Here is a 55,362-nt window from a genome sequence, read left to right on the forward strand (position 1 = left end):
ATGATCGGCATCAGCTTCTTCCTGCTCAACAACGTGTTCGGCTACATCGGCAACCTCAACCAGTGGCGGCCCTGGCTGGCCGCGGCTTCGCCCGCCCTGATCTATTCGGTGGTGTCGCTCGGGGCCTTCGGTTGGCTGGTGCTCAGGCGTTAGGAACCCCATGCTCGGCGTGATCGTTTTTGCCCATGGTTCGCGCGACCCGCTGTGGCGCGCGCCGGTCGAGGCCGTCGCGCGGCGCATCGCCGAGCGCGCGCCCGGCACGCTCGCGCGCACCGCCTACCTCGAGCTCACCGAGCCCGACCTGCCCAGCGCCGCGCGCGAGCTGGTGGCCGCGGGCGCCACCACGCTGCGCGTGCTGCCGCTGTTCTTCGGCATGGGCAAGCACGCGCGCGAAGACCTGCCGCAGCTGATGGACGCGCTGCAGCGCGAGCACCCGCAGGTGGTGTTCGAGCGCCTGCCCACCGCGGGCGAAGACCCGCAACTGATCGATCTGCTGGCCGCGCTGGCCGTCAAGGAGGGTGCATGAACCTGCACCAGTTCAAGTTCGTGCAGGAGGCGGTGCGCCGCAACCTCAACCTCACCGAGGCCGCCAAGGCGCTGCACACCTCGCAGCCTGGCGTGTCCAAGGCCATCATCGAACTCGAAGACGAGCTCGGCATCGAAATCTTTGCGCGCCACGGCAAGCGCATCAAGCGCGTGACCGAGCCCGGCCAGCAGGTGCTCAAGAGCATCGACGTGATCCTGCGCGAGGTGAACAACCTCAAGCGCATCGGCGAGCAGTACTCGGCGCAGGACAGCGGCACCCTGTCCATCGCCACCACGCACACCCAGGCGCGCTATGTGCTGCCCGGCCCGGTGGCCGCGCTGCGCCAGGCCTATCCCAAGGTGGGCATCAGCCTGCACCAGGGCTCGCCCGACCAGGTGGCGCGCATGCTGATCGAAGAGGTGGCCGAGATCGGCATGGCCACCGAGTCGCTGGTGAACTACCCCGAGCTCGTGACACTGCCGGCCTACGAATGGCAGCACGTGCTGGTGTTCCCCTTCGACCACCCGCTGCTCGCGCGCGAGCGCATCGACCTCGAAGACCTCGCCCAGGTGCCGCTGATCACCTACCACCCGAGCTTCACGGGCCGCACCCGCATCGACCAGGCCTTTGCGCTGCGCCACCTGCAGCCCAACATCGTGCTCGAGGCCATCGACTCCGACGTCATCAAGACCTACGTGAAGCTGGGCATGGGCGTGGGCATCGTGGCCGAGATGGCGGTCAAGGGCGAGAACCAGTCACCCGACCTCGTGGCCCGGCCCGCGGGCGCGCTGTTCGGCCACAACCTGGCGCGCGTGGCCTTCAAGCGCGGCACCTACCTGCGCCAGTTCGTGCTGCGCTTCGGCGAGCTGCTCTCCGATCGCCTCTCGCGCGATCTGATCCTTCGCGCCATGGCCGGCGAGCCCGACGAATACGACATCTGACGCCCCCTTCGAACACAACGCTCCCGAGACAAGCCCCATGGACGCCGCCACCTTGCCCCGCACCCCCGCCCTCGCCTCGCGCCTGCCCCAGGTGGGCACCACCATCTTCACCGTGATGTCGGCCCTGGCCAGCGAACACGGCGCGGTCAACCTGGGCCAGGGCTTCCCCGACTTCGGCTGCGACCCGGCGCTGCTCGACGCGGTCGACGCCGCCATGCGCGCGGGCCACAACCAGTACCCGCCCATGACCGGCGTGCCCGCGCTGCGCCAGGCCGTGGCCGACAAGGTCGAAAAGCTCTATGGCCGCCGCTACGACGCCAACACCGAGGTCACCGTGACCGCGGGCGCCACGCAGGCCATCCTCACCGCCATCCTGGCCGTGGTGCACCCGGGCGACGAGGTGATCGTGCTCGAGCCCTGCTACGACAGCTACGTGCCCAACATCGAGCTCGCGGGTGGTCGCGTGGTGCGCGTGCCGCTCACGCCCGGCAGCTTCCGGCCCGACTTCGACAAGATCGCCGCGGCCATCACGCCGCGCACGCGCGCGCTGCTCATCAACAGCCCGCACAACCCCAGCGGCATGTGCTGGACCGAGGCCGAGATGCGTGCGCTCGACGCGCTGCTCGCGCCCACCGACGTGCTGCTGATCAGCGACGAGGTGTATGAGCACATGGTGTTCGACGGCCTGCCGCACCAGAGCGCGGCGCGCTACCCGGGCCTGGCCGCGCGCGCCTTCATCGTCAGCAGCTTCGGCAAGACCTACCACGTGACCGGCTGGAAGGTGGGCACCGTGGTGGCGCCCGCGCCGCTCATGGCCGAGTTCCGCAAGGTGCACCAGTTCAACGTGTTCACGGTGAACACGCCCATGCAGCACGCGCTCGCGGCCTACATGGCCAACCCCGCGCCCTACCTCGACCTGCCGGCCTTCTACCAGCGCAAGCGCGACCTGTTCCGCGAAGGCCTGGCCGCCACGCGCTTTCGGCTGCTGCCCGGCGAAGGCACCTACTTCCAGTGCGTGGACATCTCGGCGCTCGCCGTGCCCGAGCGCGACCTGCCCGAAGCCGACTTCTGCCGCTGGCTCACGCAGGAGATCGGGGTCGCCGCCATCCCGCTCTCGGCCTTCTACGGCGACGGCTTCGACCAGAAGGTGGTGCGTTTCTGCTTCGCCAAGAAGGACGAAACCCTGGTCGAGGCGCTGAAGCGGCTGTCGCGGCTCTGAGGCCTCAGCAGCGAACGGGGTTGCGGCAGAAGCGTTCGAGCTCGCGCACCACGCTGCGCTCGGCCACGGCCTTGCGGCCCGAGGAGCCGGTTTCGAGGCTGAGCTTCATCTCGTACTTCTTGAAGAAGGCGTCGAACAGCTCGCCGCCCAGCGTGCCCGTGGCCGTGAGCTGGTCGGTGCGCGCATCGTGTTCGAGCAGCACCGCGCACAGCGGCTGCTCGGCCGGCCCGCCCAGCACCTGGGCGCCACGCGCGGGGTCGTACTGGCTGTGGTCGGCACAGCAGTGGATCAGGTCGTTGCCCTTGCTCGGCGTCTGCGGGTTGGCCACCGGGCCCTTGCGGAAGCTGATGAAGCTCAGCTCCCTGGTGGGGTAGACAAGCTGGTGCGCGCAGATGGCCGAGAAGGCCACCACGCTGCGCTTGGGCCCGACGCCGCCGGGCCATTCGTAGGCCTCGCGGCCCTTGGTCTGCAGCCGCGTGGGCACGGCGGGTTTGCCCAGGTCGAGCAGGAACACCGGCGTGGCCTCGAAGGGGTAATGAAAGACGTAGTTGGTCTGCGCCACGAGCCGGGACGCCTTGATCGGCTGGCCCAGTTCGTCCACCAGCAGCGCGCGGGCGTAGGTGCGGGCTTGCGCACTGGCGGCCCAGGCGGGCGCGCCCAGGGCGGCGCTGGCCAGGGCGGCCGCGCCGGTGGCGCAGGCGGCATTGAATTCGCGGCGGTCCATGGGGGGCTGTCTCCTGTTCGAAGGCGCGGGAAGGCCAGGGCAACAAACGGGCGGGCGGGCGGCGGACCGTGACCCAACACACACGGTGCGCGGGGAAATACCGCTCAAGTTTCCAGCGCCGAATCCGTTGAAGGTAAGCACGCGTACACCTGGAACCTAACAGGGCCCACCTTCCTTTACCCGGATTTCCCCCATGAACAGCTCCACCATCCGCCCCCCCTTCACCCTCTCGCGCCGCGCCAGCATGCACGGCCTGGCGGCGCTGCTCGCGGCGGCTGCCCTGGGGGTCTGGCAGCCGGCGCACGCCGCCGCCGACACCACGGTGATCGAAGCGGTGCAGTTGCCGGCCCAGATCGAACGCCAGGGCCAGCGCCGCGCGGCCGAGCCCGGCGCGCTGCTGCGCGAGGGCGACAAGGCGATCACCGCGGCCGGCTCGCGCATGCTGCTGCGCATGTCCGACCGCAGCACGGTGCGGCTGGGCGAGGCCACCGAGTTCCTGGTGCAGACCCTGCAGCGCTCGCCCCAGGACGGCGCGAGCCAGATCAGCGCCGGCTTCAAGCTCATCACCGGCGTGTTCCGCTACGCCACCGACTACTCGAGCAAGGTCGTGGGCAACAAGACCGACCTGAAGCTGGGCCTGGCCACCGCCACCGTGGGCATCCGCGGCACCGACTTCTGGGCCATGAGCGACGCCGACCACGACGCGGTCTGCGTGTTCGAGGGCCACGTGGCCGTGGAGCGCGGCGCCAGCGCCGTGGCCGACCTGCAAAAGCCCGGCGCGTTTTGGGTCACTTTCACGGGCAAGCCCGAAGCGCCGGCCGGCCAGGCCACGCCCGACCAGCTCGCCAAGTTCATCGGCCAGGCCGAGATGCGCCCGGGCCAGGGCGTGCTGCTGCAAGGCGGTGAATGGCGCCTGGTGGCCGCCGCCAACGCCACCGGCCCGCAAGCCAACGAGCTGCGCGAGCGCCTGCAGGCCGCGGGCTACCCGGCGCGCGTGGCGGGCCAGGGCAACGGCTTCGAGGTCCGCATCAACCAGTTCGCGAGCGAGCAGGACGCGCGCAGCGTGCTGGCCAAGCTCGCGCCGCTGGGCGTGACCCAGGGCAGCGTGGTGCGCGCGCGCTGAACGCGCAGCGGCCCCGCGGGCTCAGCCGTTGAGCTGGGCCCAGGCCTTGTCGAGCCGCTTGAGGCTCACGGGCTGCGGCGTGCGCAGCTCCTGCGCGAAGAAGCTCACACGCAGTTCTTCGAGCAGCCAGCGCAGCTCCTGCAGCCGCGCGTCCTGCACGCCCTTGCGCTCGGCCACCAGGCGCCAGAAGCGTTGCTCCTGTGGCCGCAGCTCGGCCAGCCGGGCGGCGTCGCGCGCCGGGTCGGCGCGCAGCTTGTCGAGCCGCAACTGCACGGCCTTGAGGTAGCGCGGCAGGTGCTGCAACTGGGCATAGGGCGTGTCGGTGAGAAAGCGCTTGGTCACCAGGCGCTGCAACTGCTGCGCGATGTCGGCCGCCACCTCGGCCGGGGGCTTGCTGTCCTTGAGCTTGCGCTGGGCGGCCGCGAACTCGGTGAGAACGGCGCCCGCGCTGCGCGCGATCTCGGCAGCGATCAGGTTGAGCCGGCCGCGGCCATCGGCCACGCGCTGCTCGAAGGCCCGGGCATCGGCGGGCAGGGGATCGACGAGGAAGGCGCGGTCGAGCGCGAGCGCGATCAGCTGCGCGCGCAACTCGTCGAGCGTGCCGCCGCCGCGCTCCTTGTCCACGCCCATGAAGGCCGCGCCCATGGCCTGCAGGCCGGGGATGTTCTTCTCCAGGTACTTGAGCGCGTCCTTGATCTGCAGCGCGAACAGGCGGCGCAGGCCCTCGCGGTGGCGCGCCTGCGCGGCGTCGGGCTCGTCGAACACCTCGATGCGCACCGCGTCGCCGTCGTCGACCAGCGCGGGAAAGCCGATCAGCGTCTGGCCGCCGCGGCGGATCTCGAGCAGCTCGGGCAATTCGCCGAAGTCCCAGCGCGTGTGGCGCTGCGCGGCATCGACCGCGGGCGCGGCCGGTGCCGCGGGTGCGGCCTTGGCCAGGCGCACGGCGGGCGCGGGCGTGGGCGCTGGTGATGACGCAGAGGCGGGCGCCGCCGCCGGCACCTTGAGCGCCGCGAGCGCCTGGAACGCGCCGCGCGCCTGCGCGCCGAGCTCGGCCTTGAGCGCCGCGAGGTGGCGGCCCTGGCCGAGCTGGCGGCCGTGTTCGTCGACCACGCGCAGGTGCATGAACAGGTGCGGCGGCAACTGGTCGACCTTGATGTCGTTGCGCACGATGTCGAGCTGCGTGGCCGCGCGCACCTGCTTGAGCACCGCATCCACCAGGCTGCCCTGGCCGAACAGCTCGGGCGCGCTCAGGGCCTCGGTGAAGCGTTCGGCCGTGGCCGGCAACGGCACCAGACGTGAGCGCGGGCGCTGGTGCAGGGTCTTGATCAGCGCCAGCACCTTGTCCTTGAGCATGCCGGGCACCAGCCACTCGCAGCGTTCTTCGTTGACCTGGTTGAGCGCGTAGATCGGCACCGTCACCGACAGGCCGTCGCGCGCATCGCCGGGCTCGTGCAGGTAGCTCGCGGCGCAGTCCACGCCGCCCAGGCGCACGGTGCGCGGGAAGGCCTGGGCCGTGATGCCGGCGGCCTCGTGGCGCATGAGGTCTTCGCGCGTGAGGTACAGCAGCTTGGGGTTGTCGCGCACGGCCTGGCCATACCAGCGCTCGAAGGCCGTGCCGCTCGCGATGTCGGCCGGAATCTGCTCGTCGTACCAGGCGAAGATCACCTCGTCGTCGACCAGCACGTCCTGGCGGCGCGACTTGTGTTCGAGCTCCATCACCTGGCGCACCAGCTTCTGGTTCGCGGCCAGGAAGGCCAACCGCGTGTCCCAGTCGCCGTGCACCAGGGCTTCGCGGATGAAGATCTCGCGCGCGCCCGCGGGGTCCACACGGCTGTAGTCGGCGCGGCGGTTGTGATAGACCACGAGGCCGTAGAGCGTGGCACGCTCCAGCGCCGAGACGCGCGCGGCCTTCTTTTCCCAGTGGGGATCGAGCAGCTGCTTCTTGAGCAGGTGCGCGCCCACACGTTCGAGCCAGCCAGGCTCGATGGCCGCGATGCCGCGGCCGAACAGGCGCGCGGTTTCCACCAGCTCGGCGCAGACGATCCAGCGCCCCGGCTTCTTGCTCAGGTGGGCGCCCGGGTGGCGGTGGAACTTGATGCCGCGCGCGCCCAGGTACCAGTCTTCGGTGTCGCTCTTGCAGCCGATGTTGCCGAGCAGGCCCGCGAGCATGGCGCAGTGCAGCTGCTCGTAGCTGGCGGGCGCGGTGTTGAGCCGCCAGCCCTGCTCGCTCACCACGGTGTGCAGCTGGTTGTGCGTGTCGCGCCATTCGCGCACGCGACGCACGTTGATGAAGTTTTCCCGCAGCAGGTTCTCGTACTGGCGGTGGCTGAGCTTGTGGTCGGTGCCGTGGCCGCCCTTGCTGTCTTCGAGCCACTTCCAGAGCTTGAGCGTGCCGACGAACTCGCTCTTGTCGTCGTCGAACTTGGCATGCGCCTGGTCGGCCTGGGCCTGCTTGTCGATCGGGCGGTCGCGCACGTCCTGCGCGCTGAGCGCGGCGGCGATCACCAGCACCTCGTCGAGCGCGCCCGCGTCGCGCGCGGCCAGGATCATGCGGCCCACGCGCGGGTCGAGCGGCAGGCGCGACAAGGCCTGGCCGATGTCGGTGAGTTCGTTGGCCTCATCGACCGCGCCAAGTTCGGCGAGCAGCTGGTAGCCGTCGGCGATGGCGCGGCGCTGCGGCGCGTCGACGAAGGCGAAGTCTTCCACCGCGCCCAGGTGCAGGGCCTTCATGCGCAGGATCACGCCCGCGAGCGAGCTGCGCAGGATCTCGGGGTCGGTGAAGCGCGGGCGGCCGTTGAAGTCGGCCTCGTCGTAGAGGCGGATGCAGATGCCGTCGGCCACGCGGCCGCAGCGGCCGGCGCGCTGGTTGGCCGCGGCCTGGCTGATGGGCTCGACCAGCAGCTGCTCGACCTTCTGGCGGAAGCTGTAGCGCTTCACGCGCGCGGTGCCGGCGTCGATCACGTAACGGATGCCGGGCACCGTGAGCGAGGTCTCGGCCACGTTGGTGGCGAGCACGATGCGGCGCTGGCCGTGCGGCTGGAAGATGCGGTCCTGCTCGGCCTGGCTCAGGCGCGCGAAGAGCGGCAGCACCTCGGCGTTGCGGTGCAGCGGCTGGTGCGCGAGGTGCTTGCGCAGGTGGTCGGCGGCCTCGCGGATCTCGCGTTCGCCGGGCAGGAAGACCAGGATGTCGCCGCCCTGCCCGCCGCGCCAGAGCTCGTCCACGCCGTCGGCGATGGCGTTGTTCAGGTCGTACTCGCGGCTTTCCTCGAAGGGTCGCCAGCGCACCTCCACGGGATAGGTGCGGCCCGAGACCATGAGCACGGGCGCCTTGCCCCGGGCCGAGGCGAAGTACTCGGCGAAGCGGTCGGCGTCGATCGTGGCCGAGGTGACGATGAGCTTGAGGTCGGGCCGGCGCGGCAGCAGCTGGCGCAGGTAGCCCAGCAGGAAGTCGATGTTGAGGCTGCGCTCGTGGGCCTCGTCGATGATGATCGTGTCGTAGGCCTTGAGGTCCGGGTCGGTCTGCGTCTCGGCGAGCAGGATGCCGTCGGTCATGAGCTTGACGGACGCGTCGCGCGAGAGCCGGTCCTGGAAGCGCACCTTGTAGCCCACCACCTCGCCCAGCGGGGTCTGCAGCTCTTCGGCGATGCGCTTGGCCACCGAGCTCGCGGCGATGCGGCGCGGCTGGGTGTGGCCGATCAGACGGCCGCGTTCGCCCGGTTTCGCGTTGAGCTTGCCGCGCCCCATGGCGAGCGCGATCTTGGGCAGCTGCGTGGTCTTGCCCGAGCCGGTCTCGCCGCACACGATGACCACCTGGTGCTCGCGGATGGCGGCCTCGATCTCGTGCCGGCGCGCGGACACGGGCAGCGATTCGGGGAACTCGAGGCGGAGGGCGGCGGCGGACAAGGCGGGCAAGACAGGGACTTGGGACACAATCGGCAACCCGCGATTATCCCGCTCACCCGGAACCCGACCTGCCCGCCCGCCTGCGATGTCCAACGTCTTCAACTTCACCTTCGTCCCGTGGTTCCGTTCGGTCGCGCCCTACATCCACAAGCACCGCGGCAACACGCTGGTGGTGGGCATCGCGGGTGAAGCGATTGCGGCGGGCAAGCTGCAGAACCTCGTGCAGGACCTCGCGCTGATCCAGAGCATGGGCGTGAAGATCGTGCTGGTGCACGGCTTCCGGCCGCAAGTGAACGAGCAGTTGCGCCTGAAGAACCACGAGGCGCGCTACTCGCACGGCATGCGCATCACCGACGAAGTGGCGCTCGATTGCGCGCAAGAGGCCGCGGGCCAGCTGCGCTACGAGATCGAGGCCGCGTTCAGCCAGGGCCTGCCCAACACGCCCATGGCCGGCGCCACGGTGCGCGTGATCTCGGGCAACTTCATCACCGCGCGCCCGGTGGGCCTGATCGACGGCGTGGACTTCATGCACTCGGGCCTGGTGCGAAAGGTCGACACCGACGGCATCCAGCGCACGCTCGACATGGGCGCCATGGTGCTGCTCTCGCCCTTCGGCTTCTCGCCCACGGGCGAGGCCTTCAACCTCACCATGGAAGACGTGGCGACCTCGGTGGCCGTGGCGCTGCAGGCCGACAAGCTGATGTTCCTCACCGAGATCCCGGGCATCCGCGTGGACGCGGCCGACCCCGACAGCGAGATCGACACCGAGCTGCCGCTGGCCGATGCCCAGCGCCTGCTGGCCGGCCTGCCCAAGGCCGAGCACCCCACCGACACCGCCTTCTACCTGCAGCACTGCATCCGCGCCTGCCAGGGCGGCGTGGAGCGCAGCCACATCCTGCCCTTCGCGGTCGACGGCGCGCTGCTGCTGGAGATCTACACCCACGACGGCATCGGCACCATGGTGGTCGACGAGAAGCTCGAGAGCGTGCGCGAAGCCACCATCGACGACGTGAGCGGCATCGTGGCGCTGATCGAGCCCTACGAAAAAGACGGCACCCTGGTCAAGCGCGACCGCCACGAGATCGAGCGCGACGCGGGCTACTACACCATCATCGAACACGACGGCGTGATCTTCGGCTGCGCCGCGCTCTACCCCTACCCCGAGGAACGCACGGGCGAGATGGCCGCGCTCACCGTGTCACCGCAATCGCAGAGCCAGGGCGACGGCGAACGGCTGCTCAAGCGCATCGAGGCGCGCGCCAAGGCCCAGGGCCTGCAGAGCATCTTCGTGCTCACCACGCGCACCATGCACTGGTTCGTCAAGCGCGGTTTCGTGCAGGTGGGGGCCGACTGGCTGCCCGAGGCGCGCAAGCGCAAGTACAACTGGGACCGGCGCAGCCAGGTCCTGATGAAAAAGCTCTGAGGCCGCGCGTGCTCAGCGCGCCGGGCGGGCCAACAAGAGGCCCAGCGCCAGCAGCGTGAAGGCCACGAACCACAGGAACGACCAGTTCGCGATCGTCAGGCCGAGAAAGGTCCAGTCGATCTTCGAGCAGTCGCCGCTGCCGCGGAAGATCATGGGGATCGCTCGGCCCAGCGGAAAAGCCTCGATCATCCCGAAGAAGTCGCGCCCGCACGAGAGGATCTCGGGCGGGTTCCACTGCAGCCAGCTCTGGCGCGCCGCGGTGAAGGCACCGAAGCCCGCGAACAGGCCCATGAGGCCCACGCCCACCTGGCGCGCGCCGCGCGACTTCAGGCTGGCGGCCAGCGCGGCCAGCACCGCCACCAGGATCAGCGCGTAGCGCTGCACGATGCACATGGGACAGGGCTCGAGCCCCACCACGTGCTGCAGGACCATGCCGAAGGCCAGCAGGGCCACGCAGACCGCGGCCACCAGGGCCAGCACCTGACGGGGCCGCTGCGCGGGCCAGGCGAGCAAGGCGCTCATGGCGCGCTCAGCTCACGAACGCACGCTCGATGACGAAGTCACCCGGCGTGGTGGTATTGCCTTCCTTGAAGCCCAGCTTCTCGCACAAGGCCTTGAGGTCGCGCAGCATCTCGGGGCTGCCGCAGATCATCACGCGGTCTTCGGCGGGGTTGAGCGGGGGAATGCCCAGGTCCTTGGCGATCACGCCGTCGGCCAGCAGCTGCGGGATGCGGCCCTGGTGCATGAAGGGTTCGCGCGTGACCGTCGGGTAGTAGAGCAGCTTCTGTTTGACCATGTCGCCGAGGAATTCGTCCTGCTTGAGCGTCTCTGTGATGAGCTCGCGGTAGGCGAGTTCCTTGACCTGGCGCACGCCGTGGATCAGCACCACCTGCTCGTAGCGCTCGTAGGTCTCGGGGTCGCGGATGATGCTCATGAACGGCGCCAGGCCCGTGCCCGTGCCCAGCAGGTACAGGCGCTTGGCGGGCAGCAGGTAGTCGATCAGCAGGGTGCCCGTGGGCTTCTTGCCCACGATCACGGTGTCGCCGGGCTGGATGTGCTGCAGCCGCGAGGTGAGCGGGCCGTCCTGCACCTTGATGCTCAGGAATTCCAGGTGCTCGGCCCAGTTCGGGCTCACGATGCTGTAGGCGCGCAGCAGCGGCTTGCCGTCCACGCGCAGGCCGATCATGGTGAAGTGGCCGTTGGAAAAACGCAGCGAGGTGTCGCGCGTGGTGGTGAAGCTGAAGAGGCGGTCGGTCCAGTGGTGAACGCTCAGCACGCGCTCTTCGTTGAATGCACTCATGGTGGGAAACAGGTAGGCCCCGCGAGGGGCGACAGGGGTATTGTAAAAAGCGGCCCCGCCAGGGCCGCAGCGCCGACCCTCACGGGCTTGTGGCAGATCAAAGCTTGCTACAGTGCAGGCCCTCGGACGATCGACCGCGACGCTCGGCGCGCATCTTGCCGCAGCCGGCCTCGAACACGAACGAATCGTTTATTCCATCCGATATAACTCGGCCGCATAACGCGCCGGCCCACGACAAGGACACCCCGATGGCACGAATGGTTCAATGCATCAAGCTGGGCAAGGAAGCCGAAGGCCTGGACTTTCCCCCCTACCCCGGCGAGCTGGGCAAGAAGATCTATGAAAGCGTGAGCAAGGAAGCCTGGGCCGCCTGGCTGCGCCACCAGACCATGCTGCTCAACGAGAACCGCCTGAACCTGGCCGACGCGCGTGCCCGCCAGTACCTGGCGCGGCAGATGGAAAAGCACTTCTTCGGCGAAGGCGCGGACGCGGCCGCCGGCTTCGTGCCGCCCACGGCGCCCTGAGCGCCCGCCCCCAGCCTTGCAGGCCCGCCGCGAGCGGGCCTCTTGCTTTCTGACATGCAACACGATCCCCGCCACGCCTGTGTCGTGGGCGCCGGCCTGGCGGGTGCGGCCGTGGCCGCACACCTGGTGCGCCGCGGCTGGACCGTGCAGCTGCTGAGCGCGGGCGATCGCCCCGCCGACGGCGCCTCGGCCTTGCCCGTGGGCATGCTGAGCCCGCACGTGACACGCTCGCCCACGCCCCTGTCGCGCCTGACCGCGCTCGGTGTGCCGCGGATGCGCGCCGAGCTCGAACGCCTGCTGCCGCCGGGCCGCGGCTGGTGGCCCACCGAGGTCGACAACCACGGCCATGATCCCGGCCGCCACCCGGCCACCCTGGTGCGCCCGGGCGCGCTGGTGCAGGCCTGGGTCGACGAAGCCCGCGCGAGCGGCCGCCTTTCGCTGCGCCTGGGCGCGCGCCTGGCGCGGCTGGAACGCGTGGACGGCGGCTGGCGCCTGTTCGATGCGGCGGGGGCCGAGCTCGCGCGCAGCGCCACCGTGGTGCTGGCCGCCGCGCTGGGCAGCCGCGCCCCCACCGACGCCCTGGGCCTGGCGCTGCCGCTGCGACCGGTGCAGGGCCAGCTGAGCCTGGGCCCGCTGCAAGGGCCGGCGCTGGCCGAACGCCCGCAGCGCGACGACGGCGTGTTCGTGCCCGATTTTCACGACCCCGGACTGCCCCCCCTGTGGCCCGAGCGCATCTGGGCCATTGGCTCGACCTTTCGCCGCGGCGCCACCGACACCGCGCTCGACGCCGCCGCCCACCACGAGAACCTCGAGCGGCTGCGCCCGCTCTCGCCCGCCGCGGCCGAGGCCATGGCGGGCGATCTCGCCGCGGGCCGGCTGCTGGGCTGGGCCGGGGTGCGCTGCGCCTCGCTCGACCGGCTGCCGCTGATCGGCGCCGCGCCCGACACCGCGGCCTGGCCCGAACGCCCGCAGCGCTGGCCCGCGCTCGCGGCCCTGCCGCGCCTGGACGGCCTGCACCTGTGCTGCGCCTTCGGTTCGCGCGGCCTCTCGCTGGCCGCGTTCGCGGGGGAATGGCTGGCTTCGGCCATCGACGGCGCACCGCTGCCGCTGGAGGCCGACCTGCGCGACGCGATCGACCCGGCACGCTTCGCCTGGCGCGCGGCCCGGCGCGGGCCCGGCTGAGCGGCGGCGCGCCCGGCCTACAGCGGCCCGGGCTTCAGAGCATGTCCAGCCACTGCGACACCACCGGCGGCTGCAGCGGCCGCGGCAGCACCGCCGACACGCCCAGGCGCCGGGTGTGCTGCTGCACGCGGCGGCGGCGCCACCAGCCGCCGCGCGGGCTGGCCAGCTCGGTGATGGCCAGCGTCATGGCCTGGGGGTAGCGCTCGCGAAAGAGCTGCATCAGGCCCCAGGCGTCGATGTGGTGGTCGTCGAGGTTGAACACCCCGCACAGGTAGTCGAACTGCGAAATGCACTCGGCCGCGCGTTCGGTGGTGCGCGCCTCGTCCACGAAGGGCACGGCCGCCAGCGACAGCCGGGTGCGCAGGTACAGGCCCTCTTCCTCGCCCACGCCCACCACCAGGGCGCGGCGCACCGCGCTCTGCGGGAAGTTGCCGACGTCGATGTCCAGCGGCGCGGGCTGGGTCACGTCCAGATCGAGCAGGCCCGAATCGCTCTGGGTGGCGGCGAAGACCGCGTCGAGATCGTGCAGCAGGTCGGCCCAGCTGATGGGGCGCTCCAGCACGCGCCAGGCGTGGTCGGGCGCGTCACTGCCCACCCAGATCAGGCGCTGGCTTTCGTGCGGCGCGCGGGCCGACGACAGCACCGCCTCGGCGCAGTCACCGTCCACCAGCAGCACCGGGGGCGGCTCGCCCGTGGGGCCGGTGCCGTTCCAGGGCGCATAGACCACCTCGCGCTCGCGCGACAAACGAAAAACGGTGTTCAGGGCGTGGCGCTCCACGTCCGTGAACCCGATCACCTGAACCAGCACACCAGCACCCAGCATGGTCCGCGATGGTAGTGCCCCGCGGACCGGTTTCCCGGTGGTTCCGCGAACGGCCCGGGCCGCCGTGCGCTTGTTCACGCCCCGGTCCGGCCACCGGCTTATTCCAGCCAGCTATAGGCGCATGAGAAAAATGTAGTTCGCCGAATAAGCCGTGCTGCCTACAGTGCCGGCCATGCCCGAGTACGCCATCGTCATCGCCGGATTCGCCGTGGGCCTCATCGTGGGGCTCACAGGGGTGGGCGGCGGCTCGCTCATGACGCCGATCCTGATCTTCTTCTTCGGCGTCAAGCCCTACCTGGCCGTGGGCACCGACCTGCTGTTCGCGGCCACCACCAAGGCCGGCGGCACCCTGAGCCTGGCGCGGCAAAAGCTCGTGCCCTGGCGCGTGGTGGCCTGGCTGTCGGCGGGCAGCCTGCCGGCCGCCGCGCTCACGCTCTACACCCTGCACCGCGTGGGGCCCGCGAGCGCACCGGTGCAAAAGGCCATGACGCTGACGCTGGGCGTGGCGCTGGTGCTCACCGCGCTGGCCATGTTCTACAAGGCCGCGCGCGGCCGCCAGCTGCCGCGCCAGTTGAACCACGCCGACCTCGACCAGGCCATGCGCGCGCGCCACCCCGCGCTGCCGGTGCTGTTCGGCGCGCTCATCGGCACCCTGGTCACGCTGACCTCGGTGGGCGCCGGCGCCATCGGCGTGTCGGTGCTGCTGCTGCTGTTTCCCCTGCTGCCGCTGCCGCGCATCGTGGCCGCCGACATCGCCTACGCCGTGCCGCTCACGCTGCTGGCCGGCCTGGGCCACGCCAGCCTGGGCTCGGTCGACTGGCACCTGCTGGGCCTGCTGCTGTGCGGCTCGCTGCCCGGCATCTGGCTGGGCACGCGCCTGGTGCACCGCACGCCCGAGCGGCTGGTGCGATCGGGCCTGTCCGTGCTGATCGGCTACGCCGGCCTCAAGCTGATCGCGATCTGATTTCCCCCACGCTCCGCCATGTACCGCTACAACGACTTCGACCGCCAATTCGTCCAACTGCGCGCCGCCCAGTACCGCGACCAGCTCCAGCGCTGGCAGGCCGGCACCCTGTCCGACGACGCCTTCAAGCCGCTGCGCCTGCAGAACGGCTGGTACATCCAGCGCTTCGCGCCCATGCTGCGCGTGGCCGTGCCCTACGGCGACATCAACAGCGAACAGCTGCGCGTGCTGGCCCGCGTGGCGCGCGAGTTCGACCACAAGGAAGCGCACGACACCAGCAAGGCCAACGCCGCGCTGGCCGACGTGCCCTCGCTGCCCGACCGCACCGCGCACTTCACCACGCGCTCCAACGTGCAGTTCAACTGGATCCCGATCGAGCGCTCGGCCGACGTGATGGACCTGCTGGCCTCGGTGGGCCTGCACGGCATCCAGACCAGCGGCAACTGCATCCGCAACACCACCACCGATGCGCTCGCGGGCATCGCCGTGGACGAGGTGGCCGACCCGCGCCCCTTCGCCGAGCTGCTGCGCCAATGGAGCACGCTGCACCCCGAGTTCGCCTTCCTGCCGCGCAAGTTCAAGGTGGCCATCACCGGCGCGCGCGAAGACCGCGCCGCCACGCCCTGGCACGACGTGGGCCTGCGCCTGTGGCACAACGTGGACGGCGAGCTGGGCTTCCAGGTGCGCGTGGGCGGCGGCATGGGCCGCACGCCCATCATCGGCACGGTGATCCGCGAGTTCCTGCCCTGGCACCAGATGCGCAACTACCTCGAAGCGATCGTGCGTGCCTACAACCGCTTCGGCCGCCGCGACAACGCCTACAAGGCGCGCATCAAGATCCTCGTGAAGGCCGAAGGCCAGGCCTTCGCCGATGCGGTGGAAGCCGAGTACCGCGACATCCTCGACAAAGACGGCGCGCCGCACACCATCACCCAGGCCGAGCTCGACCGCCTCACCGCCTTCTTCGCGCCGCCGCCCGCGAGCTGCGACCGCAAGAGCGCCGATGCCAAGATCGCCCACATCCTCAAGGCCGCGGCCGAGGACGACCTGGAGTTCAGCCGCTGGCTCACGCGCAACGTGAAGCCGCACCAGAACCCCGACCTGCGCGCCGTCACGCTGTCGTTCAAGCGCGTGGGCCAGGCGCCCGGCGACGCCACCGCCGAACAGCTCGAACGCGCGGCCGACCTGGCCGACCGCTTCTCCAGCGGCGAAGCGCGCGTGACGCACGAGCAGAACCTGCTGCTGCCCTGGGTGCGCTGCGACCAGCTCCCCGAGCTCTGGCGCGAGGCGCGCCGGCTCGGCCTGGCCAAACCCAACATCGGCCTGCTCACCGACATGATCGCCTGCCCCGGCGGCGACTTCTGCGACCTCGCCAACGCGCGCTCGCTGCCGATCGCACAGGCCGTGCTCTCGCGCTACACCGACCTCGACGAGCTGCACGACCTGGGCGAGATCGACCTGCACATGAGCGGCTGCATCAACAGCTGCGGCCACCACCACAGCGGCCACATCGGCATCCTCGGCGTCGACAAGGACGGCCAGGAGTGGTACCAGGTGACGCTGGGCGGCTCCGACGGCACGCGCCTGTCGGGCGCGGCCACGCCGGGCAAGGTGATCGGCCCCTCGTTCGCCGCCAGCGAAGTGCCCGAGGTGCTCGAAGCCGTGCTCGACACCTACCGCGCGCAGCGCGAGGCCGACGAGACCTTCATCGCCACGCTGCGCCGCGTCGGCATCGAGCCGTTCAAGACCGCCGCCAACGCGGTGCGCAGCGCCACCGCGCGCACGACCGAAACCGCCTGAGGACCGCGCCATGACCATCGAACTCTTCCTGGCCGACCGCTTCACCCCCGCCGAGAGCGAGGCCGAGCGCCGCGTGCTCGCCAACACCGACGACCCGCGCGAGACCGACCTCACGGGCGTGCGCGTGGTGGAGCTGCAATTCCCCAAGTTCACCGACGGCCGCGCCTTCAGCCAGGCCTTTCTGCTGCGCCGCCGCCTGGGCTTCACGGGCGAGATCCGCGCCACCGGCGACGTGCTGATCGACCAGGTGCTGCAGATGCAGCGCAGCGGCTTCACGCAGGCCGTGCTGGCCGCGGGCCAGGACCTGGCCCACGCGCAGCGCCTGCTCGCGCACTACCCCGGCTTCTACCAGGGCGATGCGGTGCACACCGCGCCACAAACCGCCGCATCAGCCGCCGCCGCCTGAGGACCGCCCCATGAGTGCCATCGACCTCTACGACCGCCCCTCGGCCGATTTCGACACCAAGGTGCAGCGCGCCATTGCACTGCTGCAGGCGCAGGCCGCGCTGCACCCGCGGCTGACCCAGGCATCCAGCCTGGGCGCCGAAGACATGGTGGTCACGCACCTGATCCACCTGGCCGGCATCGAGGCCAGCGTGTTCGTGCTCGACACCGGCAAGCTGCACGCCGAAACCCTGGCGCTGATCCCGCGGATCGAGCAGCGCTACGCCACCGCCGTGCGCGTGTTCCGCCCGCAGCACGAAGCCGTGGTGCACTTCGTGCGCCAGAACGGCGACGACGCGATGTACCGCAGCATCGAGCTGCGCAAGGCCTGCTGCGACGTGCGCAAGATGGAGCCGCTGGCGCGCGCCCTCGACGGCCACGACGGCTGGATCACCGGCCTGCGCCGCGAGCAGTCGAACGCACGCGCCGACGTGGGCGAGGTGGTGCAGGAGCCCGCGCGCGTGAAGCTCAACCCCCTGGTCGACTGGACCTGGGGCGATGTGTGGCATTTCATCGCCACGCACCAGTTGCCCTACAACGAACTGCACGACCGCTTCTTCCCCAGCATCGGCTGCGAGCCCTGCACCCGCGCCATCAGCGTCGGCGAGGACTTCCGCGCCGGCCGCTGGTGGTGGGAGCAGGAAAGCGCCAAGGAATGCGGCCTGCATGTGCAAGCCGCCGTGTCCTCTCTTGATCGGACCCCCGCATGAACGCCCGCACCGAACCCGCCGTGGTCGAAACCGCCCTTTTGCACGATTCGCACGATTCGCACGAGATGCAGGCCTCGGCCCACCAGCTGAGCAACGCCCACCTCGACGCGCTCGAAGAGGAAACCATCTTCATCCTGCGCGAAGTGGCCGGCGCCTTCGAACGCCCCGCGCTGCTGTTCTCGGGCGGCAAAGACTCGCTGGTGATGCTCAAGTGCGCCGAGAAGGCCTTTGGCGCGGGCCGCATCCCCTACCCGCTGCTGATGATCGACACCGGCCACAACTTCCCCGAGGTGACCGACTTCCGCGACCAGCGCGCCCAGGAGCTGGGCGCCGAGCTGATCGTGCGCAGCGTGGAAGACTCGATGAAGCGCGGCACGGTGCGCCTGGCCCACCCGGGCGAGAGCCGCAACGTGCACCAGTCGGTCACGCTGCTCGAAGCGATCGAGGAATTCCGCTTCGACGCGCTGATCGGCGGCGCGCGCCGCGACGAGGAAAAGGCGCGCGCCAAGGAGCGCATCTTTTCGCACCGCGACAGCTTCGGCCAGTGGCAGCCCAAGGCCCAGCGCCCCGAGCTCTGGACCCTGTTCAACACCCGGCTGCACAGCGGCGAGCACTTCCGCGTGTTCCCCATCAGCAACTGGACCGAGCTCGACGTGTGGCAGTACATCGCGCGCGAAAACATCGCCCTGCCCTCGATCTACTACACGCACCGCCGCGAAGTGGTGGACCGCCGCGGCCTGCTCGTGCCGGTGACCGAACTCACCCCGCCGCGCGAGGGCGAGCGGGTGGAGCTGCGCGACGTGCGTTTCCGCACCGTGGGTGACATCACCTGCACCTGCCCGGTGGAGAGCACCGCCGCGACGCCCCAGGACATCGTGATCGAGACCCTGGCCGCCGAGGTCAGCGAGCGCGGCGCCACGCGCATGGACGACAAGACCAGCGACGCCTCGATGGAGCGCCGCAAGAAAGAGGGCTACTTCTGATGAGCACCGCCACCGCCACCCCCGTCGCCGAAGACACCCGCGCCGCGCTGCGCCTGATCACCTGCGGCAGCGTCGACGACGGCAAGAGCACCCTGATCGGCCGCCTGCTGGTGGACAGCAAGGCCGTGCTGCAGGACCACCTGGCCGGCGTGCAGCGCCAGGGCCAGACCGACCTCGCCCTGCTCACCGACGGCCTGTCGGCCGAGCGCGAGCAAGGCATCACCATCGACGTGGCCTACCGCTACTTCAGCACCGAGGCGCGCAAGTTCATCATCGGCGACGCCCCCGGCCACGAGCAGTACACGCGCAACATGGTCACGGCCGCGAGCAGCGCCGACGCCGCGGTGGTGCTGGTCGACGCCACCAAGCTCGACTGGCGCAACCCCGCGCTCGCGCTGCTGCCGCAGACGCGCCGCCACAGCCTGCTGCTCAAGCTGCTGCGCGTGCCCTCCGTGGTGTTCGCGGTGAACAAGCTCGACGCCGTGGAAGACAGCGCCCTGGCCTTCGCGCACATCGGTGCCGCGTTGCGCGCCTTCGCCGTGCAGGCCGAACTCGCCTTCAAGGCCGTGGTGCCGGTGTCGGCCCTCAAGGGCTGGAACGTGGTCGACGGCCCCGAGGCCGCCGGCTGGTGCGGCTACCAGGGCCCTACGCTGCTCGAACTGCTCGAACAGCTGCCCGTGACCGCGCCCGACGCCGCGCTGCCGCTGGCCTTTCCGGTGCAGTGGGTGGAGAAGTTCTCGTCCTCGTCGGACACCTCGCAGGGCCGCCGCGTGTTCTGGGGCCGCGTGGCCGCGGGCACGCTCGCCGCGGGCCAGCGCGTGCGCGTGGCGCCCCACGGCCAGACCGCCGTCGTGGCCCAGGTGCTCGACCACGTGCGCCAGCCCGGCACCGTGGCCGCGGGCCACAGCGCGGGCATCGTGCTCGACCGCGAGCTCGACGTCTCGCGCGGCGACTGGCTGCTGGCCGTGGACGAGGCCGGCGAGTCGCTCGCGCCGCAGCGCGAGATCGCCGCCACCCTGGCCTGGCTCGACGACGAGCCCCTGCTGCCCGGCCGCACCTACTGGGCGCTGCACGGGCACCGCTGGGTCAAGGCCAAGGTCAAGCGCATCGTGCACCAGCTCGACATCCACACCCTGGCCGAGCACGACGCCACCGAGCTGCCGCCCAACGCCATCGGCCACGTGGAGCTCGCGCTGCAGGAGCCGCTCGCGGTGCAGCCCTTCGTGCGCTCGCGCGCCCTCGGTGCGCTGGTGCTCGTGGACACCGCCAGCCACCGCACGGCCGCCGCGGTGCTGGTGCGCTGAGCCCGCCGTAAAATCGCTGTTTTCCGAATTCCCGCCCACCCCACCATGACCCACGTCGTCACCGAAGCCTGCATCCGCTGCAAATACACCGACTGCGTCGATGTCTGCCCCGTGGACTGCTTCCGCGAAGGTCCGAACTTCCTCACGATCGACCCCGACGAGTGCATCGATTGCGCGGTCTGCATCCCCGAGTGCCCGGTGAGCGCGATTTACGCGGAAGAAGACCTGCCCAAGGACCAGCTTCACATGACCGAGCTCAACGCCGAGCTCGCCAAGCTGCCCACCTGGAAGAGCATCACCAAGCGCAAGGCCCCGCTGCCCGACGCCGAGGAGTGGAAAGACCGCACCGGCAAACTCGGCGAGCTGATCCGCTGAGATGTCCGACATTGCGCCGATCGAAACCGATGCCCTGGTGATCGGCGCCGGCCCGGCAGGCCTGTGGCAGGTGTTCCAGCTCGGCCTGCAGGGCATCGCGGCGCAGGTGATCGACGCCTTGCCGCACCTGGGTGGCCAGCTCGCCGAGCTCTACCCCGACAAACCGATCTACGACATCCCCGGCCTGCCGGTCTGCACCGGCCGTGAGCTGGTGCAGCGCCTGCAGCAGCAGGTGCGGCCGTTCGCGCCCACCCTGCACCTGGGACAGTCGGTGACCACGCTGCAGCGCGAGGCCGACCAGCGCTGGCGCGTGGGCAGCAGCGCCGGCACCACCTTCCTCGCGCGCACCGTGTTCATCGCCGCGGGCGTGGGCGCGTTCCAGCCCAAACGCCTCAAGCTCGAAGGCATCGAGGCCTTCGAGCCCGCCCAGGTGCAGCACCGCCTCGACGACCCCGCGGCCTTCGCGGGCCGGCACGTGGTGGTGCACGGCGGCGACGACCTCGCGATCGATTGGGCCCTGCGCCTGCTCGACAGCCCCGCCCCGCCCGCGCGCCTGAGCCTGCTGCACCGCCGCGAGGTGCTGGGCTCGGACGACCCGGCCGCGCTCGAACGCGTGCAGGCCGCGATCGCCGCAGGCCGCATCGCGCTCGTGGTGGGCCAGCCCACGGGCCTGCGCGCCCAGGCCGGGCGGCTGCAGGCGCTCGAGCTGCTCGACCCGCAAGGCCAGCCGCAAACCCTGGCGCTCGACCACCTGCTGGTGGCGCTGGGCCTGTCGCCCCGCCTGGGCCCGGTGGCCGACTGGGGCCTGGCGATGGAGCGCAAGCAGCTCGTGGTCCAGCCCGAGAGCTGCGAAACCAGCGAGGCGGGCCTGTTCGCGGTGGGCGACATCAACACCTACCCGGGCAAGAAGAAGCTGATCCTCTGCGGCTTCCACGAGGCCACACTCGCGGCCTTCGCCGCGGCCGCGCAGCTGCGCCCCGACGAGCGCCTGCCGCTGCAGTACACCACCACAAGCCCCAGGCTCAAACGGCTGCTGGGCGTCGCTCCGGGCTAGGGCCCGATACAATCCGCGCGCGTTTTCACCAACGCATCCGCTAGGGGTGTTGTGGCCTTCGCCGGCCGCGACTGAGAGAGTCCCTTCGAACCTGATTGAGGTAATCCTCGCGCAGGGAAGCAGCAGCGAAGCAGCCACCGCACGCCGTGCGGCCCCGGCCGCCCGCCACGCCCACCTGCCATGGACCGTCACCGGACCCACCACATGGCAACGCACAACCGATTCCGTCTGCTCCCCGTGGCCCTCGCGGCCGCGCTGTGCGCCACCGCGCACGCCCAGCCCGCCCAGCCCGCCCCGCGCGCCGACACCACGCTCGCGCCCGTCACCATCCGCAGCGCCGCGCAAGACGCCACGGCCGACGTCACCGGCTTCGGCGACCAGCCGCTGTCGTCGACCCCGGTGAGCGCCACCGTGGTCGGCAGCGATGCCATCGCCGACAGCGGCGCGCGCACGCTGCGCGACCTCTACCGCTTCGACAGCTCGGTGGGCGACGCCTACAACGCCGCGGGCTACTACGACTACGCGAGCGTGCGCGGCTTCGTGCTCGACCCGAGCTACAACTACCGCCGCGACGGCCTGCCCATCAGTGCCGAAACCAGCCTCTCGCTCGAACACCTCGAGCGTGTGGAACTGCTCAAGGGCACCAGCGGCATTCAGGCTGGCACCAGCGCGCCCGGCGGCCTGTTCAACGCCGTGGTCAAGCGCCCCACCAACGAGCCGCTGCGCCGCTTGCGCGCCGAGGTCAACAGCAACGGCAATGCGCTCACCCACCTCGACCTGGGCGGCCGGCTCGCCGAAGGCGACTTCGGCTACCGCCTCAACCTCGCGGGCGAACGGCTCAAGGGCGAGGCGCGCGGCACCGAGGGCTGGCGCGGCCTGGCCGCGCTCGCGGTCGACGCGCGCCTCTCGCGCGACAGCCTGCTCGAAGCCGAGTTCGAACTCTCGCGCCGCCGCCAGCCCAGCGTGCCGGGCCTGAGCCTGCTCGGCAACGCGCTGCCGCCGGCCGACCCCAAGATCAACATCAACACCCAGCCCTGGAGCCAGCCAGTGGACTTCCGCAACTTCAGCGGCAGCCTGCGCTACACCCAGGCCATCGACGCGCGCTGGAATTGGCAGGCCCAGCTCGGCACGCAGCGCCTGCGCACCGACGACTTCCTCGCCTACCCGTTCGGCTGCTTCGACGCCGGCAGCGGCACCTACTATGCCGACCGCTACTGCCCCAACGGCGACTTCGATCTCTACGACTTCCGCAGCCTCAACGAGAAGCGCAACACCACCGCCGCGCAGTGGCGCATCAACGGCCAGTTCGAGACCGGCGCCGTGGGCCACAAGCTCTCGGCCGGCGTGCTCACCAGCCGGCTGCGTGTGCGCGGCCAGCCTCAGGCCGACAACAACGCCGCCGTGGGCACGGGCAACCTTTTCACGCTGCCCACGCTGCCCGCCGACCCGAGCTTCACCGACCCCTTCACCAACCGCACCGAACGCAGCACCGAGTTCTTCGCCACCGACGTGATCCAGTGGACGCCCGCGCTGCAGACCTGGCTGGGCCTGCGCCACACGCGCCTGGACCGCCAGAGCGTGCGCACCGACGGCAGCCGCGCCACTGACTACAGCCAGGACTTCACCACGCCCTGGCTCGCCATGAGCGTGAAGCTCAGCCCCGTGCACACGGCCTACGCGAGCTGGGGCCAGGGCGTGGAGTCGGAGGTGGTGGCGGGCCGCGCGCGCTACACCAACAACGGCGAGGCCCTGCCCGCGCTCAAGAGCGACCAGTGGGAGATCGGCGTCAAGGCCGACGACGGCCGCTCGCGCTGGCACGCCACGCTGTTCAATGTGGCGCGTCCGGTGTCGGCCGACCGCCTCAACACCGGCGCCAGCTGCAGCGACAGCACGCCGGGCTCGTGCACGCGCGTGATCGATGGCGAAGCGCGCCACCGCGGCCTCGAACTCGGGGGCGGCCGCCGCAGCGGTGCGTGGTCGTACGACACCAGCGTGACCTGGATCGACGCCGAGCGCCGCGACTCGGTGCTCACGCCCGCGCTCAACGGCAAGCGCCCCACCAACGTGCCGCAATGGGTGCTGCGCGCCAACCTCGGCTACAGCGTGGCCGCGGTGCCGGGCCTGCGCCTGGGCGCGCACCTCTCGCACGAAGGCAACCGCACGGTGCTGCCCGACGAGTCGATCAAGATCCCGTCGTGGACGCGTGTGGACGCCTCGCTGCGCTACGACACGCGCCTCATGAACCGACCCACCACCTGGACCGTGGCGATCCACAACCTGTTCGACCGCCGCTACTTCCAGGAATCGCCCTACCAGTACGAACACGTCTACCTGTTCCCCGGCGCCTCGCGCACCCTGCGCGTGGCGATGGACACCGCTTTCTGACAAGTTCGTGCGAGCGGACTCGAAAACGGCCCAAAATGACGCTATACTCTGAGGCTGTTCCCTGATAGCTCAGTCGGTAGAGCGACGGACTGTTAATCCGCAGGTCCCTGGTTCGAGTCCAGGTCGGGGAGCCACCCAACACACAGCAAAGGCCTTCATCCGAAGGCCTTTGTCGTTTCTGGAATCCGAGCCATCCGGCACGGCTCTGTCTCCCATGCGCACCCTGCTCCGCCTCGGCTTCTGGCTCAGCCTCAGCGTGCTGACCATCGCTTCGCTGGTCCCCGTGCAACTGCTGCCCCAGCAGGTCATGAGCATTTGGGACAAGGCCCAGCACGCGCTGGGCTTTGCGTGGCTCGCGGCGCTCGGGCTGCTCGCGTATCCGCGGCTCGTGTGGCCGCTGGCGGCCGGGCTCGTGCTCTGGGGCGGCGCGATCGAGCTCATGCAGTGGGGCACCGGCTGGCGCTATGGCGAATGGATCGACTGGCTGGCCGACGTGATCGGCATCACAGCGGCGTTGCTCGTGTGGCACTGCCTGCCCTCACGCTGGACGGGTCGCGCTTGATGCGCGGCGGGCGCTGCGCACAATAGCGCCATGACCCAGACGCCCCCCACCAGACCGCTGCCCTGGCTGGAGCCGGGGGAGCCGTTTCCGCCGGTGGAACAGGCCTGGGGCCCCAGCGATCCCGCACCCGGCCTGCTGGCCGCCGGTGGTGTGCTGGATGTGCCCACGCTGCAGGCCGCCTACGCGCGCGGCATCTTTCCCTGGTACAGCTCGGGCCAGCCCATTCTGTGGTGGAGCACCGACCCGCGCATGGTGCTCGAGCCCGCGCGCTTCAGGCTGCACCGCTCGCTGCGCAAGACCTTGCAGAAGCTGCTGCGCGAGCAGCGGCTCGAGGTGCGCTTCGACCACGACTTCCTGCGCGTGATCCAGGCCTGCGCCCAGACGCCGCGCGAGGGCCAGAGCGGCACCTGGATCCTGCCGGCCATGGTGCAGGCCTACACCCGCCTGCACCGCGCAGGCACGGCCCATTGCGTGGAAACCTGGATCGACGGCGAGCTGTGCGGCGGGCTGTACGCGGTCAACCTCGGCGGCATGGTGTTCGGCGAATCCATGTTCAGCCGCCGCAGCGACGCGTCCAAGATCGCGCTCGCGGCGCTGGTGGCGTTTTGCCGCGCGCACGGCATCACGCTGATCGACTGCCAGCAGGACACGGCCCACCTGGCCTCGCTCGGCGGGCGCCTGATGCCGCGCGACGCCTTCGTCCAGCACGTGCGTCTGGCATTGCTGCAGCCCGCCCCGCACTGGGAATTCAGCCCCCTATACTGGCGCGAAATCCTCACCTCTGACGACGGCGCGTGACGCACCCCAAGGAACTCCCGCTCCAGGCGCTGCAGTTTTACGCGACGGCGCCTTACCCGTGCAGCTACCTCGCGGGCCGGCAGGCGCGCTCCCAGGTGGCCACGCCCAGCCACCTCATCCACAACGACGCGTACTCGGACCTCGTCACGCACGGCTTCCGGCGCAGCGGCATGTTCACCTACCGGCCGTATTGCGACGGCTGCAACGCCTGCATCCCGCTGCGCGTGCCGGTGAACGGCTTCACGCCCAACCGCAGCCAGCGCCGCGCCCAGCGCCAGCACGCCGGTCTGATCACGCGCGTGCTCAAGCTGTGCTTCGTGCCCGAGCACTACCAGCTCTACCTGCGCTACCAGAACAGCCGCCACGCCGGCGGCGGCATGGACCACGACAGCGTCGACCAGTACACGCAGTTCCTGCTGCAAAGCCGCGTCAACTCGCGGCTCGTGGAGTTTCACGAACCCGACGCGAACGGCGAGCCGTCGCGCCTGGTCATGGTCTCGATCATCGACGTGCTCAACGACGGCCTGTCGGCCGTCTACACCTTCTACGAGCCCGAGGCGCGCGCGGCCTACGGCACCTACAGCGTGCTGTGGCAGATCGAGCAGGCGCGGGCCCTGGAGCTGCCGCACGTCTACCTGGGCTACTGGATCGAGCAGAGCCCGAAGATGGCCTACAAGGCCGGGTTCCGCCCGCACGAGCGGCTGGTGGACGGCCGCTGGAGACGCCTGGAAGACTGATCCGGGCCGCGTCGGCCACACGGGGTCGATTTCATCTCGTAAGATGGCGCTTGCACTCCCGATCATGATCAAGCGAACCGACACCCCCCCGTCAGCGCCCACCGTCCAGGTGCTCGAGCGCATGTTCAACCTGCTCGAGGTGCTCGCCTCGCGAGAGGAGCCGGTCTCCCTCAAGGAAATCAGCGAGAAGACCGGTCTGCACCCCTCGACCGCCCACCGCATCCTCAACGACCTCACGATCGGCCGCTTCGTCGACCGCCCCGAGGCCGGCAGCTACCGCCTGGGGATGCGACTGCTCGAGCTCGGCAACCTCGTGAAGGCGCGACTCAACGTGCGCGACGCGGCGCTGGGCCCGATGCGGGAGCTGCACAAGCAGATCCAGCAGCCGGTGAACCTGAGCGTGCGCCAGGGCGACGAAATCGTGTACGTGGAGCGCGCCTACAGCGAGCGATCGGGCATGCAGGTGGTTCGCGCCATCGGCGGCCGCGCGCCGCTGCACCTCACCTCCACCGGCAAGCTGTTCCTGGCCGACGACGACGCCGCGCGCGTGCGCGCCTACGCCACGCGCACCGGCCTCGCAGGCAATACGCGCAACAGCCTCACACAGTTGCCCGCGCTGGAGCGCGAGCTCGCGCAATGCCGCCAGACCGGTGTGGCGCGCGACAACGAAGAACTGGAGCTCGGCGTGCGCTGCATGGCCGCCGGCATTTACGACGACCAGCGCAAGCTCGTGGCGGGTTTGTCGATCTCGGCCCCGGCCGATCGCATCGACGAGGGCTGGCTGCCTCGGCTGCAGGCGACTGCGGCAGAAATCTCCGCCGCGCTCGGCCACCCGAGCGACCGCTTGCCGCGGCCCGGCGCGCGCTGATCAGCCCTGCGGGCGGGCGCGCTCGGTGGTGAGCACATCACCGCCGCGGTTCTCGACCCAGCGGCGCACGCGCTCGGCGTCCTGCAGGCGGCCGAGTTTGCCGGTGGCGTCGAGGAACACCATGATGAGCTGGCGGCCGGCCACGCGGGCCTGCATCACGAGGCAGCGGCCGGCCTCGGAGATGTAGCCGGTCTTCTGCAGGCCGATGTCCCAGTCGGGGCTCTTCACCAGGCGGTTCGAGTTGTTGTACTGCAGGGTGCGGCGGCCCACGTCGACTTCATAGCCGGGCGAGGTGGAGAGGTCGCGCAGCATCGGCCGCTCGTAGGCGGCCGACACCAGGGTGGCGAGGTCGCGCGCGCTCGAGCGGTTGTCGCTCGAGAGGCCCGTGGGCTCGACGTAGCGCGTGTCGTGCATGCCCAGCTGGGCCGCCTTGGCATTCATGAGGCGCACGAACTCGCGCATGCCGCCCGGGTAGGTGCGGCCCAGGGCATTGGCGGCGCGGTTCTCGCTCGACATCAGCGCCAGGTGCATCATTTCGCCGCGCGTGAGCGTGGTGCCCACGGCCAGGCGCGAGCCGCTGCCCTTGAGCGTGTCGATGTCGTCGCGCGTGATGGTGATGGGCTCGTTCATGTCGAGCTTCTCGTCCACCACGACGAGGCCCGTCATGAGCTTGGTGAGCGACGCGATGGGCAGCACCGCGTGGTCGTTCTTGGAGAACAGCACTTCCTGCGTCTGCTGGTCGATGACCAGCGCGACGTTCGAGTTGAAATCGAGGTGATCGGCGCTGTCGCGCAGGCCCATGCGCGGGGCCATGGACGGGGACGGTGCGGCGATGGCCGTTTGCATCACCGCGGCAGCGGGCTCGGCCTTGACGGCGCGCAGGTGGCTGCTGCTGACCTTGACCGCACCGGCCTTGGCCGTGGGCTGCATCACCTTGCTGCGACGCGCCTGCACGGGCGTCTTGGCGCGGGCCACGCTGACCTTGCGGGTGGCGGTCTTGCGCGAGGCCGCGGCGGTCTTGGCGGCGACGGGCTTTTTCACCGGCACCTTCTTGACCTGCGCTTTTTTGGTCTTGGCGTTGGTGGTCGAGGCCTGGGCAGCGGTGGGCAGCGTGGTGCCGCCCAGCACAGCCATGGCCATCACCAGGGCACACAGCGATTTCAGGGCATTCGAACGCAACAACATGACTCCACACTCCGGCTCAGACCAACGCTGGCGGGAGTATAGGGACGCCGAAAAAATTCAGCAATATCAAAAACTTGGAAGGTTGTCTTGAGCGATCGGAGGAAAAAGGCCACGCATACTGCCTTTTTCTGACCTTTTCGCCCGATGACCTTCCAAGTGCTTGATTTTCTTGAACTTAGCCCTGTGCCGCGACGCGGTCGGCCTTGCTGTGGAGTTTGTTCAGCGCGCTCAGGTAGGCCTTGGCCGAGGCCACCACGATGTCCGGGTCGGAACCCACGCCGTTGACCACGCGGCCACCGTGCTGCAGGCGCACCGTGACCTCGCCCTGGCTTTCGGTGGAGCCCGAGGTGATGGCGTTGACCGAGTACAGGAGCAGCTCGGCGCCGCTCTTGACGTGCTGCTCGATCGCCTTCAGTGAGGCATCGACCGGGCCGTTGCCATCGGCCTCACCGTGGAATTCCTTGCCGTCCACGGTGAACACCACGGCGGCGTGCGGGCGCTCGCCGGTTTCACTGCGCTGCGAGAGCGACACCAGGCCGTACTGCTCGCGCTCGGCCGTCACGCTCTCGTCGCTCACCAGCGCGAGGATGTCCTCGTCGAAGATCTCGGCCTTGCGGTCGGCCAGCTCCTTGAACTTGGCGAACGCGGTGTTGATCTCGGACTCCGACTCCATCTCGATGCCAAGCTCCTGCAGGCGCTGCTTGAAGGCGTTGCGGCCCGAGAGCTTGCCCAGCACGATCTTGTTCGCGGCCCAGCCCACGTCTTCGGCGCGCATGATCTCGTAGGTGTCGCGTGCCTTGAGCACGCCGTCCTGGTGGATGCCGCTGGCGTGGGCGAAGGCGTTGGCGCCCACCACGGCCTTGTTGGGCTGCACCACGAAGCCCGTGGTCTGGCTCACCATGCGGCTGGCGGGCACGATCTGCGTGGCGTCCACGCCCACGGTGAGGCCGAAGTAGTCGCGGCGCGTGCGCACCGCCATCACGATCTCTTCGAGCGAGCAGTTGCCCGCGCGCTCGCCCAGGCCATTGATGGTGCACTCCACCTGGCGCGCGCCGCCGATCTTCACGCCCGCGAGCGAGTTGGCCACGGCCATGCCCAGGTCGTTGTGGCAATGCACGCTCCAGATGGCCTTGTCGGAGTTGGGCACGCGCTCGCGCAGGGTGCGGATGAAGTTGCCATACAGCTCGGGCACCGCGTAGCCCACGGTGTCGGGAATGTTGAGCGTGGTCGCGCCCTCGTCGATCACGGCCTCGAGCACGCGGCACAGAAAGTCCACGTCGCTGCGGTAGCCGTCTTCGGGGCTGAACTCGATGTCGCCCACAAGGTTGCGCGCGAAGCGCACCGACTGCCGCGCCTGCTCGAGCACCTGCTCGGGCGTCATGCGCAGCTTCTTCTCCATGTGCAGCGCACTGGTGGCGATGAAGGTGTGGATGCGCGCCCGGTTCGCGCCCTTGAGCGCCTCGGCCGCACGCGAGATGTCGCGGTCGTTGGCGCGCGCGAGCGAACACACCGTGGAGTCCTTGATGGTGTCGGCGATCGCCTTCACCGACTCGAAGTCGCCGTTCGAGCTGGCGGCAAAACCGGCCTCGATCACGTCGACCTTGAGGCGCTCGAGCTGGCGCGCGATGCGCAGCTTTTCGTCCTTGGTCATCGAGGCGCCAGGCGATTGCTCGCCGTCGCGCAGGGTGGTGTCGAAGATGATCAGTTGTTCGCTCATGGTGGGGCTCCGGTGGGTCGCTCGGCGTTCAGGACGCGGCGTGTTCGATCGATGCGGATTGTGCTCGTGGGGCGGCGCGCCGCAGCCCCGAGACGATGGCTTTGAACGAGGCCGACACGATGTTGGTGTCGCGGCCGACGCCGAACACGGTGTGCTGCCCGTCCACGCGCAGCTCCATGTAGGCCATGGCCTGCGCCTGGGCGCCGGCGCCGATGGCGTGTTCATGGTAGTCGAGCACGCGCACATGGCGGCCCGTGGCGGCGTTGAGCGCGCTCACGAAGGCGTCGATGGGACCGTTGCCCTGCCCCTGCACGGGCATCACGCGGCCGTTCCAGTCGAGGTCTGCGGCCACGCGCACCTGGCCGTCGGCCTGCTCGGTGGTGCTCACATGGGCCGGCGCCGCGCTGGCCAGGCCGTATTCGCGTTCGAACAACTGCCACAGGTCACGCGCCACGAGCTCCTTGCCTTCGGTGTCCATCACGGCCTGCACCACCTGGCTGAACTCGATCTGCAGGCGCCGCGGCAGTTCAAGGCCGTACTCGGTTTCGAGCAGGTAGGCGATGCCGCCCTTGCCCGACTGGCTGTTCACGCGGATCACGGCCTCGTAGCTGCGGCCCAGGTCCTTGGGGTCGATGGGCAGGTAGGGCATGTTCCAGACGTCGTTGTCTTGCCGGGCCGCGAAGGCCTTCTTGATCGCGTCCTGGTGCGAACCCGAGAACGAGGTGTAGACCAGGTCGCCCACGTAGGGGTGGCGCGGGTGCACGGGCAACTGGTTGCAGTGCTCCACGGTGCGGCGGATCTCGTCGATGTCGGAGAAATCGAGCCCGGGCGACACGCCTTGCGTGTAGAGGTTGAGCGCCACGTTCACGATGTCGAGGTTGCCGGTGCGCTCGCCGTTGCCGAACAGGCAGCCCTCGAGGCGGTCGGCGCCGGCCATGAGCGCGAATTCGCCCGCGGCGGTGCCCGTGCCGCGGTCGTTGTGCGGGTGCACCGAGAGCACGATGGCGTCGCGCCGCGCCAGGTGGCGGTGCATCCACTCGATCATGTCGGCGAAGATGTTGGGCGTGCTGTGCTCCACCGTGGACGGCAGGTTCACGATGCACTTGTGTTCCGGCGTGGGCGCCCAGACCTCGGTCACCGCATCGACCACACGCTTGGAGAAGGCGAGCTCGGTGCCCGAGAACATTTCGGGTGAGTACTGGAAGGTCCAGCGCGTGCCCGGCTGCTCGGCAGCGAGCTGCTTGAACAGGCGCGCGTTGTCGGTGGCGAGCGCCACGATCGCGTCCTCGTCCATGCCGAGCACCACCCGGCGCATGATGGGTGCGGTGGCGTTGTAGAGGTGCACGATGGCGCTGCGCGCGCCCTGCAAGGCCTCGAAGGTGCGGCGGATCAGGGGCTCGCGGGCCTGGGTGAGCACCTGGATCGTCACATCCTCCGGGATCAGGTTTTCCTCGATCAGGCGGCGCACGAATTCGAATTCGATCTGCGAGGCCGAGGGGAAACCGACCTCGATCTCCTTGAAGCCGATCTTCACGAGCTGGCGGAACATGCGCAGCTTGCGTTCCACGTCCATGGGCTCGATCAGCGCCTGGTTGCCATCGCGCAGGTCGGTGCTCAGCCAGACCGGTGCTTTGCGGATGACGGCATCGGGCCAGGTGCGGTCCTTGAGGCCGACGGGCTGGAAGGCGGCGTACTTGCTTGCAGGTTGCTTGAGCATGGTGTGGACTCTCTCGGTTCGACAGAACCCGCAGCCCCAGAAACACGAACGGCCCGCTGCGGGTGCAAACGGGCCGTTTGGTGTGAATCGCTCGCGCGCTACCGCATCTGCCCGATCAGGACACCCAGTAGTAGCAGCGAAGCGGCTTGGGAAAACATGCGGTGCAATGTATCACAAGCCCATCAGGCACCCGATAGGGGTTGACGATGGGCGCGATCAGTCGTGCAGGCCGCGCTCGTCGGGCTCGTCGGTCGACGTGCTGATCACGCTCGTGGGCCGGCCCTTGGACTTGCGCCAGAAGTACACGCCATAACCCGAGAGGCCGTACACCACGAACAGCAGGAACAGCACGGTGGGCGGGTGGATGTTGATCACCGCGATCCCCAGCGCCACGAGCACCAGCGCCGCGAAGGGCACGCTCTTTTTCAGGCTCAGGTCCTTGAAGCTGTAGAAGGGCACGTTGGTCACCATGGTGAGTCCCGCGTAGAGCGTGAGGGCGAAGAGCACCCAGGTGACGTCCATGGGTGCCACACCGGTCTCCTGCATGAGCCAGATGAAACCCGCCACCAGTGCCGCGGCCGCGGGCGACGGCAGACCCTGGAAGAAGCGCTTGTCGACCACGCCGGTGTTCACGTTGAAACGCGCGAGGCGCAGCGCGGCGCAGGCGCAGTACACGAAGGCCGCGATCCAGCCCCAGCGGCCGAGGTCACGCAACGCCCATTCGTAGGCGATGAGCGCGGGCGCCGCGCCGAAGGACACCATGTCGGCCAGCGAGTCCATCTGTTCGCCGAAGGCGCTTTGCGTGTTCGTGAGCCGGGCCACGCGGCCGTCGAGGCTGTCGAGCACCATGGCCACGAAGATGCCCACGGTCGCGAGGTCGAAGCGCTCGTTCATGGCCATGACCACCGCATAGAAACCGCCGAAGAGCGCGGCCAGCGTGATCATGTTGGGCAGGAAGTAGATGCCCTTGGGCCGGCGCGGTGCGTCGGCAGTGCGTTCGATTTCGGTCTCGGTTCCGTCGTGCATGGGTGCAATGGGTCGCCGCGGCACAAGACGGCCGCCAGGGGCGCAGTGTACGTGCCACGCGCCCGAATGAAAAAGGCCGGGGCCACCTGCGCGGCCCCGGCCTTGCATCGCGCTGGCGCGCTCAGTTGCGCGTCTGGTCGACGAGCTTGTTCTTAGCGATCCAGGGCATCATGGCGCGCAGCTGGGCGCCCACCACCTCGATGCTGTGCGCGGCCGTGTTGCGCCGGCGCGCGGTCATGCTCGGGTAGCCGGTGCGGCCTTCGAGGATGAACATCTTGGCGTAGTCGCCGTTCTGGATGCGCTTGAGCGCGTTGCGCATGGCCGCGCGCGACTGCTCGTTGATCACCTCGGGGCCGGTCACGTACTCGCCGAACTCCGCGTTGTTGGAGATCGAGTAGTTCATGTTCGCAATGCCGCCTTCGTAGATCAGGTCCACGATGAGCTTGAGCTCGTGCAGGCACTCAAAGTAGGCCATCTCGGGCGCGTAGCCGGCTTCCACCAGCGTCTCGTAGCCCATCTTGATCAGCTCGACCGCGCCGCCGCACAGCACGGCCTGCTCGCCGAACAGGTCGGTCTCGGTCTCTTCCTTGAAGTTGGTCTCGATGATGCCGGCCTTGCCGCCGCCGTTGGCCATGGCGTAGCTCAGCGCCAGGTCGCGCGCCTTGCCCGTCTTGTCCTGGTGCACCGCCACCAGGTGCGGCACGCCGCCGCCCTGGGTGTAGGTGCTGCGCACGGTGTGGCCCGGGGCCTTGGGCGCGACCATCCACACGTCCAGGTCGGCGCGCGGCACCACCTGGTTGTAGTGCACGTTGAAGCCGTGCGCGAAGGCCAGCGAGGCGCCCTGCTTGATGTTGGGCTCGACGTTGTTCTTGTAGACCTCGGCGATCTGCTCGTCGGGCAGCAGGATCATCACCACGTCGGCGGCTTTCACCGCGTCGTTGACTTCCATCACCGTCAGGCCGGCCTTGCCCACCTTGTCCCACGAGGCCCCGCCCTTGCGCAGGCCCACCACCACCTTCACGCCGCTGTCGTTGAGGTTCTGCGCGTGCGCGTGGCCCTGGCTGCCGTAGCCGATGATCGCCACCGTCTTGCCCTTGATGAGGGACAGGTCGCAGTCCTTGTCGTAGAAAACTTTCATGCTTGCTCCGTTGAAAAATGGTTCGGGGTTCAGACGCGCAGGATTCTCTCGCCGCGGCCGATGCCGCTGGCACCGGTACGCACCGTCTCGAGGATGGCACTGCGGTCGATGGCTTCCAGGAAGGCGTCGTTCTTGCCCTGGTCGCCGGTGAGTTCGATGGTGTAGCTCTTGTCGGTCACGTCGATGATGCGGCCGCGGAAGATGTCGGCCATGCGCTTCATCTCTTCGCGTTCCTTGCCCACCGCGCGCACCTTCACCATCATGAGCTCGCGCTCGGTGTAGGCGCCCTCGGTGAGGTCGACCACCTTCACGACCTCGATGAGGCGGTTCAGGTGCTTGGTGATCTGCTCGATGACGTCGTCCGACCCGGTGGTCTGGATGGTCATGCGCGACAGGCTGGGGTCTTCGGTGGGCGCGACGGTGAGCGACTCGATGTTGTAGCCACGGGCCGAGAACAGGCCCACCACGCGGGAGAGTGCGCCGGGCTCGTTCTCGAGCAGCACGGCAATGATGTGCTTCATGACAGCTTCCTCTTTTCGCCGCCCTCCCCTGGCACCGGTAAGTGCCAGGCTTGGCGATCAATAGATTCGACTTGGGGAATGGCCTGGCCTTGCGGCCTGGCCGACGGGGCGTTTACAGGTCTTCCGAACCCAGCAGCATCTCGGTGATGCCCTTGCCGGCCTGGACCATGGGGAACACGTTCTCGGTCGGGTCGGTGCGGAAGTCCATGAAGACCGTGCGGTCCTTGAGCTTGCGCGCTTCGCGGAGCGCGGGCTCCACGTCTTCGGGGCGTTCGATCAGCATGCCCACGTGGCCATAGGCCTCGGCCAGCTTCACGAAGTTGGGCAGCGCGTCCATGTAGCTGTGGCTGTAGCGGCCCGAGTACTCGATCTCCTGCCACTGGCGCACCATGCCCAGGTAGCGGTTGTTGAGCGACACCACCTTGATCGGGGTGTTGTACTGCAGGCAGGTCGACAGCTCCTGGATGTTCATCTGCACCGAGCCTTCGCCGGTGATGCAGAACACCTCGGCCTCGGGCTTGGCGAGCTTGATGCCCATGGCGTAGGGAATGCCCACGCCCATGGTGCCCAGGCCGCCCGAGTTGATCCAGCGGCGCGGCTCGTCGAACTTGTAGAACTGCGCGGCCCACATCTGGTGCTGGCCCACGTCGGACGTGATGTAGGTTTCGGTGCCCTTGGTCATGTTCCACAGGGTCTCGACCACCATCTGCGGCTTGATCACGTCCTTGTTGCCGCGGTCGTACTTGAGGCAGTCGCGCGAGCGCCAGCCTTCGATGGTGTTCCACCACTCGCCCAGGGCCTTCTCGTCGGCGCGCTGGCTGGTCTCGCGGACCATGTTGATCAGCTCGGTCAGCACGTCCTTCACGTCGCCCACGATGGGCACGTCGACCTTCACGCGCTTGGAGATGCTCGAGGGGTCGATGTCGATGTGGATGATCTTGCGTTCGTTCTGCGCAAAGTGCTTGGGGTTGCCGATCACGCGGTCGTCGAAGCGCGCGCCCACGGCCAGCAGCACGTCGCAGTTCTGCATCGCGTTGTTGGCTTCGATGGTGCCGTGCATGCCCAGCATGCCCAGGAACTTGCGGTCGCTGGCGGGATAGGCACCCAGGCCCATGAGGGTGTTGGTCACCGGGTAGCCGAGCAGGTCGACCAGGGTGCGCAGCTCTTGCGTGGCGTTGCCCAGCAGCACGCCGCCGCCGGTGTAGATGTAGGGGCGCTTGGCGTTGAGCAGCAGCTGCAGCGCCTTGCGGATCTGGCCGCCATGGCCCTTGCGCACGGGGTTGTACGAGCGCATCGCCACGCTCTCGGGGTAGCCGGTCCAGGCGGTCTTGTTGAAGGACACGTCCTTGGGCACGTCGACCACCACGGGGCCGGGGCGGCCCGAGCGCGCGATGTGGAACGCCTTCTTCATCACATCGGCCATGTGCCGCACATCCTTGACGAGGAAGTTGTGCTTGACGATGGGGCGCGTGATGCCGACGGTGTCGCACTCCTGGAAGGCGTCGAGGCCAATCGCCGGCGTCGGCACCTGGCCCGAGATGATCACCATCGGGATGCTGTCCATGTAGGCCGTGGCGATGCCGGTGACCGCGTTGGTCAGGCCGGGGCCGGAGGTGACCAGGGCCACGCCCACGTCGCCGGTGGCGCGGGCATAACCGTCGGCGGCGTGCACGGCGGCCTGTTCGTGGCGCACCAGCACGTGCTGGATGGTGTCCTGCTTGTAGAACGCGTCGTAGATGTGCAGCACTGCGCCGCCGGGGTAGCCCCAGACGTACTTGACGTTCTCGGCCTGCAGGGCCTTGACGAGGATTTCCGCGCCGCGGAGTTCGAGGGGAGCGTCGCCGGCCGTGGCGGCGGCGGCCGAGGCCAGTTCGGCCTTGGAGATGTCCATGATCAACCTTTCGAGAATTTCTCTGACGAAAAACCTTGGGTGCCCCTCGGCCAACCCTTGTGAGGCGACGTCGGGACTTGAGACCAGTGGCCATGGGCGGAACGTATCCACCGGACCCTGATCCGTTTGCCGTGTGATGACGAAAGCCGCAGATTATGGCACCGCAGCAAAGGCCCGCCGCCGGTTTTTCGTCGACCGAAGCCGGAATGCGACAATTCCGCGCTTATCCGCGAAACCTCCCATGACCCCCGACGCCCCCGCTTCCGGCGCCGCCCGACCCGACCTCACCGCCCCTTCGCTGCGCCGCCGCATGGCCTGCTGGCTCTATGAGGGCATGCTCATGTTCGGTGTGGTGTTCATCGCCGGCTACCTCTTCTCGGCGCTCACGCAGCAGCGTCACGCCCTGGACAACCGCCACCCGCTGCAGGCCTTCCTGTTCGTGGTGTTCGGCATCTACTTCACCTGGTTCTGGCACAAGGGCCAGACCCTGGCGCAGAAGACCTGGAACATCCGCGTCGTCGATGCCCAGGGCCGCCCCATTGGCCAGTGGCGCGCGCTGTGGCGCTACGTGCTGTCCTGGCTGTGGCTGCTGCCCCCGCTCGCGCTGAGCGCGGTGTTGGGCACCAGCGGCGGCGAGCTCACGGTGTTGCTGATGGGCTGGGTGCTGGTCTACGCGCTGCTGTCGCGCTTTCACGCCCAGCGCCAGTTCCTGCACGACGCGCTCGCCGGCACGCGCCTGGTGCACCACGCCCAGGCCCCGGCCCCCAAACGCTCCCGCAAAGGGCTCAAGGCATGACCCCGCAACCCCACGAAGACGTCACCGCGCAAAAGCGCCGCACCGGCCTGAGCCGCATGTGGCACGCCCTGTTCTATTCGTTCGCGGGCCTGCGCGCGGGCTGGGGCGAGACCGCGTTCCGCCAGGAAGCGATCGCGTCGGTCGTGCTGGTGCCGCTGGCCTTCTGGGTGGGACAGGGCTGGGTGGAGACCGCGCTGCTGATCGGCACCGTGGTGCTGGTGATGGTGGTGGAGTTGCTCAATACCGGCATCGAAACCGCCATCGACCGCATCGGGCCCGAGTGGCACGTGCTGTCCAAACGCGCCAAGGACATGGGCAGCGCCGCGGTGCTGCTGAGCCTGCTGCTGTGCAGCGGCACCTGGATCGCGGCACTGTGGATGCACTTCGGGAATCCGGCGTGAGCGGGCCGGCCTTCTCGCTGTGCGTGTACTGCGGCTCGCGCCCGGGCGCGCAACCCGCGTTCGCCGAGGCCGCGCGCGCCGTGGGCCGCTGGATCGGCGAACGCGGCGGTCAGCTGGTGTACGGCGGCGGGCGCAATGGCCTCATGGGTCTGGTGGCCGACAGCACGCTGCAGGCCGGCGGCCGCGTGGTGGGCGTGATCCCGAAGGCCCTGGTCGAGAAGGAATGGGCGCACCACGGCTGCAGCGAACTGCACGTGGTCGACACCATGCACGAACGCAAGCGCCTCATGGCCGAGCACGCCGACGCGTTTCTCGCCCTGCCCGGCGGCATCGGCACCTTCGAGGAGTTCTTCGAGGTCTGGACCTGGCGCCAGCTCGGCTACCACGACAAACCCGTGGGCCTGCTCAACGTGGACGGCTACTACGACGGCCTGATGGCCTTCCTGCGCACCGGCGTGCAGGCGCAGTTCATGGGCGACTGGCAGATGGACCTGATCCGCGTGTCGCCCGACGCGCGGGCGCTGCTGCCCGAGCTGGTGCAGTCGGCCGGGCTGGCCCCGGCCCCGCGCCTCGACGCGATCTGAAGCGCCGCGCTCAGACGGCGGTTTCGTCTTCTTCGCCGGTGCGGATGCGCACCACGCGCTCGACCGAGGTCACGAAGATCTTGCCGTCGCCGATCTTGCCGGTGCGCGCGGCATTGACGATGGCCTCGACGCAGCGGTCCACGTCTTCGTCCTTCACCACCACCTCGACCTTGACCTTGGGCAGGAAATCGACCACGTACTCGGCGCCGCGGTAGAGCTCGGTGTGGCCCTTCTGACGACCGAAGCCCTTGACCTCGGTCACGGTCAGGCCGGTCACGCCCTGCTCGGCCAGCGCTTCGCGCACCTCCTCGAGCTTGAAGGGTTTGATGACGGCGGTGATCTGCTTCATGTCGTGAACCTTTGATGACGGGCGGGAGTTCGAAAAATGTATCACGCCCATCTCGCGGCCGCGGGCATACTCGGCGCTCTCACCGAGACGGCCCTTGCCATGACGCCTGCCCTGCCCCGCCATGTGCCCATCGCCGCGAGCTTTCGCGGCGGCCACCCCGAGAACATTCACCACGGCTCCTTCGCGGTGGTGAACGCCGCAGGCGAGCTGCTCGCACGCGCCGGCGACGTGGACACCCCGGTCTTCACGCGCTCTTCGCTCAAGCCCTTTCAGGCCATGCCCCTGATCGCGCGCGCGGCCGAGCGCCTGCGGCTCGACGACGCCGACATCGCCCTGCTGTGCGCCAGCCACAACGGCGAGCCCATGCACACCGAGCGCGCGGCCGCGCTGCTCGCGCGCATCGGCGCCGACGAATCGGCCCTGGCCTGCGGCGTGCACGAACCCTACGTGTTCCGCTTCAACGGCCTCACGCCGCCCGCGGGCGCGCGCTACGGCGCGCTGCACCACAACTGCTCGGGCAAGCACTCGGGCATGCTGCTGCTGGCCGACGCGCTGGGCGCTCCGCTGCAGGGCTACCTGGCCACGGACCACCCGGTGCAGCGCGAGATCGCGCACTGCGTGAGCCACTTTTCGGGCGTGCCCGAGCACGCGCTGGTGCGTGGCATCGACGGCTGCAGCGCGCCCAACATCGCCCTGCCGCTGCGCTCGCTCGCGCATGCCTTCGCACGGCTCACGCCGGACACACCCGACAGCCGCTACGGCACGGCGCCGCAACGCATCGCGCGCGCCATGAGCCGCCATCCCGACCTCGTGAGCGGGCGCGGCCGCAACGACCTGCACCTGATGCAGGCCGGCCGTGGCGACTGGGTGAGCAAGGTGGGCGCCGACGGCGTGCAGGCGCTCGCGAGCTTCAGCCGCGGCATCGCCATCGCGGCCAAGTGCAGCGACGGTCAGCTCGCGCCGCTGATGGTGGCGCTGGTGGCTGCGCTCGAACAGCTCGGCTGGCTCGAAGACACCGACCGCGAGGCGCTCGCGCGCCTGCTGCCACCGCCGCTGAAGAACGCGGCCGGCGTCGAGGTCGGCGACATGCGCGCCGTGCTCGAGCTCAAGCCCGGTACTTGCTCGTGATCGGGTAGCGCCAGTCCTTGCCGAAGCTGCGGTGGGTCACGCGGATGCCCACCGGCGCCTGGCGGCGCTTGTACTCGTTGATGCGGATCAGCCGAACCACCTTCTCCACATCGGCCCGCGCGAAGCCCTCGGCGATGATGCTCTCGGGGCTCTGGTCGTTCTCCATGTAGCGCTCGATGATGGCGTCGAGCACCGGGTACTCGGGCAGGCTGTCCTGGTCCTTCTGGTCGGGGCGCAGCTCGGCGCTCGGCGGCCGCACGATGATGCGCTCGGGGATCGGGTTGGCGCCCGTGCCGTAGGGGTCGTGCGCGTTGCGCCAGCGCGCGAGCCGGAACACCGCGGTCTTGGCCACGTCCTTGATCACCGCGAAGCCGCCCGCCATGTCGCCGTAGAGCGTGCAGTAGCCCGTGGCCATCTCGCTCTTGTTGCCGGTGGTGAGCACGATGCTGCCGAACTTGTTCGACAGGCCCATGAGCAGCGTGCCGCGGATGCGCGCCTGCAGGTTCTCTTCGGTGGTGTCTTCGGGCCGGCCTTCGAACAGCGGCGCGAGCGAGGCCTTGAAGGCCTCGAACTCGGGCGCGATCGCGATCTCGTCGTAACGCACGCCCAGGCGCGCGGCCATGTCGCGCGCGTCGATCCACGAGATGTCGGCCGTGTAGGGCGAGGGCATCATCACCGCGCGCACCCGGTCCTTGCCCAAGGCGTCGACCGCGATCGCCAGCACCAGCGCCGAATCGATGCCGCCCGACAGGCCCAGGATGGCGCCGGGAAAGCCATTCTTGCCGAGGTAGTCGCGCACGCCGAGCACCAGCGCGTGCCAGAGGTCGGCGTCGGCGCTGTGCGGGCGGTCGGTGTCGGCCGTGATGCGCCAGCCCGCCGCGCCGCGCTCGAAGCGGGCGTCGAACTGCGCCTCTTCGAAGCTCACCGCGCGGCCCGCGAGTTCGCCCTGCGCATCGAGCACGAAGCTGCGACCTTCGAACACGATCTCGTCCTGGCCGCCCACCAGGTGGGCGTACACCAGCGGCAGGCCGGTCTGGCGCACGCGCTCGCGCATGTGGGCCTCGCGCTCACCGCCCTTGCCCGCGTGGAAGGGCGAGGCGTTGATGACGGCGATGAGCTCGGCGCCCGCGGCGCGCAGGTCGGCCGCGGGGGCCTCGAACCAGGCGTCTTCGCAGATCAGCAGGCCCACCTTCACCGGGCGGCCCTGGGCGTCGGGCACCGCGAACACGCAGGGCGCGTCGCCCGGCGTGAAGTAACGGCGCTCGTCGAACACCTGGTAGTTGGGCAGCTCGCGCTTGGCGCAGGTGGCGAGCACACGGCCCTCGCAGAGCACGCTGGCCGCGTTGTGCAGGGCAGGCACCGACACGCTGCGCTCGCGCGCGCCCGGGCCGGTGCGGGCCGGATGTCCCACCACGATGTGCAGGCCTTTGAGGTCGGCGGTCTCGGCCGCCACGCGCTTCACGGCATCATCGCAGGCGTCGATGAAGGCGGGCCGCAGGTAAAGGTCTTCGGCCGCGTAACCGCAGATCGCGAGTTCGGGCGTGAGCAGCAGCTGCACCCCGCGCGCGTGGGCGGCGCGGGCCGCGTCGACGATGCGGCGGGCATTGCCCGCCATGTCTCCCACCACGAAGTTGAGCTGGGCAACCGATACGGAAAACGTCATGGAAACAGGTGGGCTGACAGGGGAAAACGATTATGTCACCCGGGTTCTCGACGGCTGGGACGCGCTGCCCGCCGCCGCCTGGGACGCGCTGCTCGCGCACAGCAGCGACCCCAGCCCGTTCGCGCGCCACGCCTACCTGCGCGCGATGGTCGACAGCGGCAGCGCCACGCCCGAGACCGGCTGGGCCCCGCGCCTGGTCACGCTGTGGCGCGGCGACACGCTGCAGGCCGCGTGCGCGGTGCAGGTCAAGTCGCATTCCTACGGCGAATACGTGTTCGACTGGGCCTGGGCCAACGCCTACGCCGAACATGGCCTGCGCTACTACCCCAAGGCGCTCGTGGCCGTGCCCTTCACGCCGGTGCCGGGCGCGCGGCTGCTGGCGGTGGACCCGGCCGCGCGGCGGGCGTTGCTGCGGGCCCTGATCGGCTGGTGCGAAGCCCAGCGGCTGTCGTCGCTGCACCTGCTGTTCCTGCTGCCCGAGGACGTGGCCGCCTGCGAGGCCGAGGGCCTGATGGCGCGCCACACCGTCCAGTTCCACTGGCAGAACCACGACTGGCCCGACTGGGACGCCTTCCTCGCGAGCCTGCAGCAGGACAAGCGCAAGAAGATCCGCCAGGAGCGCCGCAAGGTGGCCGAGGCCGGGGTGCGCTTTCGCTGGGCGCGGGGCCGCGACATCACGGCCGCCGACTGGGCCTTCTTCTACCGCTGTTACGAGCGCACCTACCTCGAGCACGGCAACCCGCCCTACCTCACGCCCGACTTCTTCGCCCGCATGGCGCGCGACATGCCCGAACACTGGCTGCTCTTCGTGGCCGAGCGCGACGGCCAGCCGATCGCGAGCAGCCTGATCGCCATCGACCCCGAGCGCCGCGTGGCCTATGGCCGCTACTGGGGCGCGCTCGAACGCGTCGACTGCCTGCACTTCGAGGCCTGCTACTACCAACCGCTGCAATGGTGCCTGGCACACGGCTACCGCCGCTTCGAGGGCGGCGCGCAGGGCGAGCACAAGATGGCGCGGGCCCTGCTGCCCGTGAAGACCACCAGCGCGCACTGGCTCGCGCACCCGGCCTTTGCCGAGGCGGTCGATCGCTTCCTGCAGCGCGAGGGCGCGGGCGTGGCGCACTACCTCGACCACCTCGCCGAACGCAACCCGCTCAAGGCCCGCGGCGCCTAGGCGCTTCGCTACACTCGGCCGCCATGGACGAGCAGGACGCCTTCTTCACCCATGCGGTGGTCGGGCCACCGTTTTCGGTGCTGCTCGGGCGGCGCATGTCGGCGGCCGCGGGCCAGGCCCAGGGCCTGCAGATCGACCCGGCCGATGGCGACGTGCGCGTGAGCCCCGCCTGGCAGCCCTGGGTGATCGAGCGCCTGAGCGAGCTGCCGCCCGGCGTGCCGCGCCGCCGCCCCAAGGCCTGGCGGCGCTGGGTCGAACGCCATGCACTGGGCATTGCCCTGCTGGGCGCTCTGGCGCTGCTGGGGGGCGTGGGCCTCAGCCTGCACGCGCTCGGCGGCTTCGCACAGCTCAACCACCTCGTGAGGAGCCTGCCGTGGTGAACCCGGTGGCCCAGGACACGCTCACCATCGACCCGGTGGCGATGAACATCGTCAACCGCGTGGCCGCGGGCTGCGACCTCAGCGGCGACCTGAATTTCGAGGGCGGCCTGATCGTGCAGGGCCGGCTCGAAGGCCACATCCGCGTGGACGGCCGCCTCATCATCTGGACCGGCGCCAGCGTGCGCGGCCGCATCCGCGTGCTCGGCGACCTGTACCTGTTCGGCCAGCTGGGCTCGCCCAACGGCGGGCCGCACGACACCAGCCTGGAGTGCGAGGGCATGGTCTACGTGAGCAAGACCGGTGTGTCCACCGGCACCCTGCTCGCGCGGCGGCTGCAGATGTACGAAGGGGCCCAACTCAAGGGCCCCTTCCGCACGCTGCAGACGGCCGACCGCCTGCCCGTGTTGCGCGACGTGCTGGTGGAACCGCCCGCCGCGCCCTGATCGCCGCGGCCGCTCAGGCCTTCTTGAGCGACTTCTCGTAGTTGGCGATGCCGTCCAGGATTTCCTTGTGCGCGGCGGCCTTGTCGGCCCAGCCCAGCACCTTCACCCACTTGCCCGGCTCCAGGTCCTTGTAGTGCTCGAAGAAGTGCTGGATGGTCTTCAGGCGCATGGGGTTGAGGTCTTCGGGCTTTTGCCACTGCGTGTAGATCGACAGGATCTTGTCCACCGGCACGGCCAGCAGCTTGGCGTCTTCACCGGCCTCGTCCTCCATGCGCAGCATGCCCAGCGCGCGGCAGGTCACCACCACACCGGGGATCAGCGGCACCGGCGTGATCACGAGCACGTCCACCGGATCGCCGTCGCCCGAGATGGTCTTGGGGATGTAGCCGTAGTTCGTGGGGTAGTGCATGGCCGTGCTCATGAAACGGTCCACGAAGATGGCGCCGGTTTCCTTGTCGACCTCGTACTTGATCGGGTCGGCGTTCATCGGGATCTCGATGATCACGTTGAACGATTCGGGAACCTTGCTGCCAGGGGTGACGTTGTCGAGGGACATGAAGTGCTCGGGAGGGGTTGAAGGGAATCTGACCGGGGCGTCACGCGAATGACACCAGGCGCGGCGCGCGCTCCGGATTTACCCTGATTTTACCGACGCGAAGCTGACGGCCCCGGTGGCAAACGGCGCGAATCTCGCTACATTGGTCGCGTTGGCCAATCGCCTCTGCCCTGCTGCAGCTTTCGCAGCAGCGAAGACCGCGAGGAAGCAACGCAGCGGGGGCAGCCCCGGAGGCGTTGCCCCCTCCAAGTCAAAAACCACTGGCAGGAGAAATTCATGGTTGGTCAAAGTGCGCTGATCTTCGCGCTCGTCTGTGGGCTGGTTGCCGTGATCTACGGTTTCTGGTCCCGCAGTTGGATCCTCTCCCAGGAAGCCGGCAACGCCCGCATGCAGGAAATCGCGGGCGCCATCCAGACCGGTGCTGCGGCCTACCTCGCTCGGCAATACAAGACCATTGGCCTGGTCGGCATCGTGCTCGCCGTGCTCATCGGCATCTTCCTCGACGGCCCCACGGCCATCGGCTTCGTGGTGGGTGCGGTGCTCTCGGGCGCCTGCGGCTTCATCGGCATGAACATCTCGGTGCGCGCCAACGTGCGCACCGCACAGGCCGCCACCAAGGGCATGGGTCCGGCGCTCGACGTCGCCTTCCGCGGCGGCGCCATCACGGGCATGCTGGTGGTGGGTCTGGGCCTGCTGGGCGTGGCCGGCTTCTTCTGGTTCCTGGTGGGCAACGGCAACCTCAACGCCTCGTCCAACCTGGCCAAGATGCTCAACCCGCTGATCGGCTTCGCCTTCGGTTCCTCGCTGATCTCGATCTTCGCGCGCCTGGGCGGCGGCATCTTCACCAAGGGCGCCGACGTGGGCGCCGACCTGGTGGGCAAGGTGGAGGCCGGCATTCCCGAAGACGATCCGCGCAACCCGGCGGTGATCGCCGACAACGTGGGCGACAACGTGGGCGACTGCGCGGGCATGGCTGCCGACCTGTTCGAGACCTACGCGGTCACGCTGATCGCCACCATGGTGCTGGGCGCGCTCATGGTCGCGACCGCGCCGCTGCAGGCCGTGCTCTACCCGCTGGTGCTGGGTGGCGTGTCCATCCTCGCGTCCATCGTGGGCTGTTTCTTCGTCAAGGCCAGCCCGGGCATGAAGAACGTGATGCCCGCGCTCTACAAGGGCCTGATCATCGCGGGCGTGCTCTCGCTGGTCGCCTTCTGGTTCGTCACCGCCTGGATCATCCCGGACAACGCGATCGCCGCCAGCGGCAGCCAGCTGCGCCTGTTCGGCGCCTGCTTCGTGGGCCTGGCGCTCACCGGCCTGCTGGTGTGGATCACCGAGTTCTACACCGGCACGCAGTACAGCCCGGTCAAACACATCGCGCAGGCGTCCACCACCGGCCACGGCACCAACATCATCGCGGGCCTGGGCGTGTCCATGCGCTCCACCGCCTGGCCCGTGCTCTTCGTGTGCGCGGCCATCGTGGCGGCCTACATGCTGGCCGGCCTGTACGGCATCGCCGTGGCGGCCATGGCCATGCTGAGCATGGCGGGCATCGTGGTGGCGCTCGACGCCTACGGCCCCATCACCGACAACGCCGGCGGCATCGCCGAGATGGCGGAACTGCCCAGCGCGGTGCGCGACATCACCGACCCGCTCGACGCCGTGGGCAACACCACCAAGGCCGTCACCAAGGGCTACGCCATCGGCTCCGCGGGCCTGGCCTCGCTGGTGCTGTTCGCCGACTACACCCACAAGCTCGAAACCTACGGCGCCAAGGTCAGCTTCGACCTCAGCGATCCGATGGTGATCATCGGCCTGTTCATCGGCGGCATGATCCCCTACCTCTTCGGTGCCATGGCCATGGAAGCCGTGGGCCGGGCCGCGGGTTCGGTGGTGGTCGAGGTGCGCCGCCAGTTCAAGGAGATCGCCGGCATCATGGAAGGCACGGCCAAGCCCGAGTACGGCAAGGCGGTGGACATGCTGACCTCGGCCGCGATCAAGGAAATGATCGTGCCCAGCCTGCTGCCGGTGGTGGTGCCCATCCTGGTGGGTGTGTTCCTCGGCCCCAAGGCGCTCGGCGGTCTGCTCATGGGCACCATCGTCACCGGCCTGTTCGTGGCCATCTCCATGTGCACCGGCGGCGGCGCCTGGGACAACGCCAAGAAGTACATCGAAGACGGCCACCACGGCGGCAAGGGCTCTGAGGCGCACAAGGCGGCCGTCACCGGCGACACCGTGGGCGACCCCTACAAGGACACGGCCGGCCCCGCGGTGAACCCGCTGATCAAGATCATCAACATCGTGGCGCTGCTGATCGTGCCGCTGCTGCCGCTGGCGAAGTAAGCCGCGCCTGGCCCCCGTTCACAAGGCCCGCCGCGTGCGGGCCTTGTGCTTACTGCGCCAGGCGCCGCACCACCTCGCTGGCTGCGGGCGCGAGTTCGGTGAGATCGGCCTGCCGGTTCTGCTCGATGGCCTGCAGCACGAGCTCGGTGATCGCGCCCACGGCGGCCACGGCCATGGGCTCGCTCAGGGCGCGCGCGGCCGGGCGGTCGCGGTTGACCGTGCCCAGCATGAAGGCCGCGAGCTCGCCCATCACCTCGCGGCGCACCGCACTGCCCGCTTCGCCGAGGTGGTGGATCTCCACGAACAGCAGCCGCAGCAGCTGCGGGCCCGAGGCCAGGTGCGCGAAGTACGCGCGCAACGCCGTCTCCACCTGCGCCTGCCAGGGCAGCCCGGGCTGCACCGCCTCGCGCAGCGTGCGCAGCGCCGACGCGCTGGCCAGCCGGTAGAGCTGCAGGAAGCAGGCCTCCTTGTCGCTGAAGTGTTCGTAGAAGGTGCGCTTGGACACCCCCGCCACGCGCACCACATCGGCCACGGTGACCGCGGCCAGGCCCTTCTCGGCCGCCACATCGGCGAGCGCCTGCAGCAATCGGGTGTCGGGGGATTCGAGGGTGGCGGTGGCGGCTTCGGGGCGGGGCATGCGGTGATCTTAGGGCGCGCGCAGCCCTTGGCGGCGCACCCGCCAGCCCGGCTTGACAGCCCCGGCCGGGCCGGGCACATTCGCCCTGGTACGAACCGGTACCAAACGGAGCCGCCCCATGACCGACCTCACCGTCCGCCGCCTGCTGATCGACCTCGAGCGCCCCGTGGCGCGCCACTGGTGCGGCGGCGACGCCTTCCTCACCGCGTGGTTCAACGCCTTGTCCATGAGCTTTCCGGTGGGCGAGCAGTTCTTCATCGACTCGGTGCGCGACGGGGCCAAGGCCCTGCCGGAAGCGGAGCGAGCGGCCTGGGAGGCCGAGGTGAAGGGCTTCGTGGGCCAGGAGGCCACACACCGGCGCATCCACGCGCTGTTCAACGCGCAGATCGAAAAGCACGGCCTGGTGAACGCCTGGGCACCGCGCGCCGAAGCGCGCATGAAGGTGCTCGCGGGCGCCGACCCGCGCCACGCGCTGGGCATCACCGCGGCCAACGAACACTTCACCGCCCTGTTCGCCGAATGGCTGCTTGGCCACCCCGAGGTGCTCGCGAACAGCGAGCCGCGCCTGCAGGCGCTGTGGCTGTGGCACAGCGCCGAAGAGGCCGAGCACAAGAGCACCGCCTTCGATCTCTACCGGGCCCTTGGCGGCAACCACGCCTGGCGCGTGAAGTGGATGCGCCGCATCACCGTGTTCTTCCTCGTCGACGCCCTGCGCCAGACCGTGAACAACCTGCGCCGCGACGGCACGCTGTGGCGTTGGTCCACCTGGCGCAGCGCGGCGCGCCACCTGCTGGGTCGTCAGGGCCTGCTGCGCGAGACCTTCGCCCCCTGGCGGGCCTATTTCCGGCCCGATTTCCACCCCGAACACCAGCACTCGGAACGCTCGGCCACCTGGCTGCGCGAGAACAGCGCGCTGTTCGTCGCGGTCGGCCGCTGACAGCACCAGCCCGGGTTTTCCCGGGCTTTTTCGCGACCGCTCCACTTGTATGATGACCTGACAAACATACAAAGACAGCGAGACAAGCATGCCCCCCGAGAACGCAGAGCCCCTGCAGGCGCCCCAGCGCCTGACCGACCGGCTTGCGGCGCTGCTGATGCAGCGCATCGAATCGGGCGAGCTTGCCCCCGACCAGCGCCTGCCCACCGAGCAGCGCCTGTCCGAGCAGTTCGGCGTGTCGCGCACCGTGGTGCGCGAGGCCATCAGCCAGCTCAAGTCCATCGGCCTGCTCACCTCGCGCCAGGGCGCGGGCGTGTTCGTGGCGCCCAGCCACCAGGCGCGCGCGCTGGCCTTCGACCCCACGGTGCTGCACTCCATGGAAGCCGTGCTGCAGGTGGTGGAGGTGCGGCGCGGCCTCGAGGCCGACGTGGCCGAGCTCGCGGCGCGTCGCATCACCCCCGAGAAGGCGCGCGTGATCATGGACGCGCTCGCCGAGCTCGAGGCCTGCCCGGCCCTGGGCGCCCAGGGTGTGGAGGCCGACCTGCGCTTTCACCGCAGCATCGCGCGCGCCACCGACAACCCGCACTACGAGCGCCTGCTCGGTTTTCTCGAGCAGTACCAGCGCGACGCCATGCGTGTGACGCGCACCAACGAATCGCTGGACAACGGCTACATGGTGCAGGTGCACGTTGAGCACCGCGCCATCGCCGAAGCGGTCACGCGCGGCGACGCCGCGGCCGCGCGCGACGCCGCCATGCGGCACATGGTCAATGCCGCCGACCGCATCGAAAACGCCACCCCTCCCATCCGCCGCGCGCTCGACGCGCTGCTCAAGCCCCCTTCTTCCTCGCGCACCGAATGACCGCCGCCGCTGCTCCCTCTTCTTGCACCCTGGGCGTGATCGGCCTGGGCTCCATGGGCCTGGGCGCCGCCCGATCCGCGCTGCGCCGCGGCCTCGCCACCTGGGGCTGCGACCCGCAGCCCGCCGCGCGCGCCGCCTTCGAGCAGGCCGGCGGCCATGCCGTGCAGCATCCGTCCGAACTCGCGCCGCATTGCGACGCCGTGCTGGTGCTGGTGGTCAACGCCGCGCAGACCGAGGCCGTGCTGTTCGGCGAACACGGCCTGGTGCACGGCCTGCGCCGCGGCGCGGTGGTGATCGCCTCGGCCACGGTCGATCCGGCCCTGCCGCCGCAGTGGGAAGCGCGGCTGGCCGAGCGCGGCATCCTGCTGATCGACGGGCCCGTGTCGGGCGGCGCAAAGAAGGCCGCCGAGGGCCAGATGACGGTGATGGCCTCGGGCAGCGACGCGGCGTTCGCCGCCGCCGACGCCGCACTGCAGGCCATCGCGGGCAAGGTCTACCGTCTGGGCGACCGCGCGGGCATCGGCTCCACGGTGAAGATGGTGAACCAGCACCTCGCGGGCGTGCACATCGCCACCGCCTGCGAGGCCATGGCGCTGGGCATCAAGGCCGGCGCCGACCCGCGCCAGCTCTACGAGGTGATCTGCAACAGCGCCGGCATGAGCTGGATGTTCGAGAACCGCGTGCCCCACATCCTCGACGGCGACTACACCCCGCTGTCGGCGGTCAACATCTTCGTGAAAGACCTGGGCATCGTGCTCGACGCCGCGCGCGCGCTCAAATTCCCGCTGCCGCTGGCGGCCGCCGCGCACCAGCTCTACCTGGCCACCGCGGCCATGGGCCTGGGCGGCGAAGACGATTCGGCCGTGGTGAAGTACTACGCCGGGCTCGCGGGCCTCGACCTGCCGGCCCCTGCCGCGAAGGCCGCGCCATGATCCTCGGCGTCATCGCAGACGACTTCACCGGCGCCACCGACGTCGCCAGCATGCTGGTGCGCGCGGGCATGCGCACGGTGCAGGTGCTGGGCGTGCCCCAGGGGGCGCTGCCCGAGGCCGACGCCATCGTGGTCGCGCTCAAGTCGCGCACCACCGCGCCCGAGGCCGCGGTGCGTGAGAGCCTGGGCGCGCTCGCGGCGCTGCGCGCGGCCGGCGCGCGCCAGATCTACTTCAAGTACTGCTCCACCTTCGATTCCACGCCGCGCGGCAACATCGGCCCGGTCACCGACGCGCTGATGCAGGCCCTGGGCACGGACCTCACCATCGCCTGCCCCGCCTTCCCCGAGAACGGCCGCACCGTGTTCCGCGGCCACCTGTTCGTGGGCGACGCGCTGCTCAGCGAATCGGGCATGCGCCAGCACCCGCTCACGCCCATGACCGACGCCAACCTGGTGCGCGTGCTGCAGGCGCAGACCGCGCAGCGTGTGGGCCTGCTGCGCCACGACACGGTGGCGCAGGGCGCGGCCGCGGCGCGTGCGCGGCTGCAGGCGCTGCAGGCCGAAGGCGTGCGCATCGCCGTGGCCGACGCGGTGGACAACGGCGACCTGCTCACGCTGGCCGAGGCCTGCGCCGAACTGCCCCTGGTCACCGCGGGTTCGGGCGTGGCCCTGGGCCTGCCGCCGGCCTACGCGCGCCGCGGCTGGCTGCGACCCGACGCGCAGGCCGCGGCCCTGCCCGCGGTGCGCGGCGCCTCGGCCGTGGTCTCGGGCTCGTGTTCCGAAGCCACCAATGCGCAGGTCGCGCGCTGGCTGCACAACGGCGGCGCGGCCGTGCAGGTCGACCCGCTCGCACTGCACGAGGGCCGCCAGACCGCAGCCGGTCTGCTCCTGAAAGCAGAGCAAATGCTGCAGCAGCAACCGGTGCTCGTGTACGCCACGGCCGCGCCCGAGCGGGTCGGCGCGGTGCAGCAGGCGCTGGGCGTGCAGGCCGCGGGCGAACTGGTCGAGCAGGCGCTGGCCCGCATCGCCGCCGGCCTGGTGCAGGCCGGCGTGCGCCGCCTCGTGGTGGCCGGTGGCGAGACCTCAGGCGCGGTGGTGCAGGCCCTGGACGTGCAGCAGCTGCGCATCGGCCCCAGCATCTGCCCCGGTGTGCCCTGGACGGCCGCGCGAGACGCCGCCAGCGGCGACACGTTGCTGCTGGCGCTCAAGTCGGGCAACTTCGGCGGCCCCGATTTCTTCCGCGAGGCCCTGGCGCTCGCGGGGCACGCCCCATGAACGCGGCCCAGCAAGCCTGCCGCGAGCAGATCGTTCGACTCGGCGCCTCGCTGTTCCAGCGCGGCTACGCGCGCTCCACCGCGGGCAACATCAGCGTGCGGCTCACGGCCGAGCAAGGCGGCGGCTTCCTCATCACGCCCACCGACGCCTGCCTGGGCATGCTCGAAGCCGACCGGCTCGCCTGGGTGGCCGACGACGGCACGCAGCGCAGCGGCGACCGCGCGAGCAAGACCCTCGCATTGCACCGGCGCATCTACGGCGCGGCGCCGCAGGCGCACTGCGTGCTGCACACCCACAGCACCCACCTGGTGGCGCTGAGCCTGCAGGGCGTGTGGCAGCCGCACGATGTGCTGCCCCCGATCACACCCTACCAGGCCATGAAGGTGGGCCACGTGCCCCATGTGCCCTACCGCGTGCCCGGCGACGCCGCCGTGGCCGACGAACTCGCCGGGCTTATCGCGCGCGCCGAACGCCCGCTGCATGCCGTGCTGCTCGAACGCCTGGGCCCCGTGGTGTGGCACCAGAGCCCCGCGCAGGCCATGGCCCTGCTCGAAGAACTCGAAGAGACCGCCCGCCTGTGGCTGCTCTGCAACCCCCGCCCTGCCCCGCTGAGCGACGCCCGCCTCGACGAGCTGCGCCAGCGCTTCAACGCCCTGTGGTGACATGCCCCGCTTCGCCGCCAACCTCACGCTGATGTACACCGAAGTGCCCTTCATGGAGCGCTTCGCCGCCGCCGCCGCCGATGGCTTCGACGCGGTGGAATTCCTTTTCCCCTACGCCTTCGACGCCGACGCCATCGCGGCGCAGCTGCGCGCCCACGGCCTCACCCAGGCGCTGTTCAACATGCCCCCGGGCGACTGGGACGCGGGCGAGCGCGGCATGGCCGCGCTGCCCGGCCGCGAGGCCGAGTTCCGCGCCCACCTGGACACCGCGCTGCGCTACGCCCAGGCCCTGGGCTGCCAGCGCCTGCACGCCATGTCGGGCCTGGTGCCCGCGGGCGCCGACGCCGCGCTGCGCGCACGCCTGCACGCCACCTGCGTGGCCAACCTGCGCCACGCGGCCGAGCGCGCCGCCGAGCACGGCATCACGGTGCTGATCGAACCGCTCAACGGCCGCGACGTGCCGGGCTACTTCCTCACCACGCAGCAGCAGGCGCACGATCTCGTGGCCGAGGTGGGCGCGCCCAACCTGAAGGTGCAGATGGACTTCTACCACTGCCAGATCAGCGAGGGCGACCTCACGCGCCGGCTCGAACGCCACATCGGCGGGGTGGGCCACATCCAGATCGCGGGCGTGCCCGACCGGCACGAGCCCGACACCGGCGAGATCCACCACCCGCACCTGTTCGAGCGCCTCGATGCCCTGGGCTACACGGGCTTCGTGGGCTGCGAATACCGCCCGCGCGCCGGCACCAGCGCCGGCCTGGGCTGGCTGCGCGACTGGCGCGCACGACAAACCGCAAAGGCTTCTGCATGAACATCCTCATCACCGGCGGCGCCGGTTTCCTGGGCAGCCGGCTCGCGCGCGAGCTGCTGCAGCGCGGCCAGCTGCGCGGCCAGCGCATCGAACGCCTGATGCTGGCCGACCTCTATGCCCCGCGCGACGCCACGCTCACGGCCGATGCGCGCGTGGCCACGCACACGGGCGACCTGCTCGCCAACATCCCCGCGCTGTTCGCCACGCGCTGGGACGCGGTGTTCCACCTGGCTTCGGCCGTGTCGGGCGAGTGCGAGGCCAACTTCGAGCTCGGCCTGCACGCCAACCTCGACACCACGCGCCGCCTGCTCGACGCCTGCCGCGCACAGACGGTGGCGGGTCACGCCGCGCCGGTCTTTTTCTTCTCCAGCTCGGTCGCCGTCTACGGCAGCGACCCGGCGCTGCCGCTGCCCGCGGTGGTCACCGACGAAACCCTGCCCACGCCGCAATCGAGCTACGGCATCCACAAGTTCGTGTGCGAACAGCTGGTGGCCGACTACACGCGCAAGGGCTTCATCGACGGCCGCGCCGCGCGCCTCATGACGGTCTCGGTGCGCCCGGGCCAGCCCAACGGCGCGGCCTCGGGCTTTCTCTCGGGCATGCTGCGCGAACCGCTCGCGGGCCAGCCCAGCAACTGCCCGGTGCCGCTGGACACGCCGGTGGCGCTGTCCTCGCCGGCCACCACCATCGCGGGCATCGTGGCCGTGGCCGAAGCCAGCCGCGAGGCCTTCGGCGGCCGCACCGCGATCAACCTGCCTGCGCTCAGCCTGCGCGTGCGCGACATGCTCGACGCCCTGGCCGCCTTCGCCGGCCCCGAAGCCACCGCGCTCGTGGGCCACGAGCCCGACGCCGCCACCGCGCGCATCGTGGCCGGCTGGCCGGCGCGCTTCGACAGCGCGCGCGCCCGCGCCCTGGGCCTCAAGGCCGACCCCGACTTCCATGCCGTTCTGCGCCAGTACGCGCAGGACCACCCCGATGCCGTGACCCTGCCGGCAGCGCGCCCACGGCCGACTCCCGCGCGCTGACCACCCCCGATCCCCGTTCCGTGACCCACCCCAAGGAGACAAACGCATGATGAAACAGCTGCTCACCCCCGTGGCCCTGGCCGCCCTGTTCGCCGCCAGCGGCGTGCAGGCCCAGACGGTCCTCAAGATCGGCTACGCCACCGCCGTCACCTCGCACTACGGCGTGGGCTCCACGACCTTCTGCGACGAGATCGAGAAGGGCACGCAAGGCCGCTACAAGTGCCAGCAGTTCCCCAACTCGGCGCTCGGCGGCGAACGCGAGCAGATCGAGGCCGTGCAGCTCGGCACGCAAGATCTGGTCAACACCTCGACCGGCCCGCTGGGCAACTTCGTGCCCGAGGTCAAGATCGTGGACATCCCCTTCCTGTTCCGCGACTACGACCATGCGCGCAAAGTCATGGACGGCCCGATCGGCCAGGACCTGAGCAAGAAGATGGAAGCCAAGGGCCTGGTGAACCTGGCCTGGACGGAGAACGGCTTCCGCCACATGACCAACAGCAAGCGGGCCATCAACCAGGCCAGCGACGCCAGCGGCCTGAAGATGCGCACCATGGAGAACAAGGTGCACATGGACGGCTACAAGACCTTCGGCATCCTGCCCACGCCCATGCCCTTCCCCGAGCTGTTCACCGCGCTGCAGCAGGGCACGGTGGACGGCCAGGAGAACCCGATCCCGGTGATCCTGTCGTCCAAGTTCTCGCAGGTGCAGAAGCACCTCTCGCTCACCGGCCACGTGTACTCGCCGGCCGCGCTGATCCTCTCGCCCGCGGTGTGGAACAAGCTCTCCGCCGCCGACAAGCAGGTCTTCCTCGAGGCCGGCAAGAAGGCCGCCGCCGCGCAGCGCAAGAAGGTCAACGACGACGAGGCCAACGGCATCGCCCAGCTCGAAAAAGACGGCATGCAGGTGGTCAAGCAGGTCAACGGCGAAAGCTTCCGCAAGGCGGTGGCCCCGGCCTACCAGCAGTACGCCAAGGAATTCGGCGCCGACAAGATCGCGGCGATCCAGGCGGTCAAGTAACCCCCCCCTGCGCCGGCCCCTGGCGGGGCCGTCACCCCCCCAGGGGGGCAACGCCTGCGGACCGGCGGAGCCGGATCCGCGGCGTTCTCACCTGGGTTGGTTTGCTCTCTGAGGTTTTCATGAAGTCACTCATCCTCCACCTGGACCGTTGGCTCACGGGGCTGTGCCTGTACACGGCCTGTCTGCTGCTGGCCGTCATCTCCTGCCTGGGCCTGTGGCAGGTCACCAGCCGCTTCGTGCTGTCGCAGCCGTCCACCTGGACGGAGGAATCGATGCGCCGGCTGCTGATCTGGATGGTGATGCTGGGCGTGGTCGCCTCGCTGCGCCAGGGCGCGCTGGTGTCGGTCGATCTGATGCTGCGCCTGTCGCGCGGCGCCTGGCGGCAGGTGGTGCGCTGGACCATCACCCTGGTCAACCTCGCGTTCCTGAGCGTGCTGATCTGGTTCGGCATCGACCTCGTCGTGCGCGTGCGCTTCCAGACCTTCGCGAGCATGGACCTGTCCATGGGCTGGGCCTACGCGGCGCTGCCGGTGGGCGCGGCGCTCGCCGTGGTGGCCGTGATCGCGCACCACATCGACCCGCAGAACGAAGAACTCGCCACCGCGCAGTAAGCGCCACGGTCAAGCCCCACAGGTCCGCACCATGTCCCTCACCCTCCTCGTCACGATGCTGCTGGGCTTTGCCTTCAGCATCTCCATCGCGGTCGCCATCGGCGGCTCCGCCATCCTCGGCCTGGCCATCTTCGACAGCAGCAAGCTGATCCTGGTGCCCAAGGAGATGTTCACCGCGATCGACAAATTCCCGCTCGCGGCCATCCCCTTCTTCATCCTCGCGGGCAACCTCATGGAAACCGGCGGCATCTCGCGCCGCCTGGTGAACTTCGCCAAGTCGCTGGTGGGCGGCGTGCAGGGCGGCCTGCCCATGACCTGCGTGCTCACCTGCATGATCTTCGCGGCGGTGTCGGGCTCGTCGGTGGCCACCACCTTCGCCATCGGCGCGATCCTGATCCCCGCGCTCATCAAGCACGGCTACCCCACGGGCTACGCGGCCTCGCTGCAGGCCACGTCGGCGGAGCTGGGCGTGATCATCCCGCCCTCCATTCCCATGATCCTGTTCGGCGTGTCGGCCGAGGTGTCCATCGGCGAGCTGTTCATCGCGGGCGTGGTGCCGGGCCTGTTCATCGGCATCACCCTCATGGTGTTCGTGCACCTGTGGTGCCGCTTCAAGGGCCTGGGCAAGAACGACGGCGACGGCCGCCTGCCCGTGGGCCGCGCCACCATCGAAGCGGGCTGGGCGCTGCTGATGCCGGTGATCATCCTGGGCGGCATCTACGGCGGCGTGTTCACGCCCACCGAGGCCTCGGTGATCGCGGTGTTCTACGCGCTGATCGTGGGCATGGGCATCCACCGCGAGCTGGGCTTCAAGGACCTGGTGCCGGTGTTCCGCAAGTCGGTGATCTCGAGCGCGGTGATCATGTTCATCATCGCCAACGCGGGCCTGTTCGCCTTCCTCATCACGCG

Annotated in this window: 55 protein-coding genes, 1 tRNA gene and 1 riboswitch (2 of these 57 only partly in view); of the genes, 40 read left to right on the forward strand and 16 right to left on the reverse strand. The window is 69.7% G+C overall.

The genetic code is table 11. The features are described from left to right. The 4 genes in view from lptG to G9Q37_RS08235 are tightly spaced (at most 37 nt apart) and all read left to right on the forward strand, a layout consistent with a single transcriptional unit that may run on beyond the window. Positions 1-153: the 3' portion of an LPS export ABC transporter permease LptG gene (lptG, locus tag G9Q37_RS08220; RefSeq protein WP_166226726.1), read on the forward strand. It extends 966 nt beyond the left edge of the window; 153 of the gene's 1,119 nt are visible here — the last part of the coding sequence; the start codon falls outside the window, past its left edge; the stop codon is at positions 151-153. Positions 154-160: 7 nt separating this feature from the next. Then, positions 161-526, forward strand: coding sequence for a sirohydrochlorin chelatase (locus tag G9Q37_RS08225; protein ID WP_166226727.1), 366 nt, complete (start codon positions 161-163; stop codon positions 524-526). After that, entirely contained in the window at positions 523-1,467 is a 945-nt protein-coding gene (locus G9Q37_RS08230) for a CysB family HTH-type transcriptional regulator (protein ID WP_166226728.1), read from the forward strand. The genes G9Q37_RS08225 and G9Q37_RS08230 overlap by 4 nt, the downstream gene beginning before the upstream one ends. Before the next feature lie 37 nt (positions 1,468-1,504). Then, positions 1,505-2,686, forward strand: a complete 1,182-nt coding sequence (locus G9Q37_RS08235) for a pyridoxal phosphate-dependent aminotransferase (protein ID WP_166226729.1) — start codon at positions 1,505-1,507, stop codon at positions 2,684-2,686. A gap of 4 nt (positions 2,687-2,690) precedes the next feature. Here the strand turns inward: G9Q37_RS08235 and G9Q37_RS08240 are convergent, their stop codons facing one another. Further along, positions 2,691-3,410 carry a Rieske (2Fe-2S) protein gene (locus G9Q37_RS08240; protein ID WP_166226730.1) on the reverse strand — a complete coding sequence of 240 codons (720 nt, stop codon included), beginning with the start codon at positions 3,408-3,410 and terminating at the stop codon, positions 2,691-2,693. A 193-nt stretch (positions 3,411-3,603) separates the two neighbouring features. Here G9Q37_RS08240 and G9Q37_RS08245 point away from each other — a divergent pair, with 193 nt between their 5' ends. Then, positions 3,604-4,533, forward strand: coding sequence for a FecR domain-containing protein (locus G9Q37_RS08245; RefSeq protein WP_166226731.1), 930 nt, complete (start codon positions 3,604-3,606; stop codon positions 4,531-4,533). Between the two features lie 21 nt (positions 4,534-4,554). Here the strand turns inward: G9Q37_RS08245 and hrpA are convergent, their stop codons facing one another. Continuing rightward, the gene (hrpA, locus tag G9Q37_RS08250) at positions 4,555-8,463 is read right to left on the reverse strand and encodes an ATP-dependent RNA helicase HrpA (RefSeq protein WP_420810311.1); all 3,909 of its coding nucleotides are present in this window, start codon (positions 8,461-8,463) and stop codon (positions 4,555-4,557) included. Positions 8,464-8,521: 58 nt separating this feature from the next. On the opposite strand from hrpA, the gene argA reads away from it, so the two are divergent. Beyond that, complete coding sequence (gene argA / locus G9Q37_RS08255; RefSeq protein WP_166226733.1) at positions 8,522-9,859, forward strand: amino-acid N-acetyltransferase; 1,338 nt, start codon at positions 8,522-8,524, stop codon at positions 9,857-9,859. 12 nt (positions 9,860-9,871) lie between these two features. On the opposite strand, the gene G9Q37_RS08260 is transcribed toward argA, so the two are convergent. Continuing rightward, a complete protein-coding gene (locus tag G9Q37_RS08260) occupies positions 9,872-10,381 on the reverse strand; it encodes a disulfide bond formation protein B (protein WP_166226734.1) in 510 nt (169 codons plus the stop codon). Between the two features lie 7 nt (positions 10,382-10,388). Further along, positions 10,389-11,159 carry a ferredoxin--NADP reductase gene (locus tag G9Q37_RS08265; protein ID WP_166226735.1) on the reverse strand — a complete coding sequence of 257 codons (771 nt, stop codon included), beginning with the start codon at positions 11,157-11,159 and terminating at the stop codon, positions 10,389-10,391. 248 nt (positions 11,160-11,407) lie between these two features. Here G9Q37_RS08265 and G9Q37_RS08270 point away from each other — a divergent pair, with 248 nt between their 5' ends. Together G9Q37_RS08270 and G9Q37_RS08275 are read left to right on the forward strand one after the other, a co-directional pair. Next, positions 11,408-11,683, forward strand: a complete 276-nt coding sequence (locus G9Q37_RS08270) for an oxidative damage protection protein (RefSeq protein ID WP_166226736.1) — start codon at positions 11,408-11,410, stop codon at positions 11,681-11,683. A gap of 54 nt (positions 11,684-11,737) precedes the next feature. Continuing rightward, on the forward strand, positions 11,738-12,865 hold the full coding sequence (locus tag G9Q37_RS08275; RefSeq protein WP_166226737.1) for an FAD-dependent oxidoreductase: 1,128 nt from the start codon (positions 11,738-11,740) through the stop codon (positions 12,863-12,865). Positions 12,866-12,899: 34 nt separating this feature from the next. Here G9Q37_RS08275 and G9Q37_RS08280 read toward each other — a convergent pair whose 3' ends face one another. Continuing rightward, entirely contained in the window at positions 12,900-13,688 is a 789-nt protein-coding gene (locus tag G9Q37_RS08280; protein ID WP_166226738.1) for a hypothetical protein, read from the reverse strand. 172 nt (positions 13,689-13,860) lie between these two features. Here G9Q37_RS08280 and G9Q37_RS08285 point away from each other — a divergent pair, with 172 nt between their 5' ends. From G9Q37_RS08285 to G9Q37_RS08350, 14 genes are all read left to right on the forward strand, one after another. Beyond that, entirely contained in the window at positions 13,861-14,652 is a 792-nt protein-coding gene (locus G9Q37_RS08285) for a sulfite exporter TauE/SafE family protein (RefSeq protein ID WP_166226739.1), read from the forward strand. Positions 14,653-14,670: 18 nt separating this feature from the next. Continuing rightward, the gene (locus G9Q37_RS08290; protein WP_166226740.1) at positions 14,671-16,452 is read left to right on the forward strand and encodes a nitrite/sulfite reductase; all 1,782 of its coding nucleotides are present in this window, start codon (positions 14,671-14,673) and stop codon (positions 16,450-16,452) included. Between the two features lie 10 nt (positions 16,453-16,462). After that, a complete protein-coding gene (locus G9Q37_RS08295) occupies positions 16,463-16,858 on the forward strand; it encodes a DUF934 domain-containing protein (protein WP_166226741.1) in 396 nt (131 codons plus the stop codon). Positions 16,859-16,868: 10 nt separating this feature from the next. Further along, the gene (locus G9Q37_RS08300) at positions 16,869-17,606 is read left to right on the forward strand and encodes a phosphoadenylyl-sulfate reductase (protein WP_166226742.1); all 738 of its coding nucleotides are present in this window, start codon (positions 16,869-16,871) and stop codon (positions 17,604-17,606) included. Continuing rightward, complete coding sequence (gene cysD / locus G9Q37_RS08305) at positions 17,603-18,589, forward strand: sulfate adenylyltransferase subunit CysD (protein WP_166226743.1); 987 nt, start codon at positions 17,603-17,605, stop codon at positions 18,587-18,589. Before G9Q37_RS08300 ends, cysD begins: the two co-directional genes overlap by 4 nt. Then, positions 18,589-19,893, forward strand: coding sequence for a sulfate adenylyltransferase subunit 1 (locus G9Q37_RS08310; RefSeq protein WP_166226744.1), 1,305 nt, complete (start codon positions 18,589-18,591; stop codon positions 19,891-19,893). Before cysD ends, G9Q37_RS08310 begins: the two co-directional genes overlap by 1 nt. A gap of 45 nt (positions 19,894-19,938) precedes the next feature. Further along, positions 19,939-20,268 carry a ferredoxin FdxA gene (gene fdxA, locus G9Q37_RS08315; RefSeq protein ID WP_166226745.1) on the forward strand — a complete coding sequence of 110 codons (330 nt, stop codon included), beginning with the start codon at positions 19,939-19,941 and terminating at the stop codon, positions 20,266-20,268. A 1-nt stretch (position 20,269) separates the two neighbouring features. Next, positions 20,270-21,322 (forward strand): NAD(P)/FAD-dependent oxidoreductase, encoded by a 1,053-nt coding sequence (locus G9Q37_RS08320; protein ID WP_166226746.1) that lies wholly within the window; start codon positions 20,270-20,272, stop codon positions 21,320-21,322. A 32-nt stretch (positions 21,323-21,354) separates the two neighbouring features. Continuing rightward, positions 21,355-21,457: riboswitch (TPP riboswitch) on the forward strand. Positions 21,458-21,526: 69 nt separating this feature from the next. Beyond that, positions 21,527-23,707 (forward strand): TonB-dependent siderophore receptor, encoded by a 2,181-nt coding sequence (locus G9Q37_RS08325; RefSeq protein ID WP_166226747.1) that lies wholly within the window; start codon positions 21,527-21,529, stop codon positions 23,705-23,707. Between the two features lie 58 nt (positions 23,708-23,765). After that, positions 23,766-23,841: transfer RNA gene (locus tag G9Q37_RS08330), tRNA-Asn, on the forward strand. Between the two features lie 80 nt (positions 23,842-23,921). After that, on the forward strand, positions 23,922-24,269 hold the full coding sequence (locus G9Q37_RS08335; RefSeq protein WP_166226748.1) for a VanZ family protein: 348 nt from the start codon (positions 23,922-23,924) through the stop codon (positions 24,267-24,269). Positions 24,270-24,299: 30 nt separating this feature from the next. Further along, the gene (aat, locus tag G9Q37_RS08340; RefSeq protein ID WP_166226749.1) at positions 24,300-25,067 is read left to right on the forward strand and encodes a leucyl/phenylalanyl-tRNA--protein transferase; all 768 of its coding nucleotides are present in this window, start codon (positions 24,300-24,302) and stop codon (positions 25,065-25,067) included. Beyond that, positions 25,064-25,804 (forward strand): arginyltransferase, encoded by a 741-nt coding sequence (locus G9Q37_RS08345; protein ID WP_166226750.1) that lies wholly within the window; start codon positions 25,064-25,066, stop codon positions 25,802-25,804. The genes aat and G9Q37_RS08345 overlap by 4 nt, the downstream gene beginning before the upstream one ends. A gap of 64 nt (positions 25,805-25,868) precedes the next feature. Further along, entirely contained in the window at positions 25,869-26,672 is an 804-nt protein-coding gene (locus G9Q37_RS08350; RefSeq protein WP_166226751.1) for an IclR family transcriptional regulator, read from the forward strand. Here the strand turns inward: G9Q37_RS08350 and G9Q37_RS08355 are convergent, their stop codons facing one another. The 7 genes from G9Q37_RS08355 to G9Q37_RS08385 form a co-directional block, all read right to left on the reverse strand. After that, positions 26,673-27,857 (reverse strand): serine hydrolase, encoded by a 1,185-nt coding sequence (locus G9Q37_RS08355; RefSeq protein ID WP_166226752.1) that lies wholly within the window; start codon positions 27,855-27,857, stop codon positions 26,673-26,675. Positions 27,858-28,032: 175 nt separating this feature from the next. Then, positions 28,033-29,574 (reverse strand): 2-isopropylmalate synthase, encoded by a 1,542-nt coding sequence (locus G9Q37_RS08360; RefSeq protein WP_166226753.1) that lies wholly within the window; start codon positions 29,572-29,574, stop codon positions 28,033-28,035. Positions 29,575-29,602: 28 nt separating this feature from the next. Further along, positions 29,603-31,291, reverse strand: a complete 1,689-nt coding sequence (gene leuA, locus G9Q37_RS08365; RefSeq protein ID WP_166226754.1) for a 2-isopropylmalate synthase — start codon at positions 31,289-31,291, stop codon at positions 29,603-29,605. A 216-nt stretch (positions 31,292-31,507) separates the two neighbouring features. Beyond that, positions 31,508-32,317 (reverse strand): CDP-diacylglycerol--serine O-phosphatidyltransferase, encoded by an 810-nt coding sequence (pssA, locus tag G9Q37_RS08370; protein ID WP_166226755.1) that lies wholly within the window; start codon positions 32,315-32,317, stop codon positions 31,508-31,510. A 121-nt stretch (positions 32,318-32,438) separates the two neighbouring features. After that, positions 32,439-33,455, reverse strand: coding sequence for a ketol-acid reductoisomerase (gene ilvC, locus G9Q37_RS08375; RefSeq protein ID WP_166224748.1), 1,017 nt, complete (start codon positions 33,453-33,455; stop codon positions 32,439-32,441). Positions 33,456-33,484: 29 nt separating this feature from the next. After that, a complete protein-coding gene (gene ilvN / locus G9Q37_RS08380; RefSeq protein ID WP_166226756.1) occupies positions 33,485-33,976 on the reverse strand; it encodes an acetolactate synthase small subunit in 492 nt (163 codons plus the stop codon). A 112-nt stretch (positions 33,977-34,088) separates the two neighbouring features. After that, positions 34,089-35,867: an acetolactate synthase 3 catalytic subunit gene (locus tag G9Q37_RS08385; RefSeq protein WP_166226757.1), complete on the reverse strand. Its 1,779-nt coding sequence runs from the start codon at positions 35,865-35,867 to the stop codon at positions 34,089-34,091. A 241-nt stretch (positions 35,868-36,108) separates the two neighbouring features. Between G9Q37_RS08385 and G9Q37_RS08390 the strand changes: the two genes are divergently transcribed. The 3 genes from G9Q37_RS08390 to G9Q37_RS08400 are packed head-to-tail and all read left to right on the forward strand — an operon-like array spanning position 36,109 to position 37,648. Then, positions 36,109-36,663, forward strand: a complete 555-nt coding sequence (locus G9Q37_RS08390) for an RDD family protein (RefSeq protein WP_166226758.1) — start codon at positions 36,109-36,111, stop codon at positions 36,661-36,663. After that, positions 36,660-37,064, forward strand: coding sequence for a diacylglycerol kinase (locus G9Q37_RS08395; protein ID WP_166226759.1), 405 nt, complete (start codon positions 36,660-36,662; stop codon positions 37,062-37,064). Before G9Q37_RS08390 ends, G9Q37_RS08395 begins: the two co-directional genes overlap by 4 nt. Continuing rightward, the gene (locus G9Q37_RS08400) at positions 37,061-37,648 is read left to right on the forward strand and encodes an LOG family protein (protein WP_166226760.1); all 588 of its coding nucleotides are present in this window, start codon (positions 37,061-37,063) and stop codon (positions 37,646-37,648) included. Before G9Q37_RS08395 ends, G9Q37_RS08400 begins: the two co-directional genes overlap by 4 nt. 10 nt (positions 37,649-37,658) lie before the next feature. Here G9Q37_RS08400 and G9Q37_RS08405 read toward each other — a convergent pair whose 3' ends face one another. Continuing rightward, positions 37,659-37,997, reverse strand: a complete 339-nt coding sequence (locus G9Q37_RS08405) for a P-II family nitrogen regulator (RefSeq protein WP_166226761.1) — start codon at positions 37,995-37,997, stop codon at positions 37,659-37,661. 99 nt (positions 37,998-38,096) lie between these two features. On the opposite strand from G9Q37_RS08405, the gene G9Q37_RS08410 reads away from it, so the two are divergent. After that, on the forward strand, positions 38,097-39,125 hold the full coding sequence (locus tag G9Q37_RS08410; protein ID WP_166226762.1) for an asparaginase: 1,029 nt from the start codon (positions 38,097-38,099) through the stop codon (positions 39,123-39,125). Here G9Q37_RS08410 and G9Q37_RS08415 read toward each other — a convergent pair. Beyond that, on the reverse strand, positions 39,103-40,788 hold the full coding sequence (locus G9Q37_RS08415) for an NAD+ synthase (RefSeq protein ID WP_166226763.1): 1,686 nt from the start codon (positions 40,786-40,788) through the stop codon (positions 39,103-39,105). The two genes, G9Q37_RS08410 and G9Q37_RS08415, sit on opposite strands and share 23 nt — an antisense overlap. Between G9Q37_RS08415 and G9Q37_RS08420 the strand changes: the two genes are divergently transcribed. The 3 genes from G9Q37_RS08420 to G9Q37_RS08430 are packed head-to-tail and all read left to right on the forward strand — an operon-like array spanning position 40,787 to position 42,785. Continuing rightward, positions 40,787-41,962, forward strand: a complete 1,176-nt coding sequence (locus tag G9Q37_RS08420) for a GNAT family N-acetyltransferase (protein WP_166226764.1) — start codon at positions 40,787-40,789, stop codon at positions 41,960-41,962. The genes G9Q37_RS08415 and G9Q37_RS08420 overlap by 2 nt on opposite strands. Positions 41,963-41,985: 23 nt before the next feature. Continuing rightward, a complete protein-coding gene (locus G9Q37_RS08425; RefSeq protein ID WP_166226765.1) occupies positions 41,986-42,342 on the forward strand; it encodes a hypothetical protein in 357 nt (118 codons plus the stop codon). Continuing rightward, entirely contained in the window at positions 42,336-42,785 is a 450-nt protein-coding gene (locus G9Q37_RS08430; protein ID WP_166226766.1) for a bactofilin family protein, read from the forward strand. The genes G9Q37_RS08425 and G9Q37_RS08430 overlap by 7 nt, the downstream gene beginning before the upstream one ends. A 13-nt stretch (positions 42,786-42,798) precedes the next feature. Here the strand turns inward: G9Q37_RS08430 and ppa are convergent, their stop codons facing one another. Further along, positions 42,799-43,341: an inorganic diphosphatase gene (gene ppa / locus G9Q37_RS08435; protein WP_166226767.1), complete on the reverse strand. Its 543-nt coding sequence runs from the start codon at positions 43,339-43,341 to the stop codon at positions 42,799-42,801. Between the two features lie 276 nt (positions 43,342-43,617). Here ppa and G9Q37_RS08440 point away from each other — a divergent pair, with 276 nt between their 5' ends. After that, positions 43,618-45,681, forward strand: a complete 2,064-nt coding sequence (locus G9Q37_RS08440; RefSeq protein ID WP_166226768.1) for a sodium-translocating pyrophosphatase — start codon at positions 43,618-43,620, stop codon at positions 45,679-45,681. 49 nt (positions 45,682-45,730) lie between these two features. Here G9Q37_RS08440 and G9Q37_RS08445 read toward each other — a convergent pair whose 3' ends face one another. Then, on the reverse strand, positions 45,731-46,318 hold the full coding sequence (locus G9Q37_RS08445; RefSeq protein WP_166226769.1) for a TetR/AcrR family transcriptional regulator: 588 nt from the start codon (positions 46,316-46,318) through the stop codon (positions 45,731-45,733). Between the two features lie 118 nt (positions 46,319-46,436). Here G9Q37_RS08445 and G9Q37_RS08450 point away from each other — a divergent pair, with 118 nt between their 5' ends. The 10 genes from G9Q37_RS08450 to G9Q37_RS08495 form a co-directional block, all read left to right on the forward strand. Continuing rightward, entirely contained in the window at positions 46,437-47,255 is an 819-nt protein-coding gene (locus tag G9Q37_RS08450) for a metal-dependent hydrolase (protein WP_166226770.1), read from the forward strand. 88 nt (positions 47,256-47,343) lie between these two features. After that, a complete protein-coding gene (locus G9Q37_RS08455; RefSeq protein ID WP_166226771.1) occupies positions 47,344-48,117 on the forward strand; it encodes a FadR/GntR family transcriptional regulator in 774 nt (257 codons plus the stop codon). Beyond that, a complete protein-coding gene (gene ltnD / locus G9Q37_RS08460) occupies positions 48,114-49,049 on the forward strand; it encodes an L-threonate dehydrogenase (RefSeq protein ID WP_166226772.1) in 936 nt (311 codons plus the stop codon). Before G9Q37_RS08455 ends, ltnD begins: the two co-directional genes overlap by 4 nt. Continuing rightward, positions 49,046-50,323: a 3-oxo-tetronate kinase gene (gene otnK, locus G9Q37_RS08465; RefSeq protein ID WP_166226773.1), complete on the forward strand. Its 1,278-nt coding sequence runs from the start codon at positions 49,046-49,048 to the stop codon at positions 50,321-50,323. The genes ltnD and otnK overlap by 4 nt, the downstream gene beginning before the upstream one ends. Continuing rightward, on the forward strand, positions 50,320-50,985 hold the full coding sequence (locus tag G9Q37_RS08470; protein WP_166226774.1) for a class II aldolase/adducin family protein: 666 nt from the start codon (positions 50,320-50,322) through the stop codon (positions 50,983-50,985). Before otnK ends, G9Q37_RS08470 begins: the two co-directional genes overlap by 4 nt. Before the next feature lies 1 nt (position 50,986). Beyond that, positions 50,987-51,799: a 2-oxo-tetronate isomerase gene (otnI, locus tag G9Q37_RS08475; protein ID WP_166226775.1), complete on the forward strand. Its 813-nt coding sequence runs from the start codon at positions 50,987-50,989 to the stop codon at positions 51,797-51,799. Beyond that, complete coding sequence (gene denD / locus G9Q37_RS08480) at positions 51,796-52,824, forward strand: D-erythronate dehydrogenase (protein ID WP_166226776.1); 1,029 nt, start codon at positions 51,796-51,798, stop codon at positions 52,822-52,824. The genes otnI and denD overlap by 4 nt, the downstream gene beginning before the upstream one ends. Positions 52,825-52,870: 46 nt before the next feature. Beyond that, positions 52,871-53,842, forward strand: a complete 972-nt coding sequence (locus tag G9Q37_RS08485; protein ID WP_166226777.1) for a TRAP transporter substrate-binding protein — start codon at positions 52,871-52,873, stop codon at positions 53,840-53,842. Between the two features lie 119 nt (positions 53,843-53,961). Continuing rightward, positions 53,962-54,453, forward strand: a complete 492-nt coding sequence (locus G9Q37_RS08490; RefSeq protein WP_166226778.1) for a TRAP transporter small permease — start codon at positions 53,962-53,964, stop codon at positions 54,451-54,453. 31 nt (positions 54,454-54,484) lie between these two features. After that, positions 54,485-55,362, forward strand: partial view of a TRAP transporter large permease gene (locus tag G9Q37_RS08495; RefSeq protein WP_166226779.1) — the 5' portion only. The gene runs 451 nt beyond the window's last position; the window shows 878 of its 1,329 coding nt (coding positions 1-878); its start codon is at positions 54,485-54,487; its stop codon lies off the right edge, out of view.

Origin of the sequence: Hydrogenophaga crocea, assembly GCF_011388215.1 — a bacterium.
Lineage (GTDB): Bacteria > Pseudomonadota > Gammaproteobacteria > Burkholderiales > Burkholderiaceae_C > Hydrogenophaga > Hydrogenophaga crocea.

Bases quoted from the DNA above. Each gene is read 5' to 3' on its own strand.
- G9Q37_RS08335 (WP_166226748.1), top strand. From the start codon at position 23,922: ATGCGCACCCTGCTCCGCCTCGGCTTCTGGCTCAGCCTCAGCGTGCTG.
- argA (WP_166226733.1), top strand. From the start codon at position 8,522: ATGTCCAACGTCTTCAACTTCACCTTCGTCCCGTGGTTCCGTTCGGTC.
- G9Q37_RS08260 (WP_166226734.1), bottom strand. From the start codon at position 10,381: ATGAGCGCCTTGCTCGCCTGGCCCGCGCAGCGGCCCCGTCAGGTGCTG.
- G9Q37_RS08245 (WP_166226731.1), top strand. From the start codon at position 3,604: ATGAACAGCTCCACCATCCGCCCCCCCTTCACCCTCTCGCGCCGCGCC.
- G9Q37_RS08280 (WP_166226738.1), bottom strand. From the start codon at position 13,688: ATGCTGGGTGCTGGTGTGCTGGTTCAGGTGATCGGGTTCACGGACGTG.
- cysD (WP_166226743.1), top strand. From the start codon at position 17,603: ATGAACGCCCGCACCGAACCCGCCGTGGTCGAAACCGCCCTTTTGCAC.
- ppa (WP_166226767.1), bottom strand. From the start codon at position 43,341: ATGTCCCTCGACAACGTCACCCCTGGCAGCAAGGTTCCCGAATCGTTC.
- G9Q37_RS08230 (WP_166226728.1), top strand. From the start codon at position 523: ATGAACCTGCACCAGTTCAAGTTCGTGCAGGAGGCGGTGCGCCGCAAC.
- ilvN (WP_166226756.1), bottom strand. From the start codon at position 33,976: ATGAAGCACATCATTGCCGTGCTGCTCGAGAACGAGCCCGGCGCACTC.
- G9Q37_RS08285 (WP_166226739.1), top strand. From the start codon at position 13,861: ATGCCCGAGTACGCCATCGTCATCGCCGGATTCGCCGTGGGCCTCATC.
- G9Q37_RS08450 (WP_166226770.1), top strand. From the start codon at position 46,437: ATGACCGACCTCACCGTCCGCCGCCTGCTGATCGACCTCGAGCGCCCC.
- G9Q37_RS08235 (WP_166226729.1), top strand. From the start codon at position 1,505: ATGGACGCCGCCACCTTGCCCCGCACCCCCGCCCTCGCCTCGCGCCTG.
- G9Q37_RS08420 (WP_166226764.1), top strand. From the start codon at position 40,787: ATGGAAACAGGTGGGCTGACAGGGGAAAACGATTATGTCACCCGGGTT.
- G9Q37_RS08385 (WP_166226757.1), bottom strand. From the start codon at position 35,867: ATGGACATCTCCAAGGCCGAACTGGCCTCGGCCGCCGCCGCCACGGCC.
- G9Q37_RS08415 (WP_166226763.1), bottom strand. From the start codon at position 40,788: ATGACGTTTTCCGTATCGGTTGCCCAGCTCAACTTCGTGGTGGGAGAC.
- G9Q37_RS08405 (WP_166226761.1), bottom strand. From the start codon at position 37,997: ATGAAGCAGATCACCGCCGTCATCAAACCCTTCAAGCTCGAGGAGGTG.
- G9Q37_RS08295 (WP_166226741.1), top strand. From the start codon at position 16,463: ATGACCATCGAACTCTTCCTGGCCGACCGCTTCACCCCCGCCGAGAGC.
- G9Q37_RS08310 (WP_166226744.1), top strand. From the start codon at position 18,589: ATGAGCACCGCCACCGCCACCCCCGTCGCCGAAGACACCCGCGCCGCG.
- G9Q37_RS08390 (WP_166226758.1), top strand. From the start codon at position 36,109: ATGACCCCCGACGCCCCCGCTTCCGGCGCCGCCCGACCCGACCTCACC.
- aat (WP_166226749.1), top strand. From the start codon at position 24,300: ATGACCCAGACGCCCCCCACCAGACCGCTGCCCTGGCTGGAGCCGGGG.
- G9Q37_RS08300 (WP_166226742.1), top strand. From the start codon at position 16,869: ATGAGTGCCATCGACCTCTACGACCGCCCCTCGGCCGATTTCGACACC.
- G9Q37_RS08360 (WP_166226753.1), bottom strand. From the start codon at position 29,574: ATGAGCGAACAACTGATCATCTTCGACACCACCCTGCGCGACGGCGAG.
- fdxA (WP_166226745.1), top strand. From the start codon at position 19,939: ATGACCCACGTCGTCACCGAAGCCTGCATCCGCTGCAAATACACCGAC.
- G9Q37_RS08320 (WP_166226746.1), top strand. From the start codon at position 20,270: ATGTCCGACATTGCGCCGATCGAAACCGATGCCCTGGTGATCGGCGCC.
- otnK (WP_166226773.1), top strand. From the start codon at position 49,046: ATGATCCTCGGCGTCATCGCAGACGACTTCACCGGCGCCACCGACGTC.
- G9Q37_RS08470 (WP_166226774.1), top strand. From the start codon at position 50,320: ATGAACGCGGCCCAGCAAGCCTGCCGCGAGCAGATCGTTCGACTCGGC.
- leuA (WP_166226754.1), bottom strand. From the start codon at position 31,291: ATGCTCAAGCAACCTGCAAGCAAGTACGCCGCCTTCCAGCCCGTCGGC.
- G9Q37_RS08455 (WP_166226771.1), top strand. From the start codon at position 47,344: ATGCCCCCCGAGAACGCAGAGCCCCTGCAGGCGCCCCAGCGCCTGACC.
- ltnD (WP_166226772.1), top strand. From the start codon at position 48,114: ATGACCGCCGCCGCTGCTCCCTCTTCTTGCACCCTGGGCGTGATCGGC.
- G9Q37_RS08485 (WP_166226777.1), top strand. From the start codon at position 52,871: ATGATGAAACAGCTGCTCACCCCCGTGGCCCTGGCCGCCCTGTTCGCC.
- G9Q37_RS08265 (WP_166226735.1), bottom strand. From the start codon at position 11,159: ATGAGTGCATTCAACGAAGAGCGCGTGCTGAGCGTTCACCACTGGACC.
- G9Q37_RS08395 (WP_166226759.1), top strand. From the start codon at position 36,660: ATGACCCCGCAACCCCACGAAGACGTCACCGCGCAAAAGCGCCGCACC.
- G9Q37_RS08355 (WP_166226752.1), bottom strand. From the start codon at position 27,857: ATGTTGTTGCGTTCGAATGCCCTGAAATCGCTGTGTGCCCTGGTGATG.
- G9Q37_RS08410 (WP_166226762.1), top strand. From the start codon at position 38,097: ATGACGCCTGCCCTGCCCCGCCATGTGCCCATCGCCGCGAGCTTTCGC.
- G9Q37_RS08440 (WP_166226768.1), top strand. From the start codon at position 43,618: ATGGTTGGTCAAAGTGCGCTGATCTTCGCGCTCGTCTGTGGGCTGGTT.
- otnI (WP_166226775.1), top strand. From the start codon at position 50,987: ATGCCCCGCTTCGCCGCCAACCTCACGCTGATGTACACCGAAGTGCCC.
- ilvC (WP_166224748.1), bottom strand. From the start codon at position 33,455: ATGAAAGTTTTCTACGACAAGGACTGCGACCTGTCCCTCATCAAGGGC.
- G9Q37_RS08350 (WP_166226751.1), top strand. From the start codon at position 25,869: ATGATCAAGCGAACCGACACCCCCCCGTCAGCGCCCACCGTCCAGGTG.
- G9Q37_RS08445 (WP_166226769.1), bottom strand. From the start codon at position 46,318: ATGCCCCGCCCCGAAGCCGCCACCGCCACCCTCGAATCCCCCGACACC.
- G9Q37_RS08290 (WP_166226740.1), top strand. From the start codon at position 14,671: ATGTACCGCTACAACGACTTCGACCGCCAATTCGTCCAACTGCGCGCC.
- G9Q37_RS08270 (WP_166226736.1), top strand. From the start codon at position 11,408: ATGGCACGAATGGTTCAATGCATCAAGCTGGGCAAGGAAGCCGAAGGC.
- G9Q37_RS08425 (WP_166226765.1), top strand. From the start codon at position 41,986: ATGGACGAGCAGGACGCCTTCTTCACCCATGCGGTGGTCGGGCCACCG.
- denD (WP_166226776.1), top strand. From the start codon at position 51,796: ATGAACATCCTCATCACCGGCGGCGCCGGTTTCCTGGGCAGCCGGCTC.
- G9Q37_RS08325 (WP_166226747.1), top strand. From the start codon at position 21,527: ATGGCAACGCACAACCGATTCCGTCTGCTCCCCGTGGCCCTCGCGGCC.
- G9Q37_RS08240 (WP_166226730.1), bottom strand. From the start codon at position 3,410: ATGGACCGCCGCGAATTCAATGCCGCCTGCGCCACCGGCGCGGCCGCC.
- G9Q37_RS08490 (WP_166226778.1), top strand. From the start codon at position 53,962: ATGAAGTCACTCATCCTCCACCTGGACCGTTGGCTCACGGGGCTGTGC.
- G9Q37_RS08225 (WP_166226727.1), top strand. From the start codon at position 161: ATGCTCGGCGTGATCGTTTTTGCCCATGGTTCGCGCGACCCGCTGTGG.
- pssA (WP_166226755.1), bottom strand. From the start codon at position 32,317: ATGCACGACGGAACCGAGACCGAAATCGAACGCACTGCCGACGCACCG.
- G9Q37_RS08275 (WP_166226737.1), top strand. From the start codon at position 11,738: ATGCAACACGATCCCCGCCACGCCTGTGTCGTGGGCGCCGGCCTGGCG.